General features: G+C 52.0%; 49 protein-coding genes. 28 read left to right on the top strand and 21 right to left on the bottom strand.

Annotated elements, in window-relative coordinates:
- The 6 genes from A596_RS14520 to pilG form a co-directional block, all read right to left on the bottom strand.
- A partial coding sequence (locus A596_RS14520) for a FimL-related protein (RefSeq protein WP_200882931.1) occupies nt 1–4,570 on the bottom strand: 4,570 nt, incomplete at its 3' end.
- Between the two features lie 69 nt (nt 4,571–4,639).
- Nucleotides 4,640–5,497 (bottom strand): CheR family methyltransferase, encoded by an 858-nt coding sequence (locus A596_RS14515; protein WP_039916030.1) that lies wholly within the window; start codon nt 5,495–5,497, stop codon nt 4,640–4,642.
- Between the two features lie 80 nt (nt 5,498–5,577).
- Nucleotides 5,578–7,731: a methyl-accepting chemotaxis protein gene (locus A596_RS14510; protein WP_039916029.1), complete on the bottom strand. Its 2,154-nt coding sequence runs from the start codon at nt 7,729–7,731 to the stop codon at nt 5,578–5,580.
- Between the two features lie 171 nt (nt 7,732–7,902).
- Entirely contained in the window at nt 7,903–8,445 is a 543-nt protein-coding gene (locus A596_RS14505; protein ID WP_039916027.1) for a chemotaxis protein CheW, read from the bottom strand.
- 143 nt (nt 8,446–8,588) lie between these two features.
- Nucleotides 8,589–8,951 (bottom strand): twitching motility response regulator PilH, encoded by a 363-nt coding sequence (gene pilH / locus A596_RS14500; protein WP_039916024.1) that lies wholly within the window; start codon nt 8,949–8,951, stop codon nt 8,589–8,591.
- A gap of 135 nt (nt 8,952–9,086) precedes the next feature.
- A complete protein-coding gene (gene pilG, locus A596_RS14495) occupies nt 9,087–9,482 on the bottom strand; it encodes a twitching motility response regulator PilG (RefSeq protein ID WP_007639219.1) in 396 nt (131 codons plus the stop codon).
- A gap of 353 nt (nt 9,483–9,835) precedes the next feature.
- Here pilG and gshB point away from each other — a divergent pair, with 353 nt between their 5' ends.
- From gshB to ruvX, 4 genes are read left to right on the top strand one after another with little or no spacing between them, the layout of a single operon-like run.
- Entirely contained in the window at nt 9,836–10,789 is a 954-nt protein-coding gene (gene gshB, locus A596_RS14490; RefSeq protein ID WP_039916022.1) for a glutathione synthase, read from the top strand.
- 18 nt (nt 10,790–10,807) lie between these two features.
- Nucleotides 10,808–11,728: an energy transducer TonB gene (locus A596_RS14485; protein ID WP_052417535.1), complete on the top strand. Its 921-nt coding sequence runs from the start codon at nt 10,808–10,810 to the stop codon at nt 11,726–11,728.
- A gap of 60 nt (nt 11,729–11,788) precedes the next feature.
- Nucleotides 11,789–12,382: a YqgE/AlgH family protein gene (locus tag A596_RS14480; RefSeq protein ID WP_039916019.1), complete on the top strand. Its 594-nt coding sequence runs from the start codon at nt 11,789–11,791 to the stop codon at nt 12,380–12,382.
- Nucleotides 12,383–12,429: 47 nt separating this feature from the next.
- Complete coding sequence (ruvX, locus tag A596_RS14475; protein ID WP_039916016.1) at nt 12,430–12,843, top strand: Holliday junction resolvase RuvX; 414 nt, start codon at nt 12,430–12,432, stop codon at nt 12,841–12,843.
- 69 nt (nt 12,844–12,912) lie between these two features.
- Here ruvX and A596_RS14470 read toward each other — a convergent pair whose 3' ends face one another.
- Entirely contained in the window at nt 12,913–14,058 is a 1,146-nt protein-coding gene (locus tag A596_RS14470) for a PilT/PilU family type 4a pilus ATPase (protein WP_039916013.1), read from the bottom strand.
- Between the two features lie 106 nt (nt 14,059–14,164).
- Nucleotides 14,165–15,199, bottom strand: a complete 1,035-nt coding sequence (locus A596_RS14465) for a type IV pilus twitching motility protein PilT (RefSeq protein WP_039916011.1) — start codon at nt 15,197–15,199, stop codon at nt 14,165–14,167.
- A gap of 64 nt (nt 15,200–15,263) precedes the next feature.
- On the opposite strand from A596_RS14465, the gene A596_RS14460 reads away from it, so the two are divergent.
- The 5 genes from A596_RS14460 to A596_RS14440 all read left to right on the top strand — a co-directional run bounded on the left by A596_RS14460 (nt 15,264) and on the right by A596_RS14440 (nt 21,236).
- On the top strand, nt 15,264–15,950 hold the full coding sequence (locus tag A596_RS14460; protein WP_039916271.1) for a YggS family pyridoxal phosphate-dependent enzyme: 687 nt from the start codon (nt 15,264–15,266) through the stop codon (nt 15,948–15,950).
- A 57-nt stretch (nt 15,951–16,007) separates the two neighbouring features.
- Complete coding sequence (gene proC / locus A596_RS14455; RefSeq protein ID WP_039916010.1) at nt 16,008–16,829, top strand: pyrroline-5-carboxylate reductase; 822 nt, start codon at nt 16,008–16,010, stop codon at nt 16,827–16,829.
- A 33-nt stretch (nt 16,830–16,862) separates the two neighbouring features.
- Entirely contained in the window at nt 16,863–17,456 is a 594-nt protein-coding gene (locus A596_RS14450; protein ID WP_039916007.1) for a YggT family protein, read from the top strand.
- Between the two features lie 289 nt (nt 17,457–17,745).
- A complete protein-coding gene (locus tag A596_RS14445) occupies nt 17,746–18,972 on the top strand; it encodes a PQQ-binding-like beta-propeller repeat protein (protein ID WP_039916004.1) in 1,227 nt (408 codons plus the stop codon).
- A 242-nt stretch (nt 18,973–19,214) separates the two neighbouring features.
- Nucleotides 19,215–21,236, top strand: a complete 2,022-nt coding sequence (locus tag A596_RS14440) for a dynamin family protein (RefSeq protein ID WP_039916002.1) — start codon at nt 19,215–19,217, stop codon at nt 21,234–21,236.
- A 42-nt stretch (nt 21,237–21,278) separates the two neighbouring features.
- Here the strand turns inward: A596_RS14440 and A596_RS14435 are convergent, their stop codons facing one another.
- The 11 genes from A596_RS14435 to A596_RS14385 are packed head-to-tail and all read right to left on the bottom strand — an operon-like array spanning nt 21,279 to nt 28,702.
- The gene (locus A596_RS14435) at nt 21,279–21,458 is read right to left on the bottom strand and encodes a Trm112 family protein (protein ID WP_039916269.1); all 180 of its coding nucleotides are present in this window, start codon (nt 21,456–21,458) and stop codon (nt 21,279–21,281) included.
- A 49-nt stretch (nt 21,459–21,507) separates the two neighbouring features.
- Nucleotides 21,508–21,948, bottom strand: coding sequence for a heavy metal-binding domain-containing protein (locus tag A596_RS14430; RefSeq protein ID WP_039916000.1), 441 nt, complete (start codon nt 21,946–21,948; stop codon nt 21,508–21,510).
- 51 nt (nt 21,949–21,999) lie between these two features.
- Entirely contained in the window at nt 22,000–22,425 is a 426-nt protein-coding gene (locus A596_RS14425; protein ID WP_052417534.1) for a hotdog family protein, read from the bottom strand.
- Nucleotides 22,419–23,210: a beta-ketoacyl synthase chain length factor gene (locus A596_RS14420; protein ID WP_039915999.1), complete on the bottom strand. Its 792-nt coding sequence runs from the start codon at nt 23,208–23,210 to the stop codon at nt 22,419–22,421. Before A596_RS14420 ends, A596_RS14425 begins: the two co-directional genes overlap by 7 nt.
- Complete coding sequence (locus tag A596_RS14415; protein WP_152600190.1) at nt 23,210–24,394, bottom strand: beta-ketoacyl-[acyl-carrier-protein] synthase family protein; 1,185 nt, start codon at nt 24,392–24,394, stop codon at nt 23,210–23,212. Before A596_RS14415 ends, A596_RS14420 begins: the two co-directional genes overlap by 1 nt.
- Nucleotides 24,357–25,286, bottom strand: a complete 930-nt coding sequence (locus tag A596_RS14410; RefSeq protein ID WP_039915997.1) for an LpxL/LpxP family acyltransferase — start codon at nt 25,284–25,286, stop codon at nt 24,357–24,359. The genes A596_RS14415 and A596_RS14410 overlap by 38 nt, the downstream gene beginning before the upstream one ends.
- Nucleotides 25,279–25,623 carry an ApeI family dehydratase gene (locus A596_RS22945; RefSeq protein WP_052417533.1) on the bottom strand — a complete coding sequence of 115 codons (345 nt, stop codon included), beginning with the start codon at nt 25,621–25,623 and terminating at the stop codon, nt 25,279–25,281. The genes A596_RS14410 and A596_RS22945 overlap by 8 nt, the downstream gene beginning before the upstream one ends.
- The gene (locus A596_RS14400; RefSeq protein ID WP_084128374.1) at nt 25,610–26,995 is read right to left on the bottom strand and encodes an AMP-binding protein; all 1,386 of its coding nucleotides are present in this window, start codon (nt 26,993–26,995) and stop codon (nt 25,610–25,612) included. The genes A596_RS22945 and A596_RS14400 overlap by 14 nt, the downstream gene beginning before the upstream one ends.
- A gap of 11 nt (nt 26,996–27,006) precedes the next feature.
- Nucleotides 27,007–27,615 carry a COG4648 family protein gene (locus tag A596_RS14395; RefSeq protein WP_084128372.1) on the bottom strand — a complete coding sequence of 203 codons (609 nt, stop codon included), beginning with the start codon at nt 27,613–27,615 and terminating at the stop codon, nt 27,007–27,009.
- Complete coding sequence (locus tag A596_RS14390; RefSeq protein ID WP_039915995.1) at nt 27,608–27,886, bottom strand: phosphopantetheine-binding protein; 279 nt, start codon at nt 27,884–27,886, stop codon at nt 27,608–27,610. Before A596_RS14390 ends, A596_RS14395 begins: the two co-directional genes overlap by 8 nt.
- A 54-nt stretch (nt 27,887–27,940) precedes the next feature.
- The gene (locus A596_RS14385) at nt 27,941–28,702 is read right to left on the bottom strand and encodes a class I SAM-dependent methyltransferase (RefSeq protein ID WP_039916258.1); all 762 of its coding nucleotides are present in this window, start codon (nt 28,700–28,702) and stop codon (nt 27,941–27,943) included.
- Between the two features lie 233 nt (nt 28,703–28,935).
- On the opposite strand from A596_RS14385, the gene A596_RS14380 reads away from it, so the two are divergent.
- The gene (locus tag A596_RS14380; protein WP_052417532.1) at nt 28,936–29,919 is read left to right on the top strand and encodes a chorismate transformation FkbO/Hyg5 family protein; all 984 of its coding nucleotides are present in this window, start codon (nt 28,936–28,938) and stop codon (nt 29,917–29,919) included.
- Nucleotides 29,901–30,704, top strand: a complete 804-nt coding sequence (locus tag A596_RS14375; protein WP_084128370.1) for a lysophospholipid acyltransferase family protein — start codon at nt 29,901–29,903, stop codon at nt 30,702–30,704. Before A596_RS14380 ends, A596_RS14375 begins: the two co-directional genes overlap by 19 nt.
- On the opposite strand, the gene A596_RS14370 is transcribed toward A596_RS14375, so the two are convergent.
- Nucleotides 30,679–31,227, bottom strand: a complete 549-nt coding sequence (locus A596_RS14370; RefSeq protein ID WP_039915991.1) for a hypothetical protein — start codon at nt 31,225–31,227, stop codon at nt 30,679–30,681. The two genes, A596_RS14375 and A596_RS14370, sit on opposite strands and share 26 nt — an antisense overlap.
- A 120-nt stretch (nt 31,228–31,347) precedes the next feature.
- Between A596_RS14370 and A596_RS14365 the strand changes: the two genes are divergently transcribed.
- The 17 genes from A596_RS14365 to A596_RS14285 all read left to right on the top strand — a co-directional run bounded on the left by A596_RS14365 (nt 31,348) and on the right by A596_RS14285 (nt 45,001).
- A complete protein-coding gene (locus A596_RS14365; RefSeq protein WP_084128368.1) occupies nt 31,348–32,088 on the top strand; it encodes a class I SAM-dependent methyltransferase in 741 nt (246 codons plus the stop codon).
- Nucleotides 32,089–32,247: 159 nt separating this feature from the next.
- Complete coding sequence (locus A596_RS14360) at nt 32,248–32,535, top strand: acyl carrier protein (protein WP_052417531.1); 288 nt, start codon at nt 32,248–32,250, stop codon at nt 32,533–32,535.
- Nucleotides 32,536–32,537: 2 nt separating this feature from the next.
- Nucleotides 32,538–32,933 (top strand): ApeI family dehydratase, encoded by a 396-nt coding sequence (locus tag A596_RS22200; RefSeq protein ID WP_052417530.1) that lies wholly within the window; start codon nt 32,538–32,540, stop codon nt 32,931–32,933.
- Nucleotides 32,930–33,709 (top strand): glycosyltransferase family 2 protein, encoded by a 780-nt coding sequence (locus A596_RS14350; protein ID WP_039915989.1) that lies wholly within the window; start codon nt 32,930–32,932, stop codon nt 33,707–33,709. The genes A596_RS22200 and A596_RS14350 overlap by 4 nt, the downstream gene beginning before the upstream one ends.
- A gap of 33 nt (nt 33,710–33,742) precedes the next feature.
- The gene (locus A596_RS14345) at nt 33,743–34,165 is read left to right on the top strand and encodes an acyl-CoA thioesterase (protein WP_039915988.1); all 423 of its coding nucleotides are present in this window, start codon (nt 33,743–33,745) and stop codon (nt 34,163–34,165) included.
- A 4-nt stretch (nt 34,166–34,169) separates the two neighbouring features.
- On the top strand, nt 34,170–34,838 hold the full coding sequence (locus tag A596_RS14340) for a LolA family protein (RefSeq protein ID WP_039915986.1): 669 nt from the start codon (nt 34,170–34,172) through the stop codon (nt 34,836–34,838).
- A gap of 26 nt (nt 34,839–34,864) precedes the next feature.
- On the top strand, nt 34,865–37,276 hold the full coding sequence (locus A596_RS14335; protein WP_039915984.1) for an MMPL family transporter: 2,412 nt from the start codon (nt 34,865–34,867) through the stop codon (nt 37,274–37,276).
- A complete protein-coding gene (locus A596_RS14330; RefSeq protein WP_039915979.1) occupies nt 37,273–37,857 on the top strand; it encodes a DUF3261 domain-containing protein in 585 nt (194 codons plus the stop codon). Before A596_RS14335 ends, A596_RS14330 begins: the two co-directional genes overlap by 4 nt.
- Nucleotides 37,858–37,865: 8 nt before the next feature.
- Complete coding sequence (locus A596_RS22195) at nt 37,866–38,363, top strand: hotdog family protein (protein WP_152600189.1); 498 nt, start codon at nt 37,866–37,868, stop codon at nt 38,361–38,363.
- Entirely contained in the window at nt 38,356–39,087 is a 732-nt protein-coding gene (fabG, locus tag A596_RS14320) for a 3-oxoacyl-ACP reductase FabG (RefSeq protein ID WP_039915978.1), read from the top strand. The genes A596_RS22195 and fabG overlap by 8 nt, the downstream gene beginning before the upstream one ends.
- A complete protein-coding gene (locus A596_RS14315; RefSeq protein WP_052417528.1) occupies nt 39,087–40,319 on the top strand; it encodes a beta-ketoacyl-ACP synthase in 1,233 nt (410 codons plus the stop codon). The genes fabG and A596_RS14315 overlap by 1 nt, the downstream gene beginning before the upstream one ends.
- 120 nt (nt 40,320–40,439) lie before the next feature.
- Nucleotides 40,440–41,582 (top strand): homoserine O-succinyltransferase MetX, encoded by a 1,143-nt coding sequence (gene metX, locus A596_RS14310; protein WP_039915974.1) that lies wholly within the window; start codon nt 40,440–40,442, stop codon nt 41,580–41,582.
- Complete coding sequence (metW, locus tag A596_RS14305) at nt 41,582–42,169, top strand: methionine biosynthesis protein MetW (RefSeq protein ID WP_039915973.1); 588 nt, start codon at nt 41,582–41,584, stop codon at nt 42,167–42,169. Before metX ends, metW begins: the two co-directional genes overlap by 1 nt.
- Nucleotides 42,170–42,334: 165 nt before the next feature.
- On the top strand, nt 42,335–42,790 hold the full coding sequence (locus tag A596_RS14300) for a DUF4426 domain-containing protein (protein WP_039915971.1): 456 nt from the start codon (nt 42,335–42,337) through the stop codon (nt 42,788–42,790).
- Nucleotides 42,791–42,870: 80 nt separating this feature from the next.
- Nucleotides 42,871–43,470, top strand: coding sequence for an XTP/dITP diphosphatase (locus A596_RS14295; RefSeq protein WP_039915969.1), 600 nt, complete (start codon nt 42,871–42,873; stop codon nt 43,468–43,470).
- Nucleotide 43,471: 1 nt separating this feature from the next.
- Entirely contained in the window at nt 43,472–44,665 is a 1,194-nt protein-coding gene (hemW, locus tag A596_RS14290) for a radical SAM family heme chaperone HemW (RefSeq protein WP_039915967.1), read from the top strand.
- Nucleotides 44,666–44,680: 15 nt separating this feature from the next.
- The gene (locus tag A596_RS14285) at nt 44,681–45,001 is read left to right on the top strand and encodes a heavy metal-binding domain-containing protein (protein WP_039915964.1); all 321 of its coding nucleotides are present in this window, start codon (nt 44,681–44,683) and stop codon (nt 44,999–45,001) included.
- A gap of 51 nt (nt 45,002–45,052) precedes the next feature.
- Here the strand turns inward: A596_RS14285 and A596_RS14280 are convergent.
- Nucleotides 45,053–45,354: DUF1496 domain-containing protein (locus A596_RS14280; protein ID WP_235425738.1), on the bottom strand; the 302-nt coding region annotated here is incomplete at its 5' end.

The raw sequence follows: 45,354 nt of genomic DNA, 5'->3' as shown, positions 1-45,354 counted from the left end.
CTTCGGCTTCGGCTTCGGCTTCGGCTTCGGCTTCGGCTTCGGCTTCGGCTTCGATGACCAGCTCCGGAATTTGCTCATCCAGGATGTAGGCATCTTCGTCGATCAACTCGACAATATCATTCAACTCTACGGGCTCGGTGAGCTCTATAGGCTCATCAAGGTGGATCGTTTCATCGGGCGTGAATGCGCCGGCAAAATTGATCACTTCGCCCAGTTCTGCCGCTTCACTGAAGTCTACAGATTGGCGTTCAACGATTTCATCAACATTGATGAGTTCCGGTTCGGCTCCAGTGGATTCGGCGAGTTCAATAGCGTCATCAAGCAGCACAGGCTCATCAGGCAGATCGAGGGCTTCGTCCGGATCGATGGTCTCGACAAAGACCATGTCCTCACCCGGCTCTGCAATGTAATCCATCAATGTTGGCGCAAAACCCGGTTCGATGACTTCACTAACTTCATCATTGGGCTCAACAGTATCCGCGGGGTGATCCAGCTCGATGGCTTCATCGGCAGGGCTAATTCCAGAGAAATCTATCGATTCTCCCAAGGCGGCGTCGCCAAGATCAACGGTCTCGCTCAGGTCTACGATTTCAATCGCTTCGGCATCGCTGTTTGATGTTGTTTCAAGCTCAACCTCATCGGTCAGCTCAATCACTTCATCTAAGTCGATGGTTTCACCAATATCGCTGGCTGCTACGTCATCATCCTCGTCGAGTACCAGCGTCTCATCGGCTGAGCTGGCCTCAGCGAATGCGTCAACGTTCAACGTTGGCAATTCATCCAATTCGCTATTGAAGGCGCCAGGTGGATTTTCTTCCACGACCTGGTCAACCAGCGGGATTTCTTCATTGATTACCGGTATTGGATCATTTGCCAGGCTGGTGATAGTGACGACTTCGTTGCTGAGCAACTCGTCCAGGGATGCGTTGATGGCGTCGGGAATACCATTTAAATTCTGGCCGGCAGCGATGGCATCGACCATATCGAGCAGGGCGGTGTGGGCGCTGTTCAGGGTGTCGCAAATAGCGGGCGAGCAATGTAACTGGTCGGCAATGATAGCTTCATAGATATTGTGCAACTTGGCACTAAGTTCGGCCATTGCCGGCAAATATGCGTGGGCTGCTGCCAGGGTCAGCTTGCCCAATTCGTCCATCACCGGTATCAGGTGGGTGGCGTCACGCGGGTTGTTCTGCCATTGGGCGATAAACTGGTCTGCATCCAGCAGCAGGTTCATTTCCTCGGCCATAAAAATGGCCAGCAATTCCGGATCTACCGGGCGTTTGCCGCTTTCATCCAGTTCTTGCAGGCTGACCAATGGTGCAATATGAATTTCACGCAGCTCATGCACCCGCGCAATGAATTGATTCAAACGTGGAATATCAACCGTTTCACCCGATTCAATCTGATGCAGGGCAATTTGGGTGTAACTGACGGCATCGCGCAACAACTGGAGGATATCGTCGTTGATATTCACATGATAAGAACGCAACTCTTTAACAAAACGCTCAAGTGGCGTTGCCAGCTCGGCAACTGGCGTAACTTCCGCCATGTGCGCGCTGCCTTTTAACGTATGCAGGGCGCGCTGCATATCTTCGCTGGGCGGTTCGTAGATAGGCGCTTCCGCTTCCATCCGCTGGATAAACTGCTGCACGATGTGCAAATGGTAAATGGCTTCAGCACCGAAGATGTCCCAGAGTTGGGCATCCGGATCATCGATATCGATGTCTTCATCGACCGATTCGTTGTAGTTGAAATGGGCGCTTTGGTGTTCGCTATATGCCTGGCTGAGCTCGATTTCCTCCGCACCAGCCTCTTCAACCAATTCAATAACCGATTCGGTGCTGTCCGTTGCTGTGGCTTCGTCTTCAAGGTTGATGATTTCATCGTCATCGGCGGCTTCTGTTGCGTCGGCGTCGTTAACAACGTCGTCTTCCAGCTCCAATAAATCAGCTTCATCATCTCCACTGTCAATCGGTGCTTCGGCCAATGCAGCTTCTTCAATTTGCGCACTTATGCCAGCGGCGTTGGCCTGGCTTGCAGGTGCTGTTTCCAGTTCAGCCAGGAGCGCATCGGGAATAACGCCTTGTGAAAGCGATTGGGCCTGTTGGCGGTAGGTTTCAGCCAATGCGGCGTGCGGGTTCGGTTGGTTATCGCGGAAGGCAGCGATCATGTCCGGCAGCAAGCCACGCACGTTTTCAATGATATGTACGTGCACCGCCTGCGCGACTATGGTGTGGTCGATTACGCGGTTGAGCATGTTTTCAATCGACCAGGCAAGCTCGCCAATTTCGTTGGCGCCGACCATGCGTCCGCTACCTTTCAAGGTATGGAATGCGCGGCGGAATTCGATCAGGGAATTGTTATCTTCAAAATTTTGTGCCCAGCGCGGGAAGTATTCACCGATGGTTTCGGTTACTTCGCCCGCTTCTTCAATGAAGATTTCAATGATTTCATCGTCGATATCTTCATTATTCTGGCGTTGGATAACCGGCGCATTATTAGTTGCAATCAGGGTCACTTCTTCAGCAGCAACATCGGGCTCGCTATCATCGGTTGCCGCAATAATCGCTTCGGTCTGATCAATGGTGGAAGGTACTTCAGCGACTGGTGTAATTGCGTCATCCAGCGCAGTTCCAGGTTCATCGATGCGGTCATCGGCAGTAACGCCAACGATTTCGGGTACGGCCTGGGCGTAAATGGCTTCCAGTCGGGAAGACGCTTCTTCCCCGGTAGTGGGTGCCGGTTCCGTATAAATTGTCTTGCCGTACGCCGCTGCCAATTCCGCTTCTTCGGTAGTTCCGCTATCTGCAGTAACAACAGCGGTGTCCGGTGCAGCAGTTTGTGATGTGGAATCGGGTTTACCGGTTTTGGCAACGCCATAACCCAGGCTGGCTACGCTTTCTTCGGCCACACTGAGTAGCAAATCGTTTTCATCTTTGCGGCCACCGCTACTTAAACGTTCCAGGTAATACTCAACGCTGGTAATCGCATCCGCCAGGGTATCGAGGGTGGTCCATTGCGGCGTGCTTTCCTGCTCCAGCAATTGCTCTTCGATAAACCGGGCGCAGGCACCAAGAATACGCGCCGGGCGGGGCAATGGCATGATTTCCAGGCCGCCGCGAATTTCGCGCAGGGTTGTGGGAACGCTTTGCAAATGCTGGCGATTCCACTGGGACGCAATGTATTCGATGATGGCGTCTTTGGCGTGCTCCAGGCCATTGCGCGATTCCCGCAACACCGATTCTTTGGCGCGGGTCAGGGTGATATCGCTTTCATCAGCGTGTTTCGGGTCCTGGCCGCCGGGCTCGGTCAGGCTTTCCAGTGCGTTTTCGACGGAAATGATCTGGCTGGCAATAGCGAGCAGTTGTTCATCGTTCAGTTGGCTGTGGGAGTCAACCACCAACTCCAGTGCCGCGCCTTGTTCAAGGATGCGTTTGCGCAAATCGCCCAGGCCCAATACGGCCAGGGTATCGGCAACCCGCTTAACAATTGGCAATGCCTCGTTGAGCGTCGCCTGGGTATCGCCACCGGCGAGGCAAACGTCCAGGCTGTTTTTGATCAGGTTCAGCTCTTCTTTCAGGGCGCCAACCACCGAGCGCATGGCGTCGGCGTCCGGTACGGAAAGCATATTCTGGCTTTCATCGCCGGTTTCCTTACCTTCCAGCAGCGCTTCTTCCAAATGGTAGGTTTCGTAGATGCGTTGCAAATGGGAATTGGGTGGAAAGCCGGGGGCGTGTTTACCCGCGCGGGCGACGTAATAAAGCAGGTTTTTGATCAATTCGTCATTGGTAAAGCTGTTCAGTGCTTTAACGCCATGAACAGCGAGCACTTTGATTTCTTTATCCAGTTGGCGCAGCAAATTCTTAACCGCAACGCTGATTTCAATTGCATCGATTTCAATCGCTTCCACCAGCGCCACGCAAATATCCCAGAGCGCAAAGCGCGCGGTGCCATGGGTTAATTTTTGCAGGCGGGAAAACGCTTTTTGCAGATAGGCCAGATTCTCTTCGGGGTTTACGCCGCGAATAAATCCGGATGCCGCATATTGGTACATCTGGCGCAGTTTGAGCACCATCGCCTGGAATTGTACGTTGTCGTTGGTCACTGGCAGGCGCGCGCCGCTCACTTTTTTAGCGGGCGTTAAATTGGGAACAAACAGTTTGGTGTCAGTCAGCAAGCTTTCGCCACGCACCGCGCGCAGGTCATTGAGCAGCGGCAGCACAATCAGCGGGTTATCTTTACGGGTGGCTTTTACCTGGTCGAGGTACAACGGGAATTGCAAAATCGCGCGCATCAATACTTCTTGCGCTTCACTGGCATTGGCGACGGTGTTGGCAATCATCGCCTGGGTTAATTGTTCCATTTCGCTGGCGAGCATGGCGGCGCCATAGAACTCTACCATTTGCAAACTGCCGTGTACCTGATGGATATGGGTTAGGCAGAAGCGGATGCGCGCGGCATCTTTAGGATTTTCCACGTAACTTTCGAGCGATTGGCGCGCTTCTTTAAGCGTTTCGCTGATCTCATGGATCAACCAATCCAACGCGGCAAAATTGCGATTGTCTGCCATGCAGAACTATCCTCTCTTTATTTTCGCTCGATGCGACTTTGCTATTTTTGGTAGTTGTTTTTTTAGCTGTTACTGTGTCTGGCGAATATAGGCTTGCACCTGGTCATCACTGGTGCGCTGCATGTCCGGGTGCTCCCAATCCATGACTTCACCCAGGCCAACAATCAATAAACCACCCGGTTTGAGGCGGTCGACCAGAGCATTCAATACATCGCGGCGCAGCCAGCGGCGGAAATACACCAGCAGGTTTTGGCAGAAAATCACATCGACCTGGACCTGCGGCAATTGCCGTGCATTGATAATGTTGCTCTGGGTAAAACACACGCGATCACGCAATTTGTTTACCACTTCATAACTGCCATCTGCACACAACTGCAGGTAGCGCCTGGCTTCGTCCGGCTTCACTTGTTCAACCCGACGCTTGCCATAACGCCCCTTGCGACCGGTGGCCAGCGCGGAGGGGCTGATATCCATGGCGGTGATACCATAAAACGGGCTTATCGCCGCCAGTTCAAAGCAATCGTTAACGACCATTGCCAGTGAATAGGCTTCTTCACCGGTCGCACACCCCAGGCTCCACACATCAAAACTGTCGTGCAGCGCCTGGTTATTAATTTTTTGCTGGAGGTAGTTGCGCACGTATTCGATGGATTCGCGATGGCGGAAAAAGCTGGTTTCTTTTACCGCGATACGATCTACCAGGCGCGCCCATTCCAGTTTTGAATCAACGCTTTCCTCGGCGACAAACAAGTAATAACTGTCGTAATCGCTGTAACCCATATCGCGCAGGCGCGCATAGATCTGCGATTCAAGCCAGGCCTTCTGCTGGAACACCAGTTGTATGCCCGTACGCTCCTCCAAAAGTTTGCCCCATTGGAGAAACTGGTCTTCGGAGAGTGTAGGTAATGTGCGTAATGACCAGGCCATAGTGACTAACTTGTATCGCTACCAGCTTTTTTGCCAGACAGTTACCAGCATGCCGCCAGGGGCGCTGGCGGCATTATTTATCAAGCTTTTGAGGGATGCCCGAAGACGTCGTCGTCCGGCAGTAATTCGTCATCCAGGTCGATAACTTCAGTCGCGCTGTCAAAATCCATGGCGGGTGTAGCCATGGCATGGCGCGCGGCGTTGGCCCGGCCTTCCGACATATCTTCTTCCGGCAGTTTGAAACCGGCTACGGATTCACGCAGGTCGAGTGCCATTTCAGCGAGGTTACCAATCGACTGCGCCGTGGCAGAAGTACCGGCAGAAGTTTGGGTAGTAATCTCTTGAATAACATTCATCGTGTTGGAGATGTGACCCGCAGACGATGCCTGTTGGCGCGCGGCGTTCGAAATGTTCTGGATCAATTCCGCGAGGCTTGACGATACGTTTTCAATTTCTTCCAGTGCCACACCCGCATCCTGTGCGAGGCGCGCACCGCGCACCACTTCAGAGGTGGTTTGTTCCATCGAAATTACCGCTTCGTTGGTATCGTTCTGGATCGTTTTTACCAGCGCTTCGATCTGCTTGGTTGCTGCTGCGGAACGTTCCGCAAGGCGTTGAACTTCGTCCGCTACCACCGCGAAGCCGCGGCCTGCGTCACCGGCCATCGATGCCTGGATCGCAGCGTTAAGTGCGAGGATGTTGGTTTGGTCGGCAATGTCGTTAATCAAACTTACGATATCACCGATCTCCTGTGACGATTCACCGAGGCGTTTAATACGTTTGGAGGTGTCCTGGATCTGCTCACGGATGGTATCCATCCCGTGGATAGTGTTCTGTACCACTTTCGCACCGTTGCCCGCGATCGATACCGCGCGTTCCGCTACCGCAGCCGATTCGGCGGCGTTCGCAGATACCTGGTCAATGGTGACCGCCATTTCGTTTACCGCGGCCGATGCACCGGCGATTTCTTGCGCCTGGTGTTCAGATGCTTCAGCGAGGTGCAATGCCGTTTGCTGGGTTTCCTGTGCCGCGGCTGATACGTTTACTGCGGTTTCGTTGATTCGCGCTACCAGGATACGCAGCTGGTCAATGGTGAAGTTGATAGAGTCAGCAATCGCACCGGTGAAGTCCTCGGTTACGGTGGCGGTAGTGGTCAGGTCACCGTCCGCGAGGTCGGCCAGTTCATCGAGGAGACGCAAAATCGCCGTCTGGTTACGTTCGTTGGTGTCAGCAGTTTCGTCTGCGCGTTTACGTGCGCCCATGTATTGGTTGAAACCGATATAGAACAGTGAAATCAGCGCAATGGCAGCCAGTACAAATACAACTTTGTTGTTGATCGGGCGGGTGTCGGCTTGTACCGCGATGCGGTCGGAAATGGTGGCCAGTGCTTGCAATAATTGCGGGTTGTCGCTCAACAGGGCGTCAGATGCCTGACGGGCGCGGAACAGGGTAGTAGAACCGTTTACCATTTCCTGGATTGATTTGTTCACGCTCGCAAACAATTGGGTAATTTTTTCCAGGCTGGCGCGCGCCTGCGAGTCGGATACACGGGTAATTCGCAGTGCCGGGTCGCCTTCTTTCATGGCGGTCAATACGCGGGCGTAGAAGTTGGCGTCACGGTTAAACTGGTCGGCTGCGGTGCTGGCATCGGCGTCGCCGCGCAGCATTTTATCGATGTTACGACCGATACGTTCTACCCGCCAGGAAAGTAGCTGTGCCTGGATGGATTGGTCAGTCGGTGCATCGGATTCCATAAGGATATCTACGATATCGTTATGTTCGGTTTGCAATGATGGCAGGTTCTCATTCAGGGTTTTGCCAACGTTATTGAGCGATACAATGACGTCTTTGTTGTTCACGATGTCCTGGGCGTTGGCTTTCGCACGGTCCCAAATATCGCCATACGCTTTGAATTCTGCCGCCAGTGCGGACTTGGTGCTGTCATCGCTGGTGCGCAACATGTTCCAGGTACCGTCCATGCTTTGGACTACGCCGGTCAACTCGGCAAAGGCTTTTTCGTTACCGGATGTAGCGTCGCGCGCTAACGAGGTTAAACGGTAAGCCTGTGCACGCAAGTCAGCGGCTTGTTGCAGGTAGCGCTGGTCGTTGGTTTTTCCCTGGTCGATCAGGAAGAGAAAAATTATCGCAGCGACAAATGACGCTATCAGCGCAACCGAGGCGACCACTATCGTCGGTTTTGCCCGGAAAGCGGCAATCTTTGAATCAGTTTTCATCTAAGCACTCCTACACCAGCGTTCGGTTTTATTTTTTCTGTCCCACTGCACTTTTTGTTGGTTGCGGCTGTTATTACGGCTAGCTCATCCAAAAAGCGTTGATTGGTTTCTCACTCTGTTTGACTTACGGTATTTACGTACAGCGTTTTTTCTATCCAGTGTTATCGCTTCCTAGGATTTTGCCGCATTGGTAAAGCGCGGGTCTTCGGCCAGCAATGCCGGTCGAAACAGCGACCAACGCTCTCCACCCTGGGGATAACTGCCGGTAACGAAGGGCAAAATACTGGTTGCGATGGTTCCTGCCTGATCGCTGTATTCATCCATGGGAAAATGTTGCATACCAAAGACCTGATCCACGATGAGGCCGGAATACAGGGTTTCGGTTTCAAGAATTAGTACGCGGCGATGTTTGCGCGTGCCAGTCAGGCGATCACCAAAAAACATGGCGAGATCAAACAGGGGCAGTAATCGCCCGCGCACATTGGCTACGCCTTTTACCCAGGGTTGGACGCCGGGCAAATGGGTGTGGTTGGGAACTTCGAGCATCTCCGAAACTTCACCGATGGGCGCTACAAAATAACTGCCCATTAACGAAAAACCGATACCGCTCCAATGGGGCCGAATGTCTGCCTGGGCAGGCAAACCCTTTGCGGCCGCGCGACTGCGTTGCGCCAATGTGAGTAAGGCCTGAAAAGCAGCCTGTGGTTCTGACATAGCTCTGTCCGTAACTTTATTGCATCAACTTTGTGGCTGGAATTAACCAGATGGTCGGTATTGATGCTTGTTATTTTTGCCCGATTAGCTTCTGAGCGCTTTCGTCGATATCCCTGGTAGTACGTTTACGGGTTGAGTCCGGTCTAGCGCAATACTTCCGCCATCGCTGCCATCAGCACTTCCTGGGTAATGGGCTTGGACAGATAAGCCTTGGCGCCCTGACGCATGCCCCAAACACGGTCAGTTTGTTGATCCTTGGTAGTCACAATGATCACGGGAATGTGGGCTGTTTCCGGTGCTTTGGTCAACTGGCGCGTCGCCTGGAAACCATTCAAACCGGGCATTACCACATCCATTAAAACAACATCGGGCAGCTCTTTTTGAGCCAGCGCAATACCAGCCTCACCATTATCGGCAGTGATCACCACATGGCCGTTTTTCTCGAGCATGCTGGTGAGTTTGTAGGTTTCCGTAGGTGAGTCATCAATAATCAATACTCGGGCCATAATTGCTCCAAAAAACGAATAAATGTTCCGCGAGGAGTGCGGCGAATATTAAACAGTCCTTTGGAAGTTGATCCAGGCGATCAGCAGGTCCCACCTGCTACCTAAAGCACTAAAAACCAATAACGCCCGTCAGGGTCAAGAAGCTTTCAAATGCTTGACGTGCGCTTCAATCGCGCCGAGCAGCTCGCTTTTGCTGAAAGGTTTGGTGAGGTATTGATCGGAGCCGACAATACGCCCTTTGGCTTTATCGAACAGGCCGTCTTTACTGGATAACATGATGACCGGGGTGGTCTTGAATTCGCTATTATTTTTGATCAGGGCACAGGTTTGATAGCCGTCGAGGCGCGGCATCATTATGTCTACAAAAATAATATCGGGGCGGGTATCGGCGATTTTTGCCAGGGCATCAAAGCCATCGGTGGCGGTAATCACCATGCAACCCGCTTTTTTGAGCAGTGTTTCAGCCGTGCGACGGATGGTTTTGCTGTCGTCTATAACCATCACTTTGAGGCTTTCGTAAGTTACTTCCATACTCTGACCTTGCCTTTTGTTATTGCCGTAGTTGCCAGAAATACGCGTTGATCGGTTGATATTGTTAATTTGGAGCCAGGGACGCGCGACTAAATCCTTCATCCAAAGTAGTGTCAAAATAACGCCATCTTTGAAAAGCAAACTTTTAACACAGTTTTTAGGGTTATGCCATAACTGTTTGAATATATGAGTAATCTATTCCGTTTTTATAGCTTTTAGTGCGCAAATATTGCAGCTCAATAACCTTGCTTTAATTGTCCTGAGGACTTAACTTTAGCCCGCCCTTGCCGGTCCGGCAATTTTTTAAGCGACTTAATAATACATAAATTGTATTACTTATTAGAGTAAATTCTATGGCTATCTCTCTCGGCGTGGTGATGGACCCCATCGCAGATATCAAATTCTACAAAGACACCACGTTAGCCTTGCTATTGGCAGCGCAGGAACGCGGCTGGGATTTGCATTACATGGAACAAAAGGATTTATATCTGTTGCAAGGTGAAGCTCGCGCCAATACTCGCAATTTATTCGTGGCCGACAATGGCGACAGCTGGTTCGAGTTAGGTTTGCATGAAGATAAAAAGCTCGGTGAGCTCGACGTGATCCTGATGCGTAAGGACCCGCCGTTCGATAACGAGTACATCTATAGCACTTATATATTGGAAGCGGCCCAGCAACAGGGGGCGTTGGTAGTTAACGATCCCCGCAGCCTGCGCGATTGCAACGAGAAGATATTTGCCACCCAATTTCCCCAATGCTGTCCGCCAGTATTGGTGAGCCGCGATATGCTGCGCCTGCGCGAGTTCCATCACCAGCATGGCGATGTGATTTTTAAGCCGCTTGATGGTATGGGTGGCAGCCGTATTTTTCGCTGCCGCCACGACGACCCCAACGTCGGGGTCATCCTGGAAACCCTCACTGAATTTGGCCAGCAGCTGATTATGGCGCAGCGCTATATCCCTGCCATCAGCGAGGGTGACAAGCGCATTCTGGTGGTAGATGGGGAAGCGGTGCCTTATTGCCTGGCGCGGATTCCGGCGAAGGGAGAGACACGTGGCAACCTGGCGGCGGGCGGTACCGGAGTAGCGCAGCCGTTGACGGATAAGGATTACTGGATTGTGGAACAAGTTGCGCCGACCTTGAAGGCCAAAGGTTTGATGTTCGTCGGGCTGGATGTGATCGGTGAATACCTGACCGAAATTAATGTCACCAGTCCAACCTGCGCGCGCGAAATCGATAAAGCCTACAACACCGGAATTGGGTCACGGCTAATTGACGCCATTGAGCGTAAATTGGCGTCCCGTTAATCAAGTGGGTTATTGCAGATGAATCAGGCGGTTGCCCTGGAAGAACCAGCATTCGACATCCCGCCGGTAGACACCGGTGATCGCCTGAGCTTCACCTTTTTTGTGGCGATTGTCCTGCATGCTTTTGTGTTGTTGGGTATCGGGTTCAAAATGCCCGAACATAAAAATACTTCGCAAACCATCGAAATCACACTGGCTACCCATAAATCCCTGCGCGAACCCAAAGAGGCTGATTTTTTGGCTCAGCATAACCAGGAAGGCAGCGGCACCCTGGATGAGGCCAAGCAAATAACGACTGAGCGCCAGGCACAATTTGCCGATACCCAGGTGCGCGAAGTTAGCCCATTGCAACAGCAAGCTGCATCGACCCCAAAAGTCCGCGATCAGCAATTATTGAGTACCCGCGCAGCATCGGAACGCAAAACCCAGTTCAAGCTAAATCCCAATGAGCAGGAACAGCGGGAGCAAATGGACGGCAATGAAAAAGATCAGCTAATGGTATCGAGTGAAATCGCCAGCCTTCAGGCCAAGCTCGATAAACAGCGCCAGGAATATGCCAAGCGTCCGCGTGTGCGCACCCTTACATCGGTATCCACCAAGGCCTCGTTTGATGCCAAATACCTGAATGACTGGAGTGTGAAGATCGAAAATGTAGGGAATAAGAATTATCCCCCTGAAGCGCTGAATCGCCATATCACCGGTAATCTGCGGCTCTCGGTCATGATTAACCCGGATGGCACCATCTATGAAATCAAAGTATTGCAGTCTTCCGGCCAACGGTTATTGGACGATGCCGCACGCCAGATAGTGCGTTTATCGGCCCCTTTTTCCAGTTTTCCCCCTGAAATTCGTAAACAAGCTGACCGCTTGCAGATTATTCGTACCTGGCGCTTTGAAATCACCGGCGCGAACACATCGATTACCACTTCGGCAAATTAGCGTTGGAATAAATTTACCTGCCCGGCTTGTTTTAGCGGGGATTGGCCTCATACTGAATCCATGATGCAAAAAAATACTTTTACTGATTACGATGAACTCACGCCGGGCAGCTTGCGCAATCACTTTTTGATTGCGATGCCGGGTTTAAACGATTCGTCTTTTGCGCACACGGTGACCTATATCTGCGAACACAGCGATAAAGGTGCTATGGGTGTAGTGATTAATACGGCGACGCCGATGCTACTTAAAGAGATCTTCGCGCAAATGGATTTGAATGACGTAGCGGATCAAGGTGAGCAAATTGTCATGAGTGGTGGCCCTGTCCAACCTGAGCGCGGTTTCGTGCTGCACTCCAACGAAACCAAATGGCAGTCCACGCTTGAGGTTTCCCCCGATATCAGCCTCACTGCTTCGCGCGATATTATTGCGGCCCTTGCAGAAGGTAAGGGGCCAAAACAGTGCTTGATTACATTGGGTTATGCCGGTTGGGGCGAGGGCCAACTGGAAGCGGAAATTGCCGCGAACTCCTGGTTGACAGTCCCTGCCGATAAAGAAATTATTTTTAACACACCTTTTGAACAACGATGGACTGCCGCAGCCCAGGCGTTGGGCATTGATGTCAATCTGATTCCATTAACTGCCGGCCACGCCTAGCTAACGCATCCTGTTGGTCCGGCTGATTTTCTGCGCTAGTAATTCCCATGATTAAAACTCTGCTCGCCTTCGATTACGGCACCAGGAATATTGGTGTTGCTTCCGGTCAAACTATCACCTGTTCTGCGAATTCGCTTGCGCCGTTAAAAGCAAAAGATGGTGTTCCCGATTGGACCCACATCGAAAAAATATTAACGGAATGGAAGCCGGATTTGGTATTGGTCGGCTTGCCGCTGAATATGGATGATACTGAAAGCGAATTAAGTGCACGTGCACGAAAATTTGCCAACCGGTTACACGGGCGTTTCGGAGTAAAAATAGAATTGGTAGATGAACGCCTTACCAGCTTTGAAGCCAAGGGGGAAATAATGAAACGCGGCGGCTCGCGCGATTACAAAAACAACCCGGTTGATTCGATAGCTGCGCGTTTAATCCTTGAAAGCTGGTTTGAGCGTAACTAAAAAATAGGGTGCAAATAAAAATGCCAGACATTGTCTGGCATTTTTATTCAGGCTTTTTTCAAACAGAAATTAAAACATTTTTCCCCGATTATTATGCTCATCACTTTGGATCGACAAACTATCCGCTGCATGTGATAAATAATTTGCATCGGTTTCGGAGCCGAGTTTGATCATCAGGCGCAAATCGTTGGGCGAGTCCGCATGCAGTAATGCATCTTCATAGGTAATCTCACCGTTGTCGTACAGTGCATACAATGCCTGGTCGAATGTCTGCATGCCCAATTCGGTTGATCGTTTCATCAACTCTTTCAAATCCGACACTTCGCCTTTGCGAATCAGATCTTGTGCGAGTGGTGTATTAATCATAATTTCCAGACACGCACGGCGGCCATTACCATCGGGAGTGGGAATTAATTGCTGTGCGACGATTGCCTTCAGGTTTAACGACAAATCCATCCACAATTGGCGATGGCGATCGGCCGGGAAAAAGTGAATGATACGGTCCAGCGCCTGGTTGGCGTTGTTGGCGTGGAGTGTACACAAACACAAATGGCCGGTTTCGGCGAAGGCAATCGCATGATCCATGGTTTCGCGTGAACGCACCTCGCCAATCAGGATTACATCAGGTGCCTGGCGCAAGGTATTTTTCAACGCAACTTCAAACGAATCGGTGTCAATTCCCACTTCGCGCTGGGTGATAATGCAACCTTGATGCTGGTGGATAAATTCAATCGGATCTTCGATAGAAATAATATGGCCTTTACTGTTTTGGTTGCGGTGGCCAATCATTGAGGCGAGCGACGTGGATTTACCTGTGCCGGTGGCGCCCACAAAAATAATCAGGCCGCGTTTGGTCATCGCCAATTCTTTTACAATTTCCGGTAAACCCAATTCATCAATTTGCGGAATTTTGGTTTCGATACGGCGCAGCACCATGCCAGCAAGGTTGCGTTGATAAAAAGCGCTGGCGCGAAAGCGCCCGATACCGCGTGCGCTTACCGCAAAGTTAAGTTCTTTATTTTCCAAAAATTCAATGCGCTGTTTTTCATTCATCACGCTCAGCACCAGTTCACGCGCTTTCTCCGGGGCGAGCGGTGTAGCGGTCACGGGTACAATTTTGCCGTGGACTTTGATCGAAGGCGGTACGCCGGCGGTGATAAATAAATCCGACGCGCCTTTTTCAACCATCAACGTTAATAAACGATCAAAATCCATAACAAACCACCTGAAAAATTATTGAAATACGTGTGACTGAGATGAAAATAAAAACTGGAAAACGTAATGAATAAACTATTTCCCGTTAAATCCAAAAGATTTTCTGTTAGAAGTTTTCCGGGAATTTGGCTTTGGCTTTGGCTGCCTCGCGGCTGACAATCCGGCGCGATACCAAATCTGCCAGGCACTGGTCCATAGTCTGCATACCCAACGAGGCACCGGTTTGGATTGCGGAATACATTTGCGCAACTTTATCTTCGCGGATCAGGTTACGAATCGCTGAAGTCCCGCGCATGATTTCGTGTGCAGCGACGCGGCCACCGCCGTTTTTCTTCATCAAGGTTTGCGAGATTACTGCTTGCAGTGATTCTGACAGCATTGAACGCACCATGGATTTTTCATTGGCCGGGAACACGTCCACGATACGGTCAATGGTTTTTGCGGCGGAAGTGGTGTGCAGCGTACCAAATACCAGGTGGCCGGTTTCGGCGGCGGTCAAGGCGAGGCGAATGGTTTCCAGGTCGCGCATCTCACCTACCAGGATAATGTCCGGGTCTTCACGGAGTGCAGAGCGAAGGGCTTCGTTAAAACCGTGGGTGTCGCGGTGTACTTCACGCTGGTTGACCAGGCACTTTTTGGATTCGTGTACGAATTCAATCGGGTCTTCGATGGTTAATACGTGTTCGTATTTATTGTCGTTGATGTAGTCGATCATGGCTGCGAGGGTGGTGGATTTACCCGAACCGGTCGGACCGGTTACCAGCACCAAGCCGCGCGGTACCGCGCAGATATCGCGGAATACGTTGCCCATCCCCAATTCTTCCATGGTCAGAACCTTGGAAGGAATGGTCCGGAATACCGCGCCGGCGCCGCGGTTTTGGTTAAAGGCGTTTACGCGGAAGCGGGCGACGCCCGGAACTTCAAACGAAAAGTCGGTTTCCAGGAATTCTTCGTAGTCCTTGCGCTGCTTGTCATTCATAATGTCGTAGATCAAGCCGTGAACCTGCTTGTGCTCCATGGGCGGCAGGTTAATACGACGCACATCGCCATCCACGCGGATCATCGGCGGCAAACCTGCCGAGAGGTGCAAGTCAGATGCGCCTTGTTTGGCGCTAAATGCCAGGAGTTCGGTGATATCCATCAGGGCAACCTTTTGTTATACATCGGCCAGGCCGATTTATGTGATGAGTCAATACAAACTGGATATGCACAAGATAGACGACAAGCTCGCGAAAGTCACCGCACGAATTCATCAAGCTGCCACCGCTGCCGGACGAGATCCGCAAACTGTGCAGTTAATCGCGGTTAGCAAAACCCAGCCTGCGGCAGCCATTGCCGCCGCCTATGCCAGCGGCCAGCGCCGCTTCGGCGAAAACTACCTGCAAGAGGCGCTGGAAAAGCAAATCGCCCTGCAACACCTGCCCGAACTTGAATGGCATTTTATTGGCCCCATCCAGTCCAACAAAACCCGTGCTATTGCCGAACATTTTAGCTGGGTGCATTCGGTGGATCGGTTGAAAATTGCCCAGCGTTTAAATGACCAGCGCCCGGCGCATCTTCCCCCGCTCAATATTTGTGTGCAGGTAAATATTGATGATGAAACCACCAAGTCCGGCGTGAGTCTGGCAGAATTGCCGGCATTGATTACAGCGTTCGCACCGCTGACCCGGCTGGCGTTGCGTGGCTTGATGGCAATTCCCGCAGCGACCGGTGATCCGGCACAACAACGCAAAGCTTTCGCCAAATTGCGTTCGGCATTGCAAGTGTTAAATCTGCAAGGTTTCAAAATGGATACTTTATCGATGGGAATGTCGGGCGACCTGGAATCCGCCATCGCTGAAGGCGCGACTTTTGTGCGTGTCGGCACGGATATTTTTGGAACGCGCGCTTGAACGCCTGACGTTGAAATTCTGCGTTTGAAATGATCGTTTAATCATTAAGGATTTATTGTGAGTACATCCAAAATTGCATTTATCGGCGCTGGCAATATGGCCAGGGCGATTATCGGTGGTTTGTTGGCGGAAGGTTACAGCGCTAGCGATATTGTTGCGGCGGGCCCGCGCGCAGAAACCCTGGAAAAAGTGAAACAGGAATTTGCGATAGCAATTACCACGGACAATAACGCCGCCGCGAAAAAAGCGGATGTCATTGTGTTGTCGGTAAAACCGCAATTATTAAAAGACGTGAGCCTGGCGTTGCGCGCTGCACTTGCGCACAAACCGTTGATTATTTCGGTTGCCGCTGGCATCACCACAGAAAGCCTGGCGAATTGGTTGGGTGATGATCAGGCAATTGTGCGTTGTATGCCAAATACGCCGTCGCAATTGCGCGCGGGTGCGAGCGGATTATTTGCCAATGCACGCGTGAGTGATGTACAAAAATCCACGGCGAATGCGATCCTGGGGGCAGTGGGAATTGTGCAGTGGCTGGACCAGGAGCATCTATTAAATGCAGTGACGGCAGTGTCGGGTTCGGGGCCGGCATATTTCTTTTTGCTGATGGAAGCCATGATTGATGCCGGTGAAAAACTTGGCTTGAGTCGCGAGTGCGCAGCGGAATTAACCCTGCAAACTGCGCTGGGTGCAGCTATGCTCGCCAAGAGCAGTGAGTGCGCTGTGGCGGAATTGCGTCGCCGCGTGACTTCACCCAAAGGCACAACGGAACAGGCAATTAATACATTTGAGCAGGAACAATTGCGCCTAACCGTATTAAACGCAATGACGGCGTGCTCCAATCGCGCTGTTGAATTATCGGAATTATTGGGCAAATAATTTTTACAATATTATGGGTCACCGGAGAATTTCATGATTTCCAATATTTTACATTTGATTGTATATAGCTTGATGTCGCTGTTTCTGGTGATTGTTATTTTGCGGTTTCTGCTACAAGTAGTGCGTGCAGATTTTTATAACCCTGTTTCACAGGCGATTGTTAAAGTCACCATGCCTTTGTTAAAACCACTGCGCAAAATAATTCCCGGTGTATTAGGGATTGATATGGCATCCGTGGTACTGATTGTGTTGGTGCAGTTGGTTGCCAGTATGATTTTGGCTGTGGTGGTTGGCATGACAGAATTATTAGCCAATCCGTTAATTTTAATTGCCTGGGGTTTTGTTGGAACGCTGACGATTATCTCCAGCATTTTTTTCTGGTGCATGATCATCAGTATTATCGGTAGCTTTATTGCGCCGTTTAGTCATCACCCATTGTTGGTGTTGGCAAACCAGATTATTAATCCACTTGCCGCACCGATTCGCAAAGTATTGCCACCTTTAGGTGGAGTAATTGATATATCCCCGATTATTATTTTGCTCGGTTTAAAAGTAGTGGATATGTTAATCCTGCGTTTTGCGATGTTCCTCAATGTGAATCCTTCCGTGACCCTGGGTTACTGGTAATCCGGTTTTCCAATCCATATTTGCCGGCAGGGAAGTTAATTCTCCCTGCCAGTGAAAATCAAATCGCCAGCACCGAAATTACGACATGTATGGCGAGCATTAAAACCTGGTTTTATTAATCCGCTATCAAAATAGGCAGGTACGATTTTTGGTAGGTGCCTTTTTCAAACATCCTTAAGCATTCTTTAGTTTTTCTTCAGGCTTTTTTCGCCCCTGCAATCTTATCGTCGCCATAAGCCAACATTGGCCGATGGTTTTACATTAACGATAAATTTGCTGGAGAAGCACGATGGGGTTTTATAAAAATTTAATTTGCCTGGGTATGTTTGGATTTCTAACCGCATGTGGCGGTAGTGGTGGGGGGGGTTCTGCACCAGCTTCATCTGCTGCGTCGTCTGGTACGCTTGCAAGTTCAACGGTGGTTGTCTCTTCGAGTACAGCGACATCAACATCGTTGCCATCCTCTTCTTCGTTATTATCGTCATCATCATCCAGTGTCGGTTTGCCCGCTAATCGCAACCTGACTCATGCGCGTTGGTCGTTTGATACCAAAGCGAAAGTGCGTTCTACGGCAGTCATTAGTAGCGATGCAGTTATTTTTGGTACTGACAGTGGGACACTGTACGCATTGAGTCGGGATAATGGCAGTGAACAGTGGCGTGTGGATACCGGCGGTGCTATCAGCAGCCATTTGTTACTGATAGATGGTAAAGTCATTTTCCTGAATTACAGCGGCAAAATCATGGCGCTGGATGCCCGGTCAGGAACACAGGTATGGAGTAAAACAGTGGGTAGCGAGTATCTGCGTCCATGGGGGCATCACCTGGCGTCGGCGATAGCGGTGGATGATCGGATTTATATCGGTACCAGTTCCGGCAAGGTGTATGGCCTGGCACATGCTACCGGCGCGGAGGTCTGGAGCATTGATATCAAGAGTGCAGTGCATACTCGTCCGGCATTAGTAAACGGCACATTGTTTGTCAGTTCTGATTCTGCTGTTCACGCGCTTGATATCGCAGCCGGAAAACAACTTTGGAGTCGCCAATTTAATAACCCTACATCACCGGCGGTCGCGGATAACACGCTGGTAGTTGGTTCGCGTGATGCACGTGTGTTCGGGCTGGATGCAAGCACTGGCGCAGATCGCTGGAATATTGCGCACGGGCCGGATTGGGTAACAGGCGATCCGGTGATCCTTGATGGGATTGCTTATATTGGCAGCTCGGACGATAAGAAATACCAGGCGATCAATCTTGTTTCCGGAGCACTGGCGTGGGAAATCGGTACCGGCGGAAACGTATTTGCCAAACCGGTATTCCATGGCGATGTTTCCTACATTAGCGCCGGTGACTCTTATGCAACACCGGGTAGTGGCAGGGTTAGCGCCGTTACCAAGGCGGGCAAGGTGTTATGGACCCTGAGTGGGAAAAACTTTTTTGCCAGCCCTGTAGTGGACGGCGAAAGTGTTTATATCGGCAGTGATGACGGCTATTTTTACGCTTTTCCCGCTTTCTAATCGTGTAGGTAGGTTTCCTTCCGGCGGGATGTCCAGTCCCGCCACGTTCACGCCCTATGGCGTTAAATGTTGCATAAAGTAGCAATTACCCACCTTTTAACCGCTTGAAGTAACCGCTCGCTGCTCAAGATCTGGTCAATGGCATGTTTTTCAGCTTTAATGCAAAAAAACTAAAAATAGAATTTCCTCACTACTGGTTATTTCGGTCAGCTATTACACAACAAAATAATGAGTGAACCACTATGGACGTGAGATCCTTGCATCGCCAGATGACCCATTACAACCGTTGGAAACGCCAGCTGGATGAGCGGCTTCAGCGTTTTGAGCATTGGCTCGATCACCACGGTGTATTTGCGGTGCCCATGGGCAAAACCTTACAGCGCGCGCGCCAGTTATTGCGTGGCGAAAGTTTTACCATCGCCTGTGTGGGAGAGTTTTCACGCGGTAAAACCGAACTGATCAATGCGTTGTTGTATACCGGCGGCGGTCGCCGTTTGCTGCCATCACAACCGGGCCGCACGACCATGTGCCCCACGGAAATTTTCTGGGATGTAAACCAGCCTGCGAATTGTGTGCGTTTGCTGCCCATCGAAACCCGCCGTACCAATACCAGCTTGCAAAGTTTTAAACGTATCCCGCAAAACTGGGTGACTATCCATTTTGATGCAACCGATCACGAGCAAACCCGCGCCGCGATCAACCAGGTATCTGCCAGTAAAAAAGTCAGTATTGCCGATGCGCTTAAATTGGGTTTTTCTGAAACTGAATTAGGTGAGCGCGACGAACTGGGCTTGGTGTCCGTTCCCGCCTGGCGCCATGCGCTCATCAGCCTGGATCATCCGTTATTAAGACAAGGGCTGCGTATCGTGGATACCCCCGGCCTGAACGCCTTGGGTAACGAACCTGAACTCACCCTGAAAACCTTGCCGGATGCCCAGGCGATTTTATTTTTGCTCTCGGCCGATGCGGGGGTGACGGCGAGTGACATGGATATCTGGCGCGAACATATCCAGACCTTGCGCGAGGAAAATTGTACGGCGGTTATCGCCTTATTGAATAAGATCGACAGCCTCTGGGACGATTTGACCCCTGCCCAGGAAATTGAAGCCAACATCAACGGTCTGCGCCAGCTCACATCGCGGCAGCTGGATTTATCACCTGCGCACGTGGTGGCGCTGTCGGCCAAGCAGGGGTTGTTGGGCAAAGTCGGGCGCAACCAGGCACAACTCGCGCGCAGTAATTTTCCGCAACTGGAGCGTATGCTGGCGGAAATTGTGGTGCGCAACCAACAGCAAATTGTTGGTCATCGGTTGATTGGCGATAGTTACGAAATGATTTTAACGGCGCGCAATAGTTTGATCCGGCGTATCGCTGAAGCGGAACATGAACTCGGCGAATTGCGTGCGACCGCGCCGGAAGGTGCTGCGGCAAAACTGCAGGAACTGCGCGATACCATCCGCCGCGCCCATCACGAATATCACAAGCAAGCATTATCGCTACGTACCAGCCAGCGGCTGCTGGAATCGCAAAAATTACCGCTTCTCGCGCCGGTGAGTATGGCGCAGTTGGAACAGCAAATTGCCGAGGCGCACCGCAGCCTGGCGCAGAGCTGGACGACGGTGGGTTTGGCGCGCGCGATCGGGAAATTCTTTGATGATGTGGATAGCAGCATTACCCACCTTGAACGCGAGATCGAACGCTGCAATCGCGTTATGGCATCCATTTATGAGCGGCCCGAGCAAGCGTTGAGTGACGATCACCTGATGATGCGCCATCTGTTGAAGATCCAGAAGCAACGGCGCCAATTGCGTCAACTGCACCGCCGTGCTGATGATTTCCGTAAGTCCCTGAGCGCGGTGCTCACGCACAAAGGTGCACTGATTAGCCGGTTTATTAACACGCTGGTGCAGGAAGTGCGCAATGTGTACCTGGAGATAAACCAGCACATTAACCAGTGGATGCAGGAGGCGCTGGCGCCGTTGTTCCACCAGAACCAGTACCAGAAACAATTGCTTGAACACCACATGCTGCGCCTGACGCAGTTGCAAACCCAGCGCAACAGTCACGCCGAGCAATTGGAAATGCTGCAAACCAACCTTTATCAATTGCAAACCGCATTGGGCAATATTGAACCGCTCTATCGCGAAATCTTAAGTTCGCCGCTGGAGCAGGAAGCAATGGCAGGGGAGTTGGCCGGAACAGCTCCGGCAAGTGCACAGGTTGTATCGATCCGGCAGGGCAGGCAATCATCGCGCGGCAATTAGCCGCGCATCATCGTTGAGCGGTAAGTTTTTCCTTCGACGCGATTAGCGCTCGTCGGCAGACAGGGCGCGCGCTTCATACTCCAGCATCACCGGAATACCATCGCGAACCGGATAGGCAAGGCCGCTGGCTTTGCACACCAATTCCTGTTGTTCCGGGCGATATTCAAGCGGTGCTTTGCTGACCGGACAGACAAGGATCGCGAGCAGTTTTTGATTGAGCATGGAAACCTCAACTACAGGAAATGCCGGGCCCGCTTGGGCCCGAGGGTAATTATTTGATGACAACAACATCGCCCAACAGGGCTACGCCGGACATGATTGCACCGGAGCCGCACTTGAAGGTTTCAGTGCTGGTGCTGGTGACATTACGGTAGTTGGAGCGGATATTTACCACGGCATTGGCGCCTTCGCGCTGGGCGCGCTCACGCAGGGATTTCATCGCCGACAGGAATGCCCACTCGCACGCCTGGCGATCAGTTTTACCCACGCCATTGGTCTTTTTATTGGTGCCAACCTGGACGATATTTTTAGCAATTGCCCCGTGGGCCTGCTCACCAAAATAAAATTTGATGTCATCGCCAAGGATACTTTTCGCCTGTTCTGTCGCCAGCGCATCCGCGATGGAAAACTCTTTAATATCATCGCGTGCCAGGGCACTGGTTGCGCAACTGGTAAGGGCGATCAGGGCGATGCTGCGGGTAATAAAATTCATACTGGATTCCTTGGTAGTAAGTAAACAGAACAGATCAGGTGTCCGTGCCTGTTAGCCGGGCTGGCTTAAAATCAGGCGTCCGCGCAACAGCAATTTGTCAGCTTGCTGTGCCACCAGTTCATAAATTGCACCCTGGCTGCTGCTTAGCAAACATTCCAGGTACAAATCCAAAGCGGTGGAATTGTCTGCCATCGCTGTGAATAACTCAACATCCTTAACGGCCCCTATGTAAGCCGGACGGCTTTCTCCCAGTTTGGAGTGCAAAAGTGCCGCATGTACTGCCGCTGCCTGAGCGCCGTATTCAATCAATAACACGCTATCAAGCTGGCCATCTTCGAACAGGGGATTGGTGCTGGCGGCGAGGTTGTGACTGCGGCCATGGATGCGGGTTTCATCCCAGCGGATGATTTCATCGAGCATGCACATGGAATCGCCATGGGGAATCAGCGTGACAATACGGGCGCGATCCATCAACATGGTTCTACCTGTAATTGCACCGGTGGCTGGCTGGCGCTGGTAAATATCACCTTGCCAGCCTTGCCCCGGGCGATTAACTCCAGCAAGGGCAAGCTGCGTGCAGCGGGATTGGCAAGGCGCAGTTGCTCCAATGCCGGCTGCGCTGCGCTTGCGTCTTCGTGGGCGTTTGGATGTAGCTGCAAGCGCGCAAGGTTTTGCGCTCCGGGTTGTGGTGTGAGCAGTAAAGCTACGCCGAACTCCACCGGGATATGGCGTTTGTCGCCCAGTGGGTAGGGTGGCTGGATGTCATAGACAGTGAGTAGCGTCGGTAATTGTTCCTGCTCGCACAAACACATAGCTTCCAGCAAACCGGCGACAAAACTGTCGTCATAGGCGGAGAGGCTGGTCGATGGCTGGCGGCTGCCGGTTGCGATACTCCAGTAACCGGCGGCGGAATTGTGTACCGAATTGTGGAACTGGGTGGGCGATACCAACCGTTCCGGTTCGCACAGCGAGCGACAAATCTGGTCGATGATCGGGTAATCCCCGCCGGAAGACGCAAATACACTGGCGCAGTCCGCCATGGGAATCGTGCTGGAAGCCATCAAATCTTCACAGACCCGGAACGCCATGCGCACCAACTCGGTGGCGCGGCGGCGCTCGTTGGGTGGCAGCAATTCCGGTTTGTATTTTGCCAGGGCTACCGGCACATAAGGCGCAGAACCTTGCAGGACGGCGCGGCTGCGCTGCCAGTCGGGCAATCCGGGCGCTGCCAGGCCAATAGCATTGAGATAACAGGTCAGCATCAGAGGCTCCCCAAAATCAGGCTGCAATTGCTGCCGCCAAAACCAAATGAATTGCTAAGCACTCGCGTCACCGGCTGTGCCCGGGGATTTTTCAGCAGGGCGATGGACATATCCTCGTCCGGCTCCTGCAAATGCAGGTTTTGTGGCAGGTAATCGTGGGTTATCGCATCCAGCCCGATACAGGCTTCCACGATGCCAGCGGCACCCAGGGTGTGACCGGTCCAGCCTTTGGTAGAGCTGGCGGGTGTGGTGGAGCCAAACAGTTTTTGTACGGCTTTGGCTTCGGCATTGTCATTGGCCTGGGTGCCGGTGCCGTGCAGGTTGATGTAGTCGATAGCGCCAGCCTCCAATCCCGCTTTGTGCAATGCCGCTGCCATCGCGAGCTGCGCGCCTTCGCCTTCAGGATGGGGTGAAGACATGTGATAGGCATCGCCACTTTCGCCATAGCCGAGCAAGTACAAACCGGCGCTGTCGCTTTTTTCCAGCAGTGCAAAACCACCGGCTTCGCCGATAGAAATACCGCTGCGCTGGCGATCAAAGGGCTTGCATTTGTCTGGTGATACCAGTTGCAGGGAATGGAAACCGTAGAGTGTGGTCAGGCACAAGCTATCGACACCGCCGACAATCGCGGCATCGCACAAGCCAGCGTTAATCGCGCGTTGCGCTGCGGCAAATACCTTGGCGCTGGAGGAGCAAGCGGTGGAAATCGCCATCATCGGCCCGCTGGTGCCCAGTGCTTGTTGCACGAACGCAGCGACGGAGGACACATTGTGGGTCGTGCGGTAGTTATACCACTCCGGGAGCGAGCCATGGTTTTCGAAATATGCGAGTTCGGTTTGATGGATGCCGGAGGTGCTGGTGCCGATGAACACGCCCACGCGTGGGGCGCCGTAGCGGGCGACGGCGGTGGTCGCGGCAGTGAAAAAATCATCTTGCTGCAAGGCGAGCCAGGCGAGGCGATTATTGCGGCAATCGAAATCCTGCACATGCTGCGGCAGTATGAGGTCTAACCCGGCAACTTCACCAATCCAGGTGGTGAGGTCGGTAATCTGGAAAAAATCACACGGCTTGAGCCCTGAAACACCCGCACGGAGCGCATCCCAATTCGCCTGACGCCCTGCCCCCAGGCAGGTGGTGTAGGTGTAATTAGTGATGTGGAGCGGAATCATCTTGCCAAAAATCATAAAAGTTAAACCAGTTGTAAGGGTGCTTGCGCACCAGTTCTTGCAAGCTGCTGGCGTATTTGGCCATGCCATTGCTGATCGCTTGTGCGCGCTCCTGGCGGCTGGTGCCCAGTTGTTCGCTGATCAGTTCAAAGTGCAAGTCATAGCGGTTCGCACCCGAAAAAACCCCAAAACAGCTAATCACCGGCGCTTTAAGCAGGCTGGCCATTTGCCAGACGCCGGTAGGGAATTGGGCGTGACTCCCCAGGAACTCCAGGCTGGCACTGCGTTCGCCCTGGGCGCAACGATCCGCCATCACGCCCACCAAATGGCCCTGCTCAATGGCTTCGCTCAGGATCAACGCCAGCTCCGGGGCGGGTGTACGTGCGTTTATGACACCGGCAGCGAGCTGTGGGTCCAGCTTGTTGATCAATTGCATAATATTGGCGTTATGCTCCACATCGAGCAGGATGCGGATCGGCAGTGCATCGCTGCGTCTGCCCATCCCCATTACGCGCAAGGCATCAAAGCTGCCGATATGGGCGGTCACTAAAAAACAGCCGCGATTTTTATAATGGGTGAATATCTCGTTGCCGTGGATATGCACATCGAACTTGTGCTCCTGTCCGGACAAAAAATAGATCCGGTCCATCGCCACTTGCGCAAAGGTTAGCAGGTGGCGATAAATCTCCCATCCTGTTGGCGCACGTTCCAGAGCGCGCCGCAAAAAATGGCGCGAGGCACGACGCGGGCTGCGCGCTACCAGAAAATAATAAAATACGATCACCCACAACCAGCTAAAGATAACCCGTCGCCCCAAATGCAATGCGACCCAGGTCAACAAGTTCATCAAAAACGGCGTGCCGCGCTCCTGCTGCGTTTGCCATTGCTTGGCGGCGGTGGGTTCAGTCATGGGATTTTCCAGTGACGGAAGTCGTTTCCGCATGACTTTCAAATTGCCCTTTAAGCACCAGGGTTTCATCGACATAGGCATCAATACCTAATTGATGGCTCTGTTTGCCGGCAATCAGGCACAGCCGCACCTGATCCCCCGGTTGTACTGGCGCCAGGAATTTAACCTGCTTGATATAGCGGATGTGCCGATGTTGCTGGCCAGCGAGCAACGCCAGAATCCATTTCAATAGCAGCGCGCCTGGCACTAGTGGTGCGCCGGGAAAGTGATCGGGGAAGCTGCGATGTTCGAGTGGAACCTGCAGATGCAATTCATTAGGCGTATTAGCGCTGGTCATTAATCTGGCTCCAGAGCTGGTGCAAGGCGGCGGCAGTCAGCTTGCCGGTTTCATTGCGCGGCAAGCTGGCGACTTTGCGCAACGGGCGCGGTAAAAAGGTAGCATCTATCCGTAAGGCCAACGCAGCGAGGATTTCTTTTTCCGGGCGATCACTCACCACCATCGCGACCGGACGAACTTCGGCTTGAGTGGATTGCGGTGGCAAGAAAATCACCCCGTCTTTTACGCCATCAACACGCAGCAACTGCAAAGTCAGGTTCGCCAATGAGGCGCGTTTGCCGGCCACATTAATCATGTCGGCATTGCGCCCTTGCAACAAAAAGCGTTCGGTGTCGAGTAAGGTTAATTGGTCCTGGATCGGGGCGTCTTCCAGCAAGTGTGGCGCGCGTGCGATAGCCCCTATGTCGTCCAGGGTCAGCTGGAAATCTTGTAGCAATTGCCATTCTGCGGTTTGGGTGGAGCGGCGCGTGGCCATGCTGCCCGCTTCGGTGCAGCCATAAATTTCCCACAGTGAAGTGCTGAAGCAGGCTTCGGCAGATTGCGCCAGGGCCTGATCCAGCGGCGCGGTCGCAGAAATAATGCCGGCCACGGCGGGCATGGGTAAGCCGGCATTGACCAGTGCGCGCAAGTGAATTGGCGTCGTTACCAGGATGATGGGTGCCGGCAGTTGCGTTAGCAGTTGTTGCACATCAGCGGGATAAAACGGTTTATCGCTGTGCATGATGGTGCCGGCTTGCAGCGGCATAAATAAAGTCGTTTCCAACCCGTACATATGCTGCGGCGGCACGGTTCCCACAATGATCGGCATCACCAGGTCGGCGCTCAAGCGCTGGCCGAGCATGCGCGCTGTCGCGGCGAGTGTGCCCCAGCTTTTGGCATTGGCTTTGGGTTTGCCGGTACTACCGGAGGTAAAGGCGATAGCGGCAACCTGCTGCGCGGGAATCATCGGCAGGGTGGGGGTGCCTGGTTCAGGGGCGCGATTTTCCTTTAGCAAATCGACAAGGTTAATCGCGGGGAGATCGCAGTCCTGCGCCTTATCGAACACGCAATAACAATCGGGATAATCCTGCGCCAGTTCGGTTAACGCCAGCGCCTGGCGGTTGGGAGGCAATAAATTGATCGCCCCTTTCACCAGCAGCGCGCAGAAACCCAATAAAAAATAGTAGCGATCTTCACACAGGTTGAGCGCGAAACCGCCCGCCGGTAAGCGGCTGGCAATCCATTCAAGGTCGCGCAAAAATTCCGCCTGGGTGATTGCCCGGCCTTTATGGATAACCAGGGTTTGCTGCGCTACAAACGGGTAGATCAAGGCAACCGGTGCATTAATCGATAAGGCGGGAAGGCTGGCAACTAACGGGCTGGACGCTTGCATGGCGGCGCACTTTACCGGTGAATCCTGGCGCGGGCGATAATGCGCAGGTACTCAAAAAAATCGGGGTGGTTATGGGTCGGGAAGAGTTTTTTGCGCAGTATAAATTCGCCTATAAATAGCGCGCCCACAACGCCGTAATTAATCACATTGGTAAACCATGACCAGAGTTCCGGTCGCTCCAGCCAGGGCAATATCGCTGACCAGATCACCATAGTAGCGAATACCAGGCACCACAGCAGCGTAAGCCGGCGCGTATAGCGGCGCATCGCAACCGATAAAGGCCCGCGCGCGGCTTCACCGATGGCAGTGATTAACGGCTCGCGTCCGCCGAGCAACGTGCGGCCAAAAATAACCAGAAACAGCAACGGCAACAGGATCGGTGGCAAGTACAGCAAATAGAGCGTCAGGCCCAGGTATTCCACTACCAAAATAGCCACGCAAGACGCTATGAATAAGGTCCAGGCGAGTAAGTGGCGAGCGATCAATCCGTACCAGAACGCCCCGGTCAGGAATACCAGCGGGGCGATAAACATCAATTGCGGTATGGCAAACACCAGGGAGACATGCACCAGTAGCGGGTAAGCCACTACCAGTGCGATGGCAAGTATGCGGTTAAGCACGTTGCGAATTTATGTAATTGCTGAGCGAACGCAGGCTGTGGAAAATCGCTTTATTGTTTTCGTCATCGGCTTTGAGTTGCACTTTATAGTGCTTGGCGATGGCCAATGAAATTTCCAGTGCATCGATTGAATCCAGCCCCAAACTCTCGCTGTGGCCGGGGTCGAATAATGGCGCTTCCGGATTGATTTCGCCCGGCTCCAGGTCTTCCAGGTCCAGCGCTGCCACCAGTACTTTGGCCAATTCCTGCTCTGCTTGTGTTTGTAAACTCATACCACCTATACCTTTAATGCTGCGCTTTCCGATTAATCGTCTGGGTAATCCGGATCAGGAACGTTTGGGTTTGATGCCCGTGTATTCGCTGAAAATGCTCAATACTACGGCGCGCTTGCTCTGCTCCAGGCCAGTCGCTTTCAATGCATCAACGATAGTGGCCGGTGGAACACATTGTTCGATGGTGTCCCAGTAGTAGCGCATCAACACTTTACTGTCGGCGCTGCGACGGAAAATTTTGGCGAGGTTAGGGATGATAATTTTGAGGTAAAACTTCAGGAACGCGGTCGCCAGCTTGCCTTCAGGGCGGGTGATTTCCAGTAGCAAAATCTTGCCGCCGGGTTTCAGTACGCGCTGGTATTCGGCAAAGGCCGCGCCGAGGTCAGCCACATGGCGCAGGGCAAAACCCATGGTCAGGTAATCGAAGGTATCATCGGGGAACGGCAACGCCTCACCCAACCCCATAGACACATTTTCAACGCCCAGTTTTACGGCTTGGCCGAGCATGCCCTTGCTGGGATCAAGTGCAACTACCAAACCTTCTTCACCGACAATTTGCTGGGCCAAAAAGGACACCACACCGGTACCGGCACCCACGTCCAGCACCTTGTCACCCGCTTTCACGCCAGCGCGCAACAGCGCCTGGCGGCGATACATACGGCCAGAACCAAAACTCATCACATCGGTAATCCAGTCGTAGTGCTCGGCAGATGAGTCAAACATCTCATCAACACGGCTGCGTCTGTCTTCAGCTTTGCCGTAATAATCTGGCAATACCGGGTGTGGAGCTAAACGATTCTGTTCGTTAATGGTCATTTGGCGCGTGATCCCTAAAAAATAAGCGCGTACTTTACGGGAGCCGTTGCACTGGCGCAAGGCAGCGTTACTTTTGGTAAAACCGTGCCCAAGTGTTGGCAACAAAAGCAGAACATGCGTGGAACAGGTGCAATATTTCCTCCTATAATCCGCGGCATTGAAAAACGGTTATGGCGTATAAATCTTCGGTAACCAATGTTTGAAATTGGGTTGATGGACAGGGTGGTACCCCGGTGGGATTGAGCAGTCAGTATTACGTTGCGGTTGATGACAACGCCAGAAGGGCGCCGCAACTGGCGAATTTTCGTTTTGATAGCACCTGCGCCAACGCGGGTGCGGCCGGTTATATCAGTACCGGCCTATTGCCGTTGGCCGGCGATATTCGCGGCGAATTGATGATCGCGCCTGCCGGTGAAATCACGGCCGGCTACGGTGTGAATTCCTATTGGGCGGAAAACGGTGATTATTTGCTGGTCGCCTTATGGGCCAATGAAGCGGATGAGGATGGGTTGGTAGCGGCGAGTGAACGCCTTTATCGCGAGTTGCTCGGGCAATTGACGATGCGTGGTTATCCGCATTTGGTGCGCGTCTGGAATTACTTTGCCGATATCAATGGTGAGGAAGCAGGGCTGGAACGTTATCGCCAGTTCTGCCTGGGGCGCTTTGATGCCTTTGCCGCGAGCGGGATTGAGGAAAGCCAATATCCATCGGCTTGTGCATTGGGGCATGCCGGCGGTGATGTGCTGGTGTATGCATTGGCGAGCAAAGTGGCTCCGCGCCATTTTGAAAACCCGCGCCAGGCCAGTGCCTACCACTATCCTGCTGAATACGGTCCGCGCAGCCCGTCATTTGCGCGCGCCAGTTTGCTTGCGCTGCCCGGGCAAACGGCCAAGTTGTTTGTATCCGGGACCGCCAGTGTCGTGGGCTACCAAACCTTGCATCCCTACGAGCTGGATGCGCAGATTGATGTCACCCTGGAAAACCTGGATTTATTGTTGGCCCATGTGGCTACCAGTACCCTCGGCGTAAACGGCACCTTGCCTGAATTAACGGCGGAAGTGCTGAAGGTGTATGTGCGCCATCCCGCAGACTTTGAGGTAATCCAGCGGCGGGTAGAAGCGGCTTATCCAGATGTTCCGGCGGTGTATGTTGCGGCTGATATCTGCCGTGCAGATTTGTTGCTGGAGATCGACGGAATATGGAATCTCTACCCGTGATGGCCCCAGGTGGATGGTGGCAAAGGGCGCGTTTATCGCGTTGTTGGCGTGTTCCGGCGACCGGCTTCGGGTTTGCGCTTTTTGGATTGGGCGGCTCCTTCCTGTCGCTGACCGTATTTCCGGCGCTCTATTTCATCCCCTTCAAGCCCGCATGGCGTGCGCGTTACACACGCAAGGTCAATGCCTGGGTATTTCGCAATTATGTGCGCATCTTGCGCTGGCTGGGTTTGCTTAGCTATGAATTCCACCAGATCGACCAACTGCGCAAGCCCGGCCAACTGATTATCGCCAATCATCCGTCGCTGCTGGATGTGGTGTTTTTAATGGGTTTAACCGATGCCAGCTGTGTAGTAAAAGGCAGCTTGTGGCGTAATCCCTTTACCGCCATGGCGGTGCGCTCGGCCGATTACATCAGCAATAGCGACCCGGCATTGTTCAATCGCTGCCTGGAAACGCTAAACAGTGGCCAATCGCTGATTATCTTTCCCGAAGGGACGCGCACAAAACCGGATCAGCCGCTGTCATTTCATCGCGGTCCCTCCAACGTAGCCTTGAGTGCAGGTATCGCCATTACGCCGGTAGTGATTCGCTGTGAGCCGGTGACCTTATTGAAAAACCAGCATTGGTATGAGATCAGCGCCCAGCCGCCGCATTACACCATCAGTGTGATGCCCGCGTTTGACACTGCCCGTTTTATGCCGGAAGGCACCCTGCAAAGCATGGCGGCGCGCCAGCTAACGCGTGAATTGGTAGCCTATTTTACCCGGCAGCTGCAGAAGTCCTGAGCAGCCTCCGGTGCAGTTGCAACAACAGGCTGCGCATCGAAAAGAGAAAAATAAACGGCACCCATTCGCCCAGTAATTTGTTGTGCATGAAATACCAGGCAGTGACCGTGGCGATTGCACAGGCGATTAGCAGCAAACCCGAGCTTTGGACAATAGAAAAATAACCCGGCGATCTCACACCTAAAAATCCGTAAGGACTCAATCCGCCGGTGAATACACCGGTCAGGAATATCCACCCCAACATCGCCACGGCACCCAACGTGCCATAAAGATCGTTTAACCAATCCCACTCAACCAATAAACCCAACAAGCCGCTGCAGAAATAAAGGGTCACACCCAGTAACAGGCGATTGAGCAGGATTCCACGGCGCAAGATATAAACCGTGGCGCCCAGGCCAATGCCGCTGGCGAGCAAATAAGGCAATAACCAATCGGCCCTTGTCGCCATATTGCCAACCTGGAGGTAAATCAAAAACGTCATCAGCGCGAGGGATTCTATGCAGCGGTCCAAAATGGTTTTCATACGAGAGGTTGATCCGCAACCGGAGGATTTCTGGTCATAATGAGCGTCCATAGATTATCATGCCGCCGCCAGCTATAGGCTCTGGCGCCCCTGATTGTCTATTCGAGTTGTGCAATCCTTATGTCCGCAAACAAACCTGCCGTCGCCAGTGCAGCTACCACTGCTTCCCGCCAAAAAGCTGTCTGGGTGCGCGAAACCCGTTTCGGGCGCTGGTTTTTGAGCACCCACACCTGGTATCGCTATGTGTTGTCCCAAGCGATTATCGACTTCAAAGGCTTGCTCGCCGGGCGCTTGCCGGCCCAGCCGCGAGTGTTGGATGCCGGTTGCGGGCAAGGCATGGCGTTTGGTTTGCTAGAGCAACATTTTCAACCGGCGACAATTACCGGTATTGATATCGACGGCGAACAAATACGCAAAGCGAAAGGGGCAGCCACTGAACTGGTGACTCCGACAACGGCCATCCATGGCAACGCATCAGAATCTATCTTTCCCGCTGAATCCTTCGACCTGATTCTGTGCCATCAACTTCTGCACCATAGCAGCCAGCAACAGGAAACCCTGGCCGAATTTTATCGCCTGCTACCACCGGGCGGAATTTTGCTTGTGGGCGAATCCTGCCGCTCGTTCATTCAATCCATCCCCGTGCGTTTATTGTTCCGCCATCCCGCGATGGTGCAAAAAGATGCACAGGGCTATATCGATTTACTGCGCACTGCCGGTTTTGTTTTCACCGAAAATGATGTGCAAACCTCGCGCCCCTGGTGGTCGCGCCGCTGTTTGGGTATGGCCCAAAAGCTGGGTATCGGCCGCGATATAACCGAACCCACCGAAATCCTGATAGTTGCGCAAAAGCCTGAATAACCAAGGATATTTCCGGTTTTGGCCCGCTGGCCAAGTTGGGCATTCGCAAACCATCTGTTAAACTGCACGACATGTTTTGGAGGGGAACAAAACAAATACTTTCGCTGTCGCGTTTGGCAGCAAAGGGTCTTCGCAGAATAAACACCGATGGAAGTAACTATGTACACAAAAGAAAAAATATACAGTTTCCTGCAGGAAACCCTCGTTTCCTTATTTGAAATAGCCCCTGACGCTATCTCCCCCGATGCCAATCTGTATGAAGATCTGGATATCGATAGCATTGATGCTGTAGATCTCACTGTAAAACTCAAAGAATTTACTGGCCGTCGCATCCAGCCGAGCGACTTTAAACAAGTGCGCACGGTGCAGGATGTAGTGGACGCGGTTTACGATTTGTTGAATCGCCCTGAAGAAGTTGACGCCCTGCCCGAAGCGAGCCAGGGTTAAACGTGGTCGCCACAGGCCCTGAAGTGGCACGGCGGCCGGCACTGATCGATGTCAAAATAGCCCAGGGTCATCTCGACGCCGGGCTTTTTGTTGCCCCCGACCTGGCTGGTTTCGCCGGTCACTTTCCCGATTTTCCGATACTGCCCGGCGTGGTCCAGCTCGATTGGGCGGTGCACTATGCGCGCGAGTTTTTATTAATTGAAGAACCGGTATTGCGCGTCGAACGGTTGAAATATACCTGTCCCATTATTCCCAATACCCGGCTGCAATTAAACCTCTGTTACGACAGCCGCAAGGGCGCGGTTGATTTCCGTTTTTATCGGTATGCCGATGACAGCAATGAAGTGCTTTTCTCCCAGGGGCGGCTTGTTTACGCAACGGAACCGGTGTTGGCATGAGTTCCGCTGAAATCATTTTTAAGCCGTGTGTGGTGATTCCGGTCTACAACCATCCCCATAAAATTGCAGGTTTGGTAGCACGCCTGCTGGATTTTGGTTTGCCCTGTATTCTGGTCGATGACGGCAGTGCGGCTCATTGCGCGCAGGTGCTGGATGTTATCGCCGCTGAAAACCCGCGCGTCGAATTACTGCGCCTGGCGCAAAACGCGGGTAAAGGTGTTGCTGTTTGTCGCGGTTTCACACTGGCACATAGCAAGGGTTTTACCCACGCGCTGCAAGTGGATGCCGATGGACAGCACGACTTAAATGATGTGCCCGCATTTCTCGCCAGCGCGCAACGCAATCCGCTGGCGGTCATCAGTGGCTGGCGCAGCTATGCGGCCATGCCGCCGTCGCGTCGCAGTGGTCGTAAACTCACGGATTTCTGGGTGTGCATAAACACGTTATCGCGCGCGATTAAAGATTCCATGTGCGGTTACCGGTTATACCCGTTAGCACCCACAATGCAATTGCTGGCGCGCAACAAAATTGGCGCGCGCATGGATTTCGATACCGATATTTTGGTGCGTCTCTATTGGCAGGGGCTGCCGGTAGAAAATATTCCCACCCGCATTTTGTACCAGGATGACATTCCCTCGCACTTCGACATTATCAAAGACAATGTGCGCATCAGCTGGATGCACACGCGCTTGTTTTTCGGTATGTTGCCGCGTATTCCGGCGTTGGTGTGGCGCAACTTTTCCAACGCGCGCCGCTCCAAAACGCAGCGCGTGTAGCTATTTACTGACTATTTCCCGGGTTTGTTTGCCATGTTTTCAACCACAACCGATATTCTGGTGCCCTTTCACGATGTGGATTCCATGCACGTGGTATGGCACGGGCACTATGTAAAATACCTGGAAGTTGCCCGCTGTGAATTTCTGGAGGCATGCGGTTACAGTTATCAGGCTATGCAGGCATCCGGTTATTCCTGGCCAATCATTGATATGCGCATCAAATATATAAAATCGCTGCAATTTGGCCAGCGTGTGCGAGTGCAATGTTCACTGCGCGAGTGGGAGTACCGGCTAAAACTGGATTATGTCATCAGCGATCTGGAAACCGGTGAGCGCTTGACCAAGGCCTACACCATCCAGGTGGCGATCGATATGGCAAAAAATGAAATGTGTTTTGAATCGCCGGCCATCTTGCAACAAAAACTCATCACCACATGGGGCCCTTTGCCAGGTTAATCTGATGAAAAAATCTGTGTTAATGCTTCGTTTAATGGCGCTGCTTTTTGTTGCGTTACTTACGCCATCGGTATTTGCCGATACGCAACAACAGATTGATCAGGTGGTAAAACGCCTGAGTGAAATCCAGGTAGTGCACGGCGGATTTAACCAGCAAAAAAAATTGCAGGGTTTGGCTTACGCACTTAAAGCGCAAGGCACATTTATTTTCTGGCGCGACCATGGTTTATACATCGCCACCGACAAACCGTTTTTCAATGCGTTGACCATTACCGGCACCGATATTATTAACTGGCAACAAAATGGCACGGGCAGCGTAGCGGCGGAGCAATCGGGATTGATCCAGCGCGAAGTCAATAAAACCTTGCTGGCTTTTTTCAGTGCCGATATTGAATTAATCCAGCAACGCTTTATTGCCGATTGGGTATTCGACAAAAACCAGTGGCAACTCACGCTAACACCGCGCCTGGATTTGATTAAAAAAAATATGCGCAACGCGGTGATGAATGGCGACCAATTTTTACAAAAGCTGGTTGTGACCGCCGCGAATGGTGATGAAACAACGATTGAATTTACTAACCAAACGGAAAGCGCTGCACCTTCGCGCGCGCAATGCCATTGGTTTTATTTGCAACCACAAGATAGCTGCGCGGCTTTTGCTGCTAACCAATAATTCTCTTTCATCGACGTAGCCGGTTTATGCTAACAACAATAAAAATACCGCTGGCGCGCTGGCAACAATTATTCAGCTGGCTATTAGTACTGGTCTCGCTCATCGCTCTGGCATTGTGTTATCCGCTCATCAAGCACGGCTTTGTGTTGGAAACTGATTTGCAAAGCCTGTTTCCAAAAGACAGCCACAACCAATTGGTCAATAGTGTTAATGACCGGGTGTACCGCCAGTTCGGTAATAAAATCCTCGTTGCTGCGCAAGCACCTGCCAAAGAAACAGCAAGCGCCGCTGCGGATATTTTGTCGGCGGCGATAACGGCTAATCCGCACCTGAAAGCCAGTGCGATGAATGCGCAGATGGAACTTGCCGCGCAGCAACATGAATTATTGCAGCGCTATCGTTACCAGCTATTAACACCGGCACAGCAACAACTCATCAATAATAATCCGCAAGAATTATTAGCCCGGGCACAAGCGGCGCTATTTGGTTTTAATGTAGGGGGTAGCGCGCTGTCACCGTTACAAGATCCACTCAGCCTTGCCCCGGTGTATGCGCAGCAATTGCAACCGGCAATCAAGGGCGAATTGATCAATGACCGTTTGGTAGTGACTACTAATGAGGGGTTTTTGATTTTATTTGCACTCGATTTACAAGGCGAATCATTCAATCTGGAATTGCAGGCGCAGATGAATTCCTGGTTGCAGGAATTGCGTACGCAACTGGCAATAAATCCGCACACGCAAACCGCGCAGATATTGGTGTCCGGTGCGGTATTCCATGCAGCAGAAGCCTCGGCAAATGCGCAACGTGAAATGAGTATTATCGGTGGTGGTTCCAGTCTGGGCGTGCTGCTGTTATTTCTATTGGCATTTCGCCGCATCAAACCTTTATTGCTAAGTTTGGTATCTGTGGCATATGGCTGTGGGGTTGCGCTGGTTATCAATCATTTTTTATTTGGCAAAATCCATTTGATGACGCTGGTATTCGGCGCGAGTTTGATTGGCGTCGCCGTGGATTATTCGCTGCACTATTTATGCAAGTACCAGGATTTGTCACTGCGCATGCCGGATTTACAGGATCGCGGCAAACGTGTGCTGGAAATTTTATTGCCAGCGTTGAGTTTAAGTTTGATTGCCTCGGTACTGGGCTATAGCAGTTTGCTGCCGACACCCTTGCCGGGTTTGCAACAAATTGCATTATTTTCGGTGATCGGTTTGTGCGGTGCCTGGTTATTTCTGGTGGTGATTTATCCACTCCTGGTGCGCCAACCGTTACCCGTACCGTCTGCTATTATTGATCGTTGCGCGGCAGCCGCCTGGTTTTTCTGGCAGCGCATGCGCGGTTTGCCGCAGTATTTTATTTTCAGCGCAATAGCGTTAGTCATTATCGCCGGTAGTGTAGTGGCCAGCCGCAGCAGCGATGTGCGCACACTCTACAAACCTTCCGCACAATTAATGGCATCCGAGCAGCGTTTGCACAGTGCCTTGCAGGGGGTTTCCCCGAATCAATATTTTTTGTTGCGCGCCGAAAGCGCAGAAGAATTATTGCAATTGGAAGAACGCTTCCGCCGCGAGCATTTGGATGCATTAGTGAATGCAGGCGCGTTTAGCGGTTATATCGCCACCAGTGCAATCGTTCCATCGCTGCAACAGCAGCATGCGAATTACGCGTTAATGGCGCAACAACTTTACAGCGCGAATGGATTGGTTGATCAATTTATGCAGTCCGCCGGGTTTGATGCCCAAGCCGTTGCGCAAGCGCAAAGCGGATTTGTTGCCGCACAGTCGCAGCATTTGTTAGTTGATGAGTGGTTGCAAGTAGCGCGTCCCGACCAGGGTTTATTGTGGTTGGGTGAATTGAATGGCAAGCAGGTAAGCATTATCGGTTTGCGCGGTGTGGTTGATGTAACGGCGTTGGCGGCAGCGGCAAATAATCATTCGATTATCTGGATTGATCGCGTTGCCGGTATGTCGCAGTTGTTGCATCAATTAATGAATTCGGCAGCGGTATTATTGCTGCTGGCATACGTCGCTATTTTGCCGTTGCTGTGGATTTATTTCCGGCGCAAACGCGCGCTGTTATTAATCCTGGTGCCGCTCATTGCAACGGTGACTACATTGGCGTTGTTAACGCTCAGCGGCGTTGCGATTAATTTGTTCCACTTGTTTGGTTGCTACCTGATTCTTGGTTTGGGCATGGACTACGGTATTTTTTCCTATACGCAAGGCCCGCAAGACCCGGTTACGCAGCGCGCGATTTTTTTATCGGCGGTGTCCAGTAGTTTATCGTTCGGGTTGCTAGCGCTGAGTTCAACGCCGATGGTGAGCGCATTTGGCATCACGTTATTTTTGGGCTGTTGTTTTAATTGGTTGTATGCACCGGTTGCCGGGCAATTGCGCACACCGGGTCCAGCAACAACGGCGAGTACACAGACATGAATGGAAAAAAAATATCGACAATAATTCCAGGCGCAGTAACACGCGCTTTGTTGCTAGTGATTTTTTTCGCGCTGGGTGGATGCAGCCTGTTCAATAGCAATAACCTCAAGAGCAAGGATTTTACGCTATTGGTGGCGAGCAGCGATCCGCAAGTCCGTGTCGCCCAACAGCAGTGGCAGGTGCAACAGGGTGCGGATAATTATGCGTTGGAAGTGGTGGTTGAACGCGGCCCACATTACTGGCGCTGGATTATGTTGAACAATCTGGGGCAACGCCTGGCAACGGCGGAAGCGGTAGATGGCCAGGTGCGTGTGGAGCGTTTGCAATCCCATCCGGCCAATCAATTATTGCCCGAACTAATCCAGGCCTGGCAGCTCGGTTATTGGCCGCTAAACGATTTGCAGGCGGCGAATCCGCGCTGGGATTTCGTTGATGGCAACGGGGGTCGTGAGGCGCGCTTTTCTGGTATATTGCGCGCCTCCATTGAGTACCAGTCAACAACGGCGAATCCCTGGCAGGGCAGCCTCAGCTATAACACCCGTGAGTTGCGCTTGCTTATCCATAGCCAGCCATTGAATTAAGTCAGTCTATGAGTCAGCCACCGCTATTTGAATCTGTGCAGGATTTGCTCCTCCACCGGCCGCCGATGTTGCTGCTGAAAGCGGTGGCGAGCTGGGGTAAAGGTGAGCTGGAAGCGATAGTCGATCCGCATGATTCGCAATTGCTGATGGATGATGAAGGCAGGGTTCCATCCTGGGTTGGCATTGAATATATGGCACAAGCCATCGGTGCGCTCGCGGGAATTGAATCGCTGCAAGCGGGCCGGCCGGTATCGCTGGGATTTTTGTTGGGCACCCGCCGTTACCATGCGGAAATACCCTTCTTTCCTACCGAACAGGAATTGCGCGTTAAGGTAAGTGAGTTGCTCCGCGATGAAACCAACCTTGTACTCTTTAAATGTGAAATTTATGCGGGCGATGAACTGGTCGCCCACGCCGAAATAAAAGCGATCCAACCCAGGGATGTCGATGCCCTTATGACACAATTTACGCAAATGAATGCAACTGGGGAAAATAACAATGAATAACGATAAACGTGTGTTAGTCACCGGTTCCAGCCGCGGTATTGGCCGCGCCATCGCCCTGCACCTGGCGCGCGATGGCTATGAAGTCGTGATCCACTGCCGCCGCCAGCGCGAACAAGCCGAGGCAGTGCAGCAACTTATCCAGCAGGGCGGCGGTAAAGCCAGCATCCTGCAATTTGATGTAGCCGAACGCGAGCAGGCCAAACAATTACTCGAAGCCGATATGGAAACCAACGGCGCCTACTACGGTGTGGTATGCAATGCCGGTATCGCGCGCGATAACGCCTTTCCCGCGATGAGCGGTGAAGATTGGGATGCGGTGATCCACACCAACCTGGATGCGTTTTACAACGTCCTCAACCCAGTCATTATGCCGATGGTGCGCCGCCGCAAACCGGGCCGCATTGTTACCCTGGCGTCGGTCTCCGGGATTATGGGCAATCGCGGGCAAGTCAATTACAGTGCGGCCAAAGCCGGGATTATCGGTGCAACCAAAGCGCTGGCGATAGAGTTGGCGAAGCGCGATATCACCGTCAATTGCGTCGCGCCGGGGTTGATCAACACCGATATGATTGACGAAGCGCCGATAGAAGAAGCGCTCAAGCTTATCCCGATGCGCCGCGCTGGCGAGCCGGACGAGGTGGCGTCATTGGTAAGCTATTTATTATCTGCACCGGCGGGCTATATCACCCGCCAGGTTATTTCAGTCAATGGCGGTATGTTCTGATGAAGCGTGTCGTAGTAACAGGCATGGGAGTGGTGACCGCCCTGGGGGATAACTGGCCGGACTTTGCTGCGAAACTCAAAGCCGGCACCAGTGCGATTCGCCGCCTGGAAGACTGGGCCACCTATAAAGATTTGAATACCAACCTGGCCGGGCCGATTGAAGATTTCGTCGTTCCCGCTCATTACCCGCGCAAGAAAATCCGCTCCATGGGCCGTGTCTCGCTGCTTTCCACCCGCGCGACCGAACTTGCGTTGACCGATGCCGGTTTGCTGGATGATCCGCTGATCCAAAGTGGCGCCATGGGTGTTGCCTACGGTTCATCGACCGGCAGCACTGACGCCACCCGCGACTTTGCAGTGATGCTCGACAAGCGCGATATCGGCGGTGCTACCGCTACTACTTATATCCGTATGATGGGCCACACAGCGCCGGTAAATGTCGGTGTGTTTTTTGGTTTGAAAGGCCGCATCATTACTACCTCGTCCGCATGTACCTCGGGCAGCCAGGGCATCGGTTATGCCTACGAAGCCATCAAATACGGCAAACAAACTCTGATGGTAGCCGGCGGTGCCGAGGAGCTGTGCCCGTCGGAAGCGGCGGTATTCGATACCCTCTATGCCACCAGCACCCGTAACGATACCCCTAGCATCACACCCAGCCCGTTTGATAGCGGCCGCGATGGTTTGGTGATTGGCGAAGGCGCCGGCACCCTGATCCTGGAAGAACTGGAACATGCGTTGGCGCGCGGTGCAAAAATCTATGCCGAACTGATTGGCTTCGGCACCAATTCGGACGGCGGCCACGTGACCCAGCCGGACCCGGCGACCATGAATATTGCCATGCAAATGGCGCTTGATGATGCCGGGTTGCAGCCGTCCGATATCGGCTATATCAACGCCCACGGCACGGCGACGGATCGCGGTGATATCGCCGAATCCATCGCCACCGAAACGTTATTCGGCAAACAAACCGTGCCCATCAGCACCCTGAAGGGCAACATTGGCCATACACTCGGTGCCTGCGGTGCGATTGAAGCCTGGGCCAGCATCCAGATGATGAATGAAGGCTGGTTTGCGCCCACCCTCAATTTGCAGACGCCCGACCCGCAATGCGGCGATCTGGACTACATCATGGGCGAAGGGCGGTTACTGGATTGCACCTATATCATGAGTAACAATTTTGCCTTCGGTGGCATCAATACCTCGCTGATCTTCAAACGCTGGCCGGCCTGAAGCGGCCCGGCCCGCGCGCTAACCGGCGCTACTTGAACTAACCTTGCAGGCTAAAGCTGGTCTCTTTAGACTGGCGCCATTTGAAAATACGCCGCTGTCGTTGCGGTATAAGAGATCGCCATGCCAAACGAAATACCCGCTGATTCAGTGGGTCTTGTCACGCCACAGACTCACCATTTCACCCAGCCATTATTGCTCGCCTGCGGCAGGACGCTGGATGAATACGAATTGGTATATGAAACCTATGGCCAGCTCAATGCGGCCAAATCCAACGCAGTATTGATTTGCCACGCGCTGTCCGGCCACCATCACGCGGCGGGCTATCACACCCTGGACGATAAACGCCCCGGCTGGTGGGATGCCTATATCGGCCCCGGCAAGCCTATCGATACCAATAAATTTTTTGTGGTATCGCTCAATAACCTCGGCGGTTGCCATGGCTCGACCGGACCGCGTTCGATTAACCCCGCCACCGGCAAACCCTGGGGCGCCGATTTTCCCATGGTCCGCGTGCGCGACTGGGTAGCGAGCCAGGCGCGCCTTGCCGATGTGCTGGGTATAGAAACCTGGGCCGCCGTTATTGGCGGCAGCCTCGGCGGCATGCAGGTAATGCGCTGGGCGCTGGATTATCCACAGCGCATTCGCCACGCGGTGGTTATCGCTTCTGCATTGAAACTTTCTGCGCAAAATATCGCGTTCAATGAAGCAGCGCGCAAAGCGATTGTCAGCGACCCGAACTTTTTTGATGGCGACTACCTCGCGCACAACAGCATTCCCAAAAATGGTTTGGCAGTTGCGCGCATGATTGGCCACATTACTTATTTGTCCGATTTCGCGATGGGTGAAAAGTTTGGTCGCGATTTACGCCGTGGCAGTTTTGAACTGGGCAATGACGAGCCGGTGGAATTCCAGATCGAAAGTTATTTGCGCTACCAGGGCGACAGCTTCGCCAATACCTTTGATGCAAATTCTTACATTCGCATCACCAAAGCGCTCGATTATTTTGACCTTGCGCGCGAATACAATGACGATCCGGTTAATGCATTCAAGCAAGCCTCCGCAAAATTTTTAGTCATTTCTTTCAGCACCGACTGGCGCTTTGCACCCGAGCGTTCGCACGAAATAGTTAATGCGTTAGTGGGGGCAAATCGCGCGGTGACTTATGCGGAAATCGAATCCAAACATGGCCACGATGCATTTCTGTTGCCGGATGAACGCTACCAGCAGGTTTTTGGTCGCTACCTGGCCGGAGTGAGTGTGTGATGCGTATTGACTTAAATGAAATCCAGTCGTGGATCAAACAAAACAGTCGCGTACTCGATCTGGGTTGCGGTGATGGCACCTTGTTAAAATTTTTGATCGATAACAAACAGGTGCAGGGCTATGGTTTGGAAATTGATGCCGCGCAAATTAATTTATGTATTGATAAAGGTTTGAATGTTATCGAACAAAACCTGGATCGCGGCCTCGGCAATTTTGCCGATAAAAGTTTTGATACCGTAATTATGACCCAGGCATTGCAAACGCTGCATTTCCCCCATTTGGTGCTGGATGAAATGTTGCGCGTGGGCAAGGAATGTATTGTGACATTTCCGAATTTCGGTCATTGGAAAGCCCGGTTTTATCTTGCCACACGCGGGCGCATGCCGGTGTCGGATTTGCTGCCGTTCGAGTGGTACAACACACCCAATATTCACTTTTGTACATTCAAGGATTTTGAAGTGCTGTGCCGCGAGCGCAATATCAAGGTGATTAGCCGTCAGGTTGTGAATGAAGTTTCCGGGCAAACCCTAAAAGATTTAATGCCCAATTTGTTCGGTGAAACGGCAATTTACCATCTCAGCAAGTAGAACAATGAATAATAAAAGGAATAGATTGATAGGAAATGGGACATGTTCACTGGACGAGTAATGCTCTGGCAAATCTTTACCTATCGCTAATGAAGTGCCGAGCAGTGTAATCTGAAGTTATTTAACATGATGATATTAGCCACAATTATTAAACCCGGGTGAGATATGAAATCAATTATCAGTATGTTGGCATTGTTTTTATTGGCAGTGACGGCACAAGCACAAGTTGACCAGCCAAAGGAAATTAACACCGCCCAACGTTTTGGCGATTACACGGTACATTACAATGTATTTCACAGCACAGACATTCCCGCGCCAGTAGCTGAAGCCTATAAATTGGTGCGCGGTAAAGATCGCGCGCTGTTAAACATCAGTTTCACCAAAACAGAAAATGGCCAGACCAGTTTAGGTTTGCCCGCAAAAGTGATTGGTAAAACCAAAAATTTAATGCAGCAAAGCCAGGATTTAACCTTTATTGAAATCAAAGAAGGCGAGGCGACTTATTATCTCGCGCCGTTTGTATTTAACAACGAAGAACTGTTGCATTTTGATGTGCAGGTAATCGAAGGTGAGAACAAACCATTGGCAGTAACGTTTAATCGCACCCTGTATACCGAATAATTGAATTTACAGGCGAATGTAATGCGAGAGGCGCCTGACGGCGCCTTTTGTTTCTGTAAAAAATATTGAGTGATCGATCAATGAAAAAAATTGTATTGGCCAGTGGTAATAAAGGAAAACTGCGCGAATTTCAGGAACTGCTCGGCGATTGTGGTTTTGAGGTACTACCACAATCGGATTTTTTTGCTGAAAACGCCGAGGAAACCGGTTTAACCTTTGTTGAAAATGCCATCATTAAAGCACGTTATGCCTGCGCTAAAACCGGGTTGCCTGCATTGGCTGATGATTCCGGTATCGAAGTTGATGCATTGAATGGTCGCCCCGGAATTTATTCGGCACGTTATGCTGGCGAAAATGCCAACGATGAAAAAAATAACAGGAAATTATTGCTGGAATTAAAAGATATTCCAGCGGCGCAACGCACGGCTCGTTACCACGCGGTGTTGGCGTTTATGCGTCACGCGGACGATCCGACGCCGATTTTATGCCATGGTGTGTGGGAAGGAATTATATTAAGTGAGCCGCAAGGTGAGGGCGGTTTTGGTTACGATCCATTATTTTTTGTTCCAACCCACAACTGCGCATCGGCAGAGTTAAGCAAAGAAGAAAAAAATCGCATTAGCCATCGCGGCAAAGCGATGCAGGAATTGCTGCAAAAATTATCGGCGTTGGGTAAATAATATGTCCTTGCAACTGCCACCGCTAGCGCTCTATGTGCATGTGCCCTGGTGTATTCGCAAATGCCCTTATTGCGATTTTAACTCGCACCAGGCAGATAACGATATTCCGGAAGCGGATTATGTAAAGGCGTTGCGTTTTGATTTGCAGCAGGACCAGGTGTTGGCGCAAGGGCGCAAGATCACCAGCATTTTTTTTGGCGGTGGCACACCGAGTATGTTATCGGCAACAGCAATTGGCCAGATACTGCACGATGCGGAAAATATTATCGGTTTCGAGCCCGATATTGAAATAACACTGGAAGCCAATCCGGGAACATTTGAACAGGAAAAATTTTCCGGTTTTCGCGCAGCCGGTGTGAATCGTCTCTCTATCGGCATCCAGAGTTTTAATGACCGGCAATTAACACTGTTGGGCCGTGTGCATGCGCGCGATGAAGCGTTGCGCGCAGTAGGTGTAGCGCGCGCGGCAGGGTTTGATAATCTCAACCTGGATTTAATGCACGGTTTGCCTGAACAATCTATTGATGATGCCAAAGCCGATTTGCAGCAAGCAATGGATCTCGGCCCCGAGCATTTATCCTGGTATCAGTTGACTATCGAACAAAACACAGCGTTTTATTCCGCACCACCGGTGTTACCGGAAGAAGAAATCCTGGCAGATATCCAGGACGCCGGTGTAGCGCTTTTGGCCGGCGCCGGCTACGAGCAATATGAAATATCTGCTTACGCACTCGCGGGAAAACGCGCGCGGCACAATCTTAATTATTGGGAGTTTGGCGATTATCTCGGTATAGGTGCAGGCGCACATGGAAAAATTACGTTTCCAGCAGAAAACAAAATAGTGCGATTGTGGAAAACGCGTCTGCCTAAACATTACCTGGATGCCGCGCATAGCCAAAAAATTTCCACTAATCTAAACGGTCATCAAAATGTATTCGGTGGCGGTAGTGATTTATTAACACCGGAATCATTACCATTGGAATTCATGATGAATGCCTTGCGTTTGCATGAAGGTGTTCCTATAACGTATTTCAACCAGCGCACGGGCCAGGATTGGTCGATGCTTGCTGATAATTGGGCGCGCCTTGAAGCACAAGGTCTGGTGGAACATTGCGATGGTTACATCAGGCCAACGGTATTGGGACGCCGGTTTTTAAATCGGGTTTTGCAAGCATTTATCCACAATGATGACTAATCAAAGGAGTTTGTTATGTTACTGACCACCACCCCGACTGTCGAAGGCAAACATATCACTGTGTATTGTGGTGTTGTTGCGGGCGAAGCAATTTTGGGTGCGAATGTGTTCAAGGATTTATTTGCCAGTATTCGCGATCTGGTGGGTGGTCGCTCCGGTACTTACGAGCGTGAATTACAAAAAGCCCGCGAAATTGCGTTACAGGAATTGCAGGATCGCGCGCGCGAATTGGGGGCAAATGCCGTAGTCGGAATAGATCTGGATTACGAAGTGGTTGGCCAGAATGGCAGTATGTTGATGGTATCCGCGAGTGGGACGGCGGTAGTGTTAGGTTGATTGGCGATAGCAAACCTGCGTGCTGTTGAGCGCAGGTTTGCTTGCGGGCAATTAAGGTACGGTGACCAGTGCTTTATCTTGTATCTTGAGTTCAATCCACACCAGTTCGGTTTGTGCTTGCAGATCTTTTCCATAGGCTTTTACGCAGCGAAACAACTTTCCATCCCTCTCTACAACGGCGCCGAGTGAGCTGCCTTCATTATTTATCACGCAAAGTTTTCCCTCTTTGGCCATTTTCGCCGTTTCTTCTTTGCTCAGGCCATGGTCGTGGCCTTCATGCGCTAATAGGTTGCCGCTAACTGCCAGGCCGAGGCTGGCGATGATGATTGTCGCTTTCATGGATTGTCTCTCAT

The organism is Cellvibrio mixtus subsp. mixtus J3-8 (assembly GCF_000766945.1).
GTDB lineage: Bacteria > Pseudomonadota > Gammaproteobacteria > Pseudomonadales > Cellvibrionaceae > Cellvibrio > Cellvibrio mixtus_A.
The sequence above is the reverse complement of the archived record's forward strand: the minus strand, read 5'-3'. Positions and strand labels throughout refer to the sequence as shown.

Excerpts from the sequence above, each read along its gene's own strand:
- A596_RS14515 (WP_039916030.1), bottom strand. The coding sequence starts at position 5,497 with ATGGCCTGGTCATTACGCACATTACCTACACTCTCCGAAGACCAGTTT.
- A596_RS14510 (WP_039916029.1), bottom strand. The coding sequence starts at position 7,731 with ATGAAAACTGATTCAAAGATTGCCGCTTTCCGGGCAAAACCGACGATA.
- A596_RS14505 (WP_039916027.1), bottom strand. The coding sequence starts at position 8,445 with ATGTCAGAACCACAGGCTGCTTTTCAGGCCTTACTCACATTGGCGCAA.
- pilH (WP_039916024.1), bottom strand. The coding sequence starts at position 8,951 with ATGGCCCGAGTATTGATTATTGATGACTCACCTACGGAAACCTACAAA.
- pilG (WP_007639219.1), bottom strand. The coding sequence starts at position 9,482 with ATGGAAGTAACTTACGAAAGCCTCAAAGTGATGGTTATAGACGACAGC.
- gshB (WP_039916022.1), top strand. The coding sequence starts at position 9,836 with ATGGCTATCTCTCTCGGCGTGGTGATGGACCCCATCGCAGATATCAAA.
- A596_RS14485 (WP_052417535.1), top strand. The coding sequence starts at position 10,808 with ATGAATCAGGCGGTTGCCCTGGAAGAACCAGCATTCGACATCCCGCCG.
- A596_RS14480 (WP_039916019.1), top strand. The coding sequence starts at position 11,789 with ATGATGCAAAAAAATACTTTTACTGATTACGATGAACTCACGCCGGGC.
- ruvX (WP_039916016.1), top strand. The coding sequence starts at position 12,430 with ATGATTAAAACTCTGCTCGCCTTCGATTACGGCACCAGGAATATTGGT.
- A596_RS14470 (WP_039916013.1), bottom strand. The coding sequence starts at position 14,058 with ATGGATTTTGATCGTTTATTAACGTTGATGGTTGAAAAAGGCGCGTCG.
- A596_RS14465 (WP_039916011.1), bottom strand. The coding sequence starts at position 15,199 with ATGGATATCACCGAACTCCTGGCATTTAGCGCCAAACAAGGCGCATCT.
- A596_RS14460 (WP_039916271.1), top strand. The coding sequence starts at position 15,264 with ATGCACAAGATAGACGACAAGCTCGCGAAAGTCACCGCACGAATTCAT.
- A596_RS14450 (WP_039916007.1), top strand. The coding sequence starts at position 16,863 with ATGATTTCCAATATTTTACATTTGATTGTATATAGCTTGATGTCGCTG.
- A596_RS14445 (WP_039916004.1), top strand. The coding sequence starts at position 17,746 with ATGGGGTTTTATAAAAATTTAATTTGCCTGGGTATGTTTGGATTTCTA.
- A596_RS14440 (WP_039916002.1), top strand. The coding sequence starts at position 19,215 with ATGGACGTGAGATCCTTGCATCGCCAGATGACCCATTACAACCGTTGG.
- A596_RS14435 (WP_039916269.1), bottom strand. The coding sequence starts at position 21,458 with ATGCTCAATCAAAAACTGCTCGCGATCCTTGTCTGTCCGGTCAGCAAA.
- A596_RS14430 (WP_039916000.1), bottom strand. The coding sequence starts at position 21,948 with ATGAATTTTATTACCCGCAGCATCGCCCTGATCGCCCTTACCAGTTGC.
- A596_RS14425 (WP_052417534.1), bottom strand. The coding sequence starts at position 22,425 with ATGTTGATGGATCGCGCCCGTATTGTCACGCTGATTCCCCATGGCGAT.
- A596_RS14420 (WP_039915999.1), bottom strand. The coding sequence starts at position 23,210 with ATGCTGACCTGTTATCTCAATGCTATTGGCCTGGCAGCGCCCGGATTG.
- A596_RS14415 (WP_152600190.1), bottom strand. The coding sequence starts at position 24,394 with ATGATTTTTGGCAAGATGATTCCGCTCCACATCACTAATTACACCTAC.
- A596_RS14410 (WP_039915997.1), bottom strand. The coding sequence starts at position 25,286 with ATGACTGAACCCACCGCCGCCAAGCAATGGCAAACGCAGCAGGAGCGC.
- A596_RS22945 (WP_052417533.1), bottom strand. The coding sequence starts at position 25,623 with ATGACCAGCGCTAATACGCCTAATGAATTGCATCTGCAGGTTCCACTC.
- A596_RS14400 (WP_084128374.1), bottom strand. The coding sequence starts at position 26,995 with ATGCAAGCGTCCAGCCCGTTAGTTGCCAGCCTTCCCGCCTTATCGATT.
- A596_RS14390 (WP_039915995.1), bottom strand. The coding sequence starts at position 27,886 with ATGAGTTTACAAACACAAGCAGAGCAGGAATTGGCCAAAGTACTGGTG.
- A596_RS14385 (WP_039916258.1), bottom strand. The coding sequence starts at position 28,702 with ATGACCATTAACGAACAGAATCGTTTAGCTCCACACCCGGTATTGCCA.
- A596_RS14375 (WP_084128370.1), top strand. The coding sequence starts at position 29,901 with ATGGAATCTCTACCCGTGATGGCCCCAGGTGGATGGTGGCAAAGGGCG.
- A596_RS14370 (WP_039915991.1), bottom strand. The coding sequence starts at position 31,227 with ATGAAAACCATTTTGGACCGCTGCATAGAATCCCTCGCGCTGATGACG.
- A596_RS14365 (WP_084128368.1), top strand. The coding sequence starts at position 31,348 with ATGTCCGCAAACAAACCTGCCGTCGCCAGTGCAGCTACCACTGCTTCC.
- A596_RS14360 (WP_052417531.1), top strand. The coding sequence starts at position 32,248 with ATGTACACAAAAGAAAAAATATACAGTTTCCTGCAGGAAACCCTCGTT.
- A596_RS14350 (WP_039915989.1), top strand. The coding sequence starts at position 32,930 with ATGAGTTCCGCTGAAATCATTTTTAAGCCGTGTGTGGTGATTCCGGTC.
- A596_RS14345 (WP_039915988.1), top strand. The coding sequence starts at position 33,743 with ATGTTTTCAACCACAACCGATATTCTGGTGCCCTTTCACGATGTGGAT.
- A596_RS14340 (WP_039915986.1), top strand. The coding sequence starts at position 34,170 with ATGAAAAAATCTGTGTTAATGCTTCGTTTAATGGCGCTGCTTTTTGTT.
- A596_RS14335 (WP_039915984.1), top strand. The coding sequence starts at position 34,865 with ATGCTAACAACAATAAAAATACCGCTGGCGCGCTGGCAACAATTATTC.
- A596_RS14330 (WP_039915979.1), top strand. The coding sequence starts at position 37,273 with ATGAATGGAAAAAAAATATCGACAATAATTCCAGGCGCAGTAACACGC.
- A596_RS22195 (WP_152600189.1), top strand. The coding sequence starts at position 37,866 with ATGAGTCAGCCACCGCTATTTGAATCTGTGCAGGATTTGCTCCTCCAC.
- fabG (WP_039915978.1), top strand. The coding sequence starts at position 38,356 with ATGAATAACGATAAACGTGTGTTAGTCACCGGTTCCAGCCGCGGTATT.
- A596_RS14315 (WP_052417528.1), top strand. The coding sequence starts at position 39,087 with ATGAAGCGTGTCGTAGTAACAGGCATGGGAGTGGTGACCGCCCTGGGG.
- metX (WP_039915974.1), top strand. The coding sequence starts at position 40,440 with ATGCCAAACGAAATACCCGCTGATTCAGTGGGTCTTGTCACGCCACAG.
- metW (WP_039915973.1), top strand. The coding sequence starts at position 41,582 with ATGCGTATTGACTTAAATGAAATCCAGTCGTGGATCAAACAAAACAGT.
- A596_RS14300 (WP_039915971.1), top strand. The coding sequence starts at position 42,335 with ATGAAATCAATTATCAGTATGTTGGCATTGTTTTTATTGGCAGTGACG.
- A596_RS14295 (WP_039915969.1), top strand. The coding sequence starts at position 42,871 with ATGAAAAAAATTGTATTGGCCAGTGGTAATAAAGGAAAACTGCGCGAA.
- hemW (WP_039915967.1), top strand. The coding sequence starts at position 43,472 with ATGTCCTTGCAACTGCCACCGCTAGCGCTCTATGTGCATGTGCCCTGG.
- A596_RS14285 (WP_039915964.1), top strand. The coding sequence starts at position 44,681 with ATGTTACTGACCACCACCCCGACTGTCGAAGGCAAACATATCACTGTG.